Raw genomic sequence first — 57,671 nt, forward strand, 5'->3', positions numbered from 1 at the left:
CTGGTGCCCCGCTGAACGGCCCCGCGACGGGTGTGCTGAACTGGGGCGAAGTGTCCCCTTCCGTATGCGCCCAGGAGCCCCCTTGACCGCCACTGCCTCCTACCGTCAGCCCGGTGTGGTCCTCACCGACCACCGCTTCTCCGTGCCCCTCGACCACGACGACCCGGCGGGGGAGCGGATCGAGGTCTTCGCCCGTGAGGCCGTGGCGAGCGCCCACGGGGGCCACGGGGGAACAGACCTGCCGTGGCTGGTGTATCTGCAGGGCGGTCCCGGGTGCGGGGCCAACCGCTTCGTGGGCAAGGAGGCGTGGCTGGGCAGGGCCCTTCAGGACTACCGGGTGCTGCTGCTCGACCAGCGCGGAACCGGCAGCTCCACCCCGGCCACGCGCCAGACGCTCCCGCTGCGCGGCGGCCCCCGCGAGCAGGCCGACTACCTCACGCACTTCCGCGCCGACTCCATCGTCCGCGACTGCGAACTGATCCGGCGCGAGCTGACCGGCGGCGCCCCCTGGACGGTCCTCGGCCAGAGCTTCGGCGGCTTCTGCGCCACCCACTACCTGTCGGCTGCCCCCGAAGGCCTGCACACCGCGATCATCACCGGCGGCCTGCCCACGCTCGACGGCCACGCCGACGACGTCTACCGTGCGGCCTACCCGCGCATGGCGCGCAAGAGCGCCGCCCACTACGCCCGCTACCCCCAGGACATCGAGCGCGCCCGCCGCATCGCCGCCCACCTCTCCGAGCACGAGCCGGTCCTGAACGGCGGCTACCGCCTCACCGTCGAGGCGTTCCAGTCCCTGGGCATGCTGCTCGGCACGAAGGACGGCAGCCACCGCCTGCACTACCTCCTGGAGGACGCCTTCGTGAGGACCCCGGCGGGCATCGAGCTCTCCGACGCGTTCCAGGAAGACGTACAGGCCAACCTGTCGCTCGCGAACCGCCCGCTCTTCGCGCTGATGCACGAGACGATCTACGGACAGGGCGAGCGGCCCACCGACTGGTCGGCAGAGCGGCTGCGCGGCGAGTTCCCGCAGTTCGACCCGGGCAAGGCGCTCGCCGGGGACGCGCCGCTGCTGTTCACCGGGGAAGCCGTCCAGCGCTGGCAGTTCGACTGCGATCCGGCCCTGCGGCCGCTGCGCGAGACCGCCGAGCTCCTTGCCGCACGCACCGACTGGGCGCCCCTCTACGACACGGCACGCCTGGCCGCGAACGAGGTGCCCGCCGCGGCCGCCGTCTACCACGACGACATGTACGTCGACACCGAACACTCCCTGCGCACCGCCCGCTCCATCCGCGGGCTGCGGACCTGGGTCACCGACGAGTACGAGCACGACGGCCTGCGGACGGGCTCGCCGCGCGTCCTCGACCGGCTGCTCGCCCTCGCCCGGGGCGAGGTCTGAGTCCTCCGCGACCGGGGGCGGCGAAGCTAGGCTGCGGGCATGACAGAGCCGTTGAATGCGAACGACCAGCTCACCCCCATGCCCGAGGACTGGCGGCGCGCCCTCGCCGTCGTCGCCCACCCCGACGACCTGGAGTACGGCTGCTCGGCCGCGATCGCCGGGTGGACGGACGGCGGACGCGAGGTCGCCTACCTCCTGGCCAGCCGCGGTGAGGCGGGCATCGACACCCTCGACCCCGCCACCTGCGGCCCGCTGCGCGAGCGCGAGCAGCGGGCCAGCGCGGCCGTCGTCGGCGTGTCGACCGTGGAGTTCCTCGACCACAGGGACGGCGTGATCGAGTACGGGACCGCCCTGCGCCGCGACATCGCCGCCGCGGTCCGCAGGCACCGGCCCGAACTCGTGATCACGCTCAACCACCGCGACACCTGGGGCGGCGTCGCCTGGAACACCCCGGACCACGTCGCCGTCGGCCGCGCGACGCTCGACGCGGTGGGGGACGCGGGCAACCGCTGGATCTTCCCCGAGCTGCTCGAGGAGGACGCCCTCGAGCCCTGGGACGGCGTGCGCTGGGTGGCCGTCGCCGGTTCGTCGTCGCCCACGCACGCGGTGGACGCCACGGCCGGGCTCGAGCGCTCCGTGCGCTCCCTCCTCGAACACCGCACGTACATCGAGGTGTTGACGCAGGAGGACCCCGAGAAGTACTGCCGTGAGTTCCTCATCGGCAACGCCCAGCAGGCGGCGCCGCGCTTCGGAGGCAAGCCCGCGGTGCCGTTCGAGGTCTTCAGTCGCTGAGCCGGCGCCACTACGCTGACGGCACGTCAACTAACTGACGGCCCGTCAGGAACGTAGGCAGGAGCTGGTGCTGGATGATCGACACCATCGGCACGGACATCCCGGAGGGTGAGGAGCGGCTGCGCCTCGACGTCGAGGACGGCCTGGGCATCCTCACCCTCTGCCACCCGCGCAAGCTCAACGCGTGGAGCTGGGAGTCCACGCGCCAGCTGGGCATCTTCGCCGACCGCATCCGCTTCGACGACTCGATCCGGGCGGTGCTGCTGCGCGCCGAGGGGCGGGCGTTCTGCGCCGGGATCGACGTCACGGCCCTCAATGGCCGTGCGATCGACGGGCGTTCGGTCTCCGAACGCACCCACAACTACTACGAGGGCATGCGCTGGGTCCACGAACGCTTCCGCACGTTCGCGCGCCTTCCGCAGCCGGTCGTCGCCGCCGTGCAGGGGTACTGCCTGGGCTTCGGCTTCGAGCTCGCGCTGATGGCGGACGTGCGGATCGCTGCGGACGACGCGGTGTTCGCACTCCCCGAGGCGCAGATCGGCGTCGCGGTGGACGCGGGCGGCGATCTGCGCATCGCGCGCGACGCGGGCGCGGGCTGGGCCAAACTGCTCTCGCTCACCGGGCGCCGCATCGACGCGGTCACGGCCGAACGGCTGCGCCTGGTTCAACTCGTCACGCCGGTGGACGAGTTGGACAAGTCCGCCCGCGACGTCGCCGCGGAGATCGCGGCGAACGCCCCGCTGGCCGTCCAGGGCATCAAACGGGGCATCGACGCGTACGCGGACGCGGGGATGGACGCCGCCCTCGACCGGGTCGCGATGAACGCGGCGATCACGCTGACGTCGGAGGACTCGCGTGCCGGGTACGCGGCCAAGGGGGAGCGGCGGGCGGCCACCTTCGAGGGGAAGTAGCCGCCGAGGCCCCCGGCGGGGCGGTCATCCCACGAAGGGTCCGCGCCCCATCTGCTCGCGCACCGTCACCACCTCCGGGCTCACGAGCCCCCGCCGCTGCCAGTTCGCGCCGTCGACCACCAGCGTGTGCCCGGTGATGAAGCGGGCGTAGGGGGACGCGAGGAAGGTCGCGGCCCAGCCCAGTTCGCGCGGGGCGCCGACGCGCAGGGCGGGCTGACGTGCGTCCAACCCCCTTGGCCGCTGATCGGGTTCGTCCTCCTGCGCGGGCGCCGGCCGGTCGAGGTTGCCGCGGATGTCGGCGGTCATGTCCTCGTGCGGCATCAGGCCGGGCACCAGGCCGTTGACCTGGATGCCGTACGGCCCCCACTCCACCGCCAGGCTTTCGACGAGACTCTTCACGCCCGCCTTGGCCGCCGCGCTGTGCGCGAAACCGGGGCCGCCCGTCCACGCGTACGAGGCTCCGATGTTGATGACGGAGCCGGGCGTCCCCGCCGCGAGATGGCGGCGGCCGAACTCCCGCGTCATGAAGAACGTCCCGGTCAGTGTGATGTCCACGACCGAGCGCCACGCGTTCGGGGACATGTCCTCGGCGGGCACGGGGAAGTTCGCCGCCGCGTTGTTGACCAGGACGCCCGGCAGACCGTACGCCTCCCGCGCCGCGTCGAAGACCTCGGCGACGCGGTCCGGGTCCCGGATGTCGCACGGAACGGCCGTCACCCGCCCGCCGAGGGCGGCGAGGTCGTCCCGCGCCGCCTTCAGCCGCTCCTCCTTGCGGCTGGCGATCACCAGATCCGCCCCGAGCCGCGCGAACTCCGCGGCGATCGCCTTGCCGAGTCCGGTCCCGCCGCCGGTCACGAGGACGACCGTCCCCGCGTACGTCCCCTCGGGCAGCGCGCTGGCACCGGGCGGGGCGGGGGCCGGGAGCCCCGGCGGCACCCCTTCGCTCGCATCGTCCGTCATGGCCGCATCGATATCGCGGAACGCCTCAAAGGGCCATGGCCGCACGGAACTTCATGCCGGGGCACCCGCCTCCCCGCGCCGCGCCGCCACGCCTTCGTCGATGTCCCCGAGGGTCAGTTCGTGGTTGATCACGAGCCCGGCCTGGTAGCCCGCGGCCGCCGCGTTGACCACCTGCACCTTGGGGCCCACCGCGTTGCCCACGGCCCACACACCGGGGACGCTCGTGCGGCCGCCCGCGTCCACGGCCGGATACGGCCCGAACGGCGTGTCCTGGGTCCGTGCGCCGAGCCGGTCCGCCAGAGCGTTGCGCGGCACTGCCCCCGCCTCCACGAACAGCACCGAACGGGGGACCGTCCGGCCGTCCGCGAGCCGTACCCCCGCCAGGCGGTCGTCCCGCACGTCGAGTCCGGCCACCTCGCCCTCCACCACCGTGACCCCGGCGACGGCCAGCTTCTCCACGTCGTCGGCGGACAGCTTGGGCGCGGTGTGCGGGAACAGCGTCACATCCTTGGACCACTGCGTGACCAAAAGCGCCTGATGGATGCCGCTCACCGGCGAGGCGATCACACCGAAGGGCTGGTCCCGCACCTCATAGCCGTGGCAGTACGGGCAGTGCAGCACGTCGCGGCCCCAGCGCTCGGCGAGGCCCGGCACATCCGGCAGGGCGTCGACGAGCCCGGTGGCCAGGACGACCCGGCGGGCGTGCACGAACCGGCCGCCCGCGAGGTCGACCGTGAACTCGCCGGGGCCGTCGGCCCGCACGTCCGTGACGCGGTCGTCGGCTGTCTCCACGCCGTACGCCGCCACCTCCCGTCGCCCCGCGGCGAGGAACTCGGCGGGCGGCATCCCGTCCCGTGACAAGTAGCCCTGCATGTGCGCGGCGGGCGCGTTGCGCGGCTCGCCCGCGTCCACGATCAGTACGCGCCGCCGCGACCGGCCCAGGACGAGCCCCGCGCTGAGACCCGCCGCGCCGCCGCCGACGACGACCACGTCGTACGGGCCGTTGATGCTCTTCATCGTGACCACCTCCACGCAGACCGTCGCATCGACAGTGCGGTATTGACAATCAAAGTTGCTGATACTGCAATAGAGGCATGACAGCGAACGATGACGACGGTGCGCATCTCGACGGCGTGCTCGCCGAGGTCGGCCCCCGCCTGCGCAGGATTCGCAAGGAGCGCGGCGCGACGCTCGCGGGTCTCGCCGAGGCCACCGGCATCTCGGTGAGCACCCTCTCCCGCCTGGAGTCCGGGAACCGCAAGCCCAGCCTCGAACTCCTGCTCCCCATCGCCCGCGCCCACCAGGTCCCCCTGGACGAGCTCGTCGGCGCCCCGCCCGTCGGCGACCCGCGCGTGCGGTCGAAGCCGATCGTCCGGCACGGCCGCACGATGGTCCCGCTGACCCGGCAGCCCGGCGGCCTCCAGGCGTACAAGGTGATCGAGCCCGCCCGGTCCGTCGAGCCCGACCCGCAGACCCACGAGGGGTACGAGTGGCTGTACATCCTGTCCGGGCGGCTGCGGCTGGTGCTCGCCGATCATGACGTGATCCTCACGGCGGGCGAGGCCGCGGAGTTCGACACGCGCCTTCCGCACTGGTTCGGGTCCACGGGGGAGGGGCCGGCGGAGTTCCTCAGCCTGTTCGGGCCGCAGGGCGAGCGGATGCACGTACGGGCGCGACCCGCTGAGCGGGCTGGTCAGCAGAAGCGCGAAGCGGACTGACGAGACGGTTCCCCTGCCTGCAAGCGACCGCTTAGTATGCGACGGAGCTTGGTCTACGACAGCCCCGTGGAGGCCCCGCATGCAGGCATGGCAAGTGCACCAGAACGGCGAGCCGGGCGCGGTGATGCGCCTCGAAGACGTGGACCGGCCGGTGCCGGGCGACGGGCAGCTGCTCCTCAAGGTCCGCGCCGCCAACATCAACTTCCCCGACGCCCTGCTCTGCCGCGGGCAGTACCAGATCACGCCTCCGCTGCCGTTCACACCCGGCGTGGAGATCTGCGGCGAGACCGAGGACGGGCGGCGCGTGATCGCCAACCCCGCGCTTCCGTACGGCGGATTCGCCGAGTACGCGATCGCCGACGCGGCGGCCGTACTGCCCGCGCCCGACGCCCTGGACGACGCCGAGGCCGCGGCCCTGCACATCGGCTACCAGACCGGCTGGTTCGGACTGCACCGCCGCGCGCACCTCCAGGCGGGCGAGACCCTCCTGGTGCACGCGGCCGCCGGCGGTGTCGGCAGCGCGGCCGTGCAGCTCGGCAAGGCGGCGGGTGCCAAGGTCATCGGTGTCGTCGGCGGCGCGGCCAAGGCCGAGGTCGCGCGCGAGCTCGGCTGCGACGTGGTCGTCGACCGGCGTACGGAGAACGTGATCGGCGCCGTGAAGGAGGCCACCGGCGGCCGGGGCGTCGACGTCGTCTACGACCCCGTCGGCGGCGACGCGTACACGCAGTCCACGAAGTGCGTCGCCTTCGAGGGGCGCATCGTCGTCGTCGGCTTCGCCAGCGGTGTCATCCCGACGCCCGCGCTCAACCACGCCCTGGTGAAGAACTACTCGGTGCTCGGCCTGCACTGGGGCCTGTACAACGCCAAGGACCCGCAGGCGATCCTGCGCTGCCACGAGGAGCTCACCCAGCTCGCGGCCAAGGGCGCCATCAAGCCGCTCATCAGCGAGCGCGTGCCGCTGGGCGACGCGGCCGCCGCCGTCCAGCGCGTCGCGGACGGAGTCACCACGGGGCGGGTGGCCGTGGTCCCCGAGGGAGGCGCCGCATGACGGACGCCGCCGAACTGCGTCGCCGCACCCAGGAGTTCCTCGCCGCGCACCCGCCGGCCACGACGGAGCGCGCCGCCTTCCTGAAGGCCCGCTTCGACGCAGGACTCGCCTGGGTGCACTACCCGGAAGGGCTCGGCGGGCTCGGTGCGCCCCGGTCTATGCAGGCCGTCGTGGACGCCGAGTTGGAGGCCGCGGGCGCGCCCGACAACGACCCGCGCCGCATCGGGATCGGCCTGGGCATGGCGGCGCCGACCATCCTGCGCTTCGGCACCGAGGAGCAGAAGCGCGGCTTCCTGCGGCCGCTGTGGGTCGGCGACGAGGTGTGGTGCCAGCTCTTCAGCGAGCCGGGCGCGGGCTCCGACCTCGCCGCCCTGGGCACCCGCGCCGTCCGTGACGGCGACACCTGGGTGGTCAACGGGCAGAAGGTGTGGACGTCCGGCGCGCACGCCGCCCGCTGGGGCATCCTCATCGCCCGCACCGACCCGGACGTGCCCAAGCACCGCGGCATCACGTACTTCGTCTGCGACATGACCGACCCCGGTGTCGAGGTGCGCCCGCTGCGCCAGATCACCGGCGAGGCCGAGTTCAACGAGGTCTTCCTCACCGACGTGACGATCCCGGACGCGCACCGGCTCGGTGAGATCGGCGACGGCTGGAGGGTCGCGCAGACCACCCTCATGAACGAGCGCGTGTCCATCGGCGGCGCCCGCATCCCGCGCGAGGGCGGCATGATCGGCCCGGTCGTCGAGGCCTGGCGCGAGCGCCCCGAGCTGCGCACGCACGACCTGCACCAGCGGCTCCTCAAGCTGTGGGTGGAGGCCGAGGTCGCCCGGGTCACCGGCGAGCGGCTGCGCCAGCAGCTCGTCGCGGGGCAGCCGGGCCCCGAGGGCTCGGGCATGAAGCTCGGGTTCGCCCGCCTCAACCAGGAGATCAGCGGCCTGGAGGTGGAACTCCTGGGCGAGGAAGGCCTGTTGTACGAGGACTGGACGATGCGGCGGCCCGCGAAGGTCGACTTCGTCGGCCGTGACGCCGGCTACCGCTATCTGCGGGCCAAGGGCAACAGCATCGAGGGCGGCACCAGCGAGGTACTGCTCAACATCGTCGCCGAGCGCGTCCTCGGGCTGCCCTCCGAGCCGCGCACCGACAAGGACGTCGCGTGGAAGGACCTCGCCCGATGAGCACGCAGATCCCCCAGAGCGCGCAGCCCGCGCCGCGCGACCTGCTGTACTCCGAAGAGGAGGAGGCGCTGCGCTCGGTGGTGCGCGGCCTCCTCGCCGACCACTGCGACGCCGCCGCGGTGCTCGCGCGCACCGAGTCCGCCGAGCCGCACGACCGAGAACTGTGGAAGGCGCTTACCGACGGCATGGGGCTGGCGGGCCTGCTCGTGCCCGAGGAGCTCGGCGGCCAGGGCGCCACGCACCGCGAAGCCGCCGTCGTCCTGGAGGAGCTGGGCCGCGCGGTCGCGCCCGTGCCCTATCTGACCAGTGCCGTCATCGCCACCGAGACGCTGCTTGCCTGCGACGGCGACGCGGCGAGGGAACTCCTGGGCGCACTCGCCTCGGGGCGCACGGTCGGCGTGCTCACCGTGCCGCTGACCACCGCGCCGGGCGGCGCCCTGCCCGACGTACGCGCCGAGGGCGAGGTCCTGCACGGCAGCGTTCGCGGTGTCGCCGACGCGGTCGCCGCCGACGTGTTCCTCGTGCCGACGAGTACGGGGCTCTTCGCGGTGGACGGGACCGAGGGAGGTGTGGGCATCGGGCCGCAGACCGCGCTCGACCTCACGCGGCCGCTCGCCACGGTCACCTTCGAGGGGGCACGCGCGCGTGCTGTGGGTCCGGAATCCGGACCCGCTGTACGGCGGGGGCTGCGGGCGGGCGCCGGGCTCCTGGCCTCCGAGCAACTGGGCCTCGCCGACTGGTGCCTGACCGAGACCGTGCGCCACACGAAGGAACGGCACCAGTTCAACCGGCCCGTCGGCTCCTTCCAGGCGCTCAAGCACCGCCTCGCCCAGCTCTGGCTGGAGGTGGTCAACCTGCGCGCCGCCGCGCGCAACGCGGCCGACACCCTCGCCGCCGACAGCGAGGACGCCGATGTCGCGGCGGCCCTCGCGCAGGCCTACGCCTCGCCCGCCACGGTGCACATCGCCGAGGAGGCGCTCCAGCTGCACGGCGGCATCGGCATGACCTGGGAGCACCCCGTCCACCTCTACCTGAAGCGGGCCAAGGCCGACTCCATCGCGCTGGGCACCGTGGGGCGGCACCGGGAGGAGCTGGCCGCGCGCGTGAACCTGCCGGCTCCCTGATCGCGGAGCTCCTGGCCCCGTGATCAATCCGGTACGGCCCGCACGTTTTACCCACCCATTACATCAGGCATAATTGCGACCCGTTCGCAATAACGTTTGATCTTCAGTAGGGGTGTGGAGCATGAGGGCCCGATCGATACGGGGTACGGGCGCGGTAGCGGCGGCCGCCTCACTGGCGGTCGCCGCGTCGGCCTGTTCGGCGCCGGGCGACGGCAAGGGCGCGGGTGGCGCCAAGGACTCCGCGGTCGTCGGCATCGCGTACGAACCGGACACCCTGAGCCCTCTCCTCGGCTACGGCAAGGACGGCAACTCCAAGATCTTCGACGGTCTGCTCACGCACGACGCCGACATGAAGCTCAAGCCAGCGCTCGCCGCCGAGCTGCCCAAGGTCGGCGACGACGGCAAGACCTACACCTTCACGCTGCGCGAGGGCGTCAAGTTCAGCGACGGCAAGCCCTTCACGTCCAAGGACGTCGTCTTCACCTACGAGACGATCCTCGACAAGAAGACCAACAACGCCGCCAAGACCGAGCTCGACGCCGTCAAGAGCGTCGAGGCGAAGGGCGACGACACCGTCGTCTTCCACCTCAAGTACCCCTACGCGCCGTTCGCCGAGCGCACCGTCCTGCCGATCGCGCCCGAGCACATAGCCGGCAAGCAGGACGTGAACACCGGCGAGTTCACCACCAAGCCGGTCGGCACGGGCCCGTACAAGCTCGTGAAGTGGTCCAAGGGCGAGAAGCTCGCCTTCAAGGCCAACCCCGGCTACTGGGGCGGCGCCCCCAAGGTCAAGAACTTCACCATGGCGATCATCAAGGACGACGACATCCGCGCCACCCGGCTCGACGCCGGTGAGCTCGACGGCGCGATCCTGCCGCCCAACCTGGCGAAGAAGTACGAGAGCGACGGCAACAAGACGTCGTACGCCGCCAAGACCTTCGACTACCGCGTGGTGACCCTGCCCACCGGCAACAAGGTCACGGGCGACACCGGCATCCGGCGCGCGCTCGACACCGGCGTGGACCGCAAGGCCATGGTCGACTCGATCCTGGACGGCGCGGGCAAGGAGGCCTACGGGCCCGTCCCGACCGACAGCCCTTGGTTCACCAAGGGGACCGAGCGCAAGCACGACCTCGCCGCGGCGAAGAAGCTCCTCGACAAGGCGGGCTGGAAGCCGGGCAAGGACGGCATCCGCGCGAAGGACGGCGTCCGCGCGACGTTCCCGCTCTGGTACCTCTCCGGCGACAAGCTCCGCCAGGACCACGCCCTCGCCTACGCCTCCGACGCCAAGAAGCTCGGCATCAAGGTCGAGGTGCAGGCCGGCACGTGGGAGGTCATCGAGCCGCGCATGCCCAAGGACGCGGTCCTCGCGGGCGGCGGCTCCCCGGCCGACCCGGACTTCGACCAGTACACGCTCCTGAAGTCCTCGCTCGCCGGTGACGGTTTCAACAACATGGCCCACTACGACAACCCCAAGGTCGACAAGGCGCTCGACGAGGCCCGCGAGAGCGGCGACCACGCCGAGCGGCAGGCCGCGTACGACACCATCCAGCGCGAGCTGGTGAAGAACCCGGGCTACACCTTCCTCACCCACATCGACCACCTCTACGTCGTCGACAAGCGCTTCGGCGACCTCTCCACCCAGACCGAGCCGCACGACCACGGTCTCGCGTCAGGACCGTGGTGGAACGTCGAGGACTGGCAGCCGAAGCAGTGAAGTCCGCGCTCCAGCGACTCCCCTGGGGGCCGATGGCGCGCATGACGGGACGGCGGGCCCTGTTCGCCGTCCCGGTCCTGCTCGCCGTCACCTTCGGCGTCTTCGCGATCGCCGCGGCCTCCCCCTTCGACCCCGTCAAGGCCTACGCGGGCACGGCCGGGCTCACCGCGTCCCAGGAGAACCTCGACCAGCTGCGTGCCAACCTCGGCGTCGACCAGCCGCTCGCGCAGCGCTGGTGGCAGTGGCTGACGTCGGCGCTGAGCGGCGACCTCGGGGACTCCAGCACCCTGCGCCAGCCCGTCGCCGACGTCATCGGTGAACGCATCGGCTGGTCCGTGCTGCTCGCCGCCACCGCGTTCCTGCTCGCGATCCTCGTCGGCACCACGCTCGGCGTCCTCGCCGCGCGCCGCCCCGGCGGCTGGTTCGACCGCGCCGTGACCTCGCTCGCCTACACGCTCGAAGCGGCGCCGCCGTTCTGGATCGGTCTGTTGGCCGTCTGGCTGTTCGCCCTGAAGCTGGGGGTGCTGCCATCGGGCGGGCTCACGGACACCGCGAGCTCGGCCGTGACCGCCGGACAGGTCGCGAGCCATCTCGTGCTGCCCGCCGCCGTCCTGGCGATCTCGCAGCTCCCGTGGTTCGTGCTGTACGTACGCCAAGGAGTCGGCGACGCGCTCGGCGACGACCCCGTGAGGGGCGCACGCGCGCGTGGCCTCGCCGAACGGACCGTGCTGCTCGGGCACGCACTGCGCTCGGGCATGCTGCCGGTGCTCACCCTGATCGGCTCCCGCGTGCCCGAACTGATCACCGGGGCGCTCCTGGTGGAGACCGTCTTCAGCTGGCCCGGCATCGCCGCGGCCACCGTCTCGGCGGCGACCGCCGTGGACTTCCCGCTGCTCGCCGCGCTCACCGTCCTCGCCACGGTGGCGGTGCTCCTGGGCAATCTCCTCGCCGACCTGCTGTACGGCCTCGCCGACCCGAGGGTGGGATTCGATGGCTGACGTGACCTGGCGCGCCTCCCTCGGGGGCGCCTCCAAGAGCAGCCGCTCCACGCGCGCGTGGCGGATGCGTTCCTCGGCGTTGACCGTCGCGGCGGTCGTCCTGGCCGTGCTCCTCGTGCCGCCGCTGGTGAACCTCGACGAACAGGCCGTGGATCTCGCGGCCAAGCTGCAACCGCCCTCCTGGGGGCACCCCTTCGGCACCGACGACGTGGGACGCGATCTGCTCCTGCGCTGTGTGTACGGGCTGCGGGTCTCGCTCCTCGTGGGCGTGGTCGCCGCCGTCGTCGCGACCGTCATCGGCACGGCCGTGGGCGCGCTGGCCGCCGCTTCGGGCGGCTGGGTCGACCGGGTCGTGATGCGGCTCGTGGACGTCTTCTCGTCCGTGCCGCACCTGCTGCTCGGCATCTTCATCGTGGCGATGTTCCGGCCCGGCGTATGGCCGGTGGTCGTCTCGGTCGCGCTCACGCACTGGCTGTCCACGGCCCGCATCGTGCGCGCCGAGGTGCTCTCGCTGCGCTCGCGTCCCTACATCGACGCGGCCATCTCCGGCGGCGCGTCGCGGATGCGCGTGACCGTGCGCCATCTGCTGCCCGGCGTGCTCCCGCAGGCAGGCCTCGCCGCCGTCCTGATGGTGCCGCACGCCATCTGGCACGAGTCCGCGCTGTCCTTCCTGGGTCTGGGACTGCCCACCCACCAGGCGAGCCTGGGCACCCTCGTGCAGAGCGCGCGCGGCTCGCTCCTGGCCGGGGACTGGTGGCCGACCCTCTTCCCCGGCCTGTTCATCATCGTGCCCACCCTGGCGATCGCGGGCCTCGCGGGCGCCTGGCGGGAACGGATCAACCCCCGGCGCCGATCGGAGCTGATGCTGTGACCGAGCCCGTCTCGAAACCCGCCCTCTCGTCCCCGGTGCTTTCCGTACGCGGACTCTCCGTACGCTTCCGCATGCGCGGCGACACCTTCGTCTCCGCCGTCACCGACGCCCACTTCGACCTGGCGGCGGGGGAGTGCCTGGCCCTCGTCGGCGAGAGCGGCTGCGGCAAGTCCGTGCTCGCCTCGGCGCTGCTCGGGCTGCTGCCGCGGAACGCGGAGACGGCCGGGTCCGCGCTCATCGGCGACGTGGACCTGCTGTCCGCCGACGAGCGCACGCTGGCCCGCACGGTGCGGGGACGGCGCGTCGGTCTCGTACCGCAGAGCCCGGCCGCGCACCTGACGCCGGTGCGCACGGTCCGCGCCCAGCTGGAGGAGACCCTGCGGGAACTGGCGGGCGTGCGCCGCCCGCAGCTGCGCAAGGCCGCCGAAGCCGCCGCCGAGCGGGCCGCGTTCCCCGCCGGGCACCTGGACCGCTACCCGCACGAGCTCTCCGGCGGCCTCGCCCAGCGTGCCGCCACCGCGCTCGCGCTCATCGGCGACGCCCCGCTGCTGCTCGCCGACGAGCCGACCACGGGCCTGGACCGCGAGCTGGTCGACCGCACGGTCGACGAACTGCGCAAGCACGTCGGCGAGGACCGCGCGCTGCTCCTGATCACCCACGACCTGGCCGCCGCCGAACGCATCGCGGACCGCGTCGCCGTGATGTACGCGAGCCGCATCGTCGAACTCGCCGACGCCGAGGACTTCTTCGGCACCCCCGGGCCCCAACACCCCTACGCGCGCGGCCTCCTCAACGCTCTCCCGGAGCGGGAGTTCACGCCCATCCCCGGCATGCCGCCCGAACTGTCCGCGCTGCCGGCCGGATGCGCCTTCGCGGCGCGCTGCTCCGGCGCGGACGAGGCCTGCCGCACCGTGCCGCAGGCCGTGGGCGGGGTCGCCTGCCACCACCCCCGTACGGCGGCCGTCCTGGAGGCACCCCGTGCTTGAACTCCTGTCCATCACCGCCGGATACGACCGCCGCGCCCCCGTCATGCGCGGCGTGGACCTCACCCTGACGCCCGGCGCCTCCGTCGGCCTGCTCGGCCCCAGCGGCTGCGGCAAGTCGACCCTGGCCAGGGTCGCCGCCCTGCTCCACAAACCCGACGCGGGCCGCGTCGTCATCGACGGCGAGCCCGCCCGCGGCTGGCGTCACCGCGCCCCCCGCGCCCAGCGCACCGCCTTCGGCGTCGTCTTCCAGCAGCCCCGCCTCTCCGCCGACCCGCGCCTGACCCTCACGAACCTCATCGCCGAGCCGCTGCGCGCGGCCGGACGCGGAGCCGAGGTCGCCGAGCGGCTACGGGAGTTGGCGGCCACCGTCGGCCTCGGCGAGGACCTCCTGGGCCGCAGGCCGCACGAGGTCAGCGACGGTCAGCTCCAGCGCGCCTGCCTGGCCCGCGCCCTGGTGCTCCGCCCGCGCTGGCTGATCTGCGACGAGATGACGGCGATGCTGGACGCCTCCACGACGGCGGCACTCGTGCACGCCGTGGAGGAGTACCGGCGCGAGAGCGGCGCCGGACTGCTCGCCGTCGGACACGACCGGGTGCTCCTGGAGCGCTGGTGCGAGCGGACCGTCCACTGGGGCGAGTTGGCCGGGGGAGGGGCGACGGCGGCCGTCCGCGGGGCGGCGGCCGAGCACGCCCCCGAGGTGGCCTGAGGTGCCCCGTGGGGACGTGGGTCCGGCACGGTGAACGCGGGGCGTCGATAGCGCCAACTCCCGTCCCGAGGGGGTCTCTTGACGCGGGCATGGCCTCATACTCACTGAGGCCCGTCCCTCGTCCCCTCGCCCTTTCCGGGAGTCTCCATGGCACTCATCACCCGTCGTAGAGCCCTCACCGTCGGTGCCGCGCTCGCCGGCGCCGCCGCCGTCCCCGCGTACGCCCAGGCGAGCGAGCGCGGCCACGGACCCCGTCCCCTCATCCGTGCCCACGCGCACAACGACTACGAACACCCCCGGCCCCTCTTCGACGCCCTCGATCACCGCTTCGGCAGCGTCGAGGCCGACATCTACCTCGTCGACGGGCAGCTCCTGGTCGCGCACGACCCCATCGACCTCGACCCCACCCGCACCCTCGAATCGCTCTACCTGGACCCCCTGGCCGCCCGCGTGCGCGCCAACCACGGCTCCGTGTACAGGGGTTACCACCGCACCCCCTTCCAGCTCCTGATCGACATCAAGACCGAGGGCGCGGCGACCTACCTGGAACTGGACCGTCACCTGCGGCGCTACCGGCACCTGTTCACCACGTACTCCTACGGCAAGGTGCGCCGTGGCCCCGTCACGGCGGTGATCTCCGGCGACCGGGCCGCCCGCGCGCCGATGGAGGCCCAGCGCGTGCGCCGCGCCTTCTACGACGGCCGCCTCGCCGACCTGGGCAGCGCGGCGCCCGCCTCGCTCATCCCGCTGATCAGCGACAACTGGACGCTCAACTTCAGCTGGCAGGGCGTCGGCTCGATCCCCGCCGCCGAGCGCGACAAGCTGCGCCGCATCGTCGCCGCCGCCCACAAGCGCGGGCAGCGCGTCCGCTTCTGGGCGACGCCCGACCTGGCGGGCCCGGCGCGCGACGCGGTGTGGGGCGAGCTCCTGGCCGCCGGCGTCGACCACTTGAACACGGACGACCTCGCGGGGCTCGAGGCCTTCCTCGACGCCCCCCGGCGGTAGGCCGCGGCCCGGCCGAAGCAACCCCCTGGGACATAACACCCGTTCGGAGGACATGCCGGTCGCCCGGACGGTCCCTCCGCTGCGCCACACTCGGCCCAGAGCCGCGGTGCTGACGTGGCGGAGGAGGTTGTCCCCATGGCCATTTCGGTCTCTGTGGTGCTGCTGCTGGTGATCCTGGCAGTGGTCTTTCTGCGCAACGGCGCACTGAAGTTCTCGCACGCCCTGGTCTGTGCGCTGCTGGGCTTCTACCTGGCGAGTTCGAGCATGGCTCCGACCATTCACAACGGGGTCACGGCCGCCGCGGACATCGTCAGCGGCCTACAGCCTTGATCGTTGCGTGTTCATGAACAACTGTCACCTTTCCATGGACACTTCAAGGCGCCGGCCCTAGCTTCGGCCCATGCCGCGTCGCAGAACCCTCAGCAGTGCCCTCGCCCTGACCGCGCTCACGGTCTCGGCGGTGTCCTTCGCACCTCCCGCCCAGGCGGAGGACATACCGAAGGCGCCGGGGCACCGGCTCGTCGACCAGTACACCGGCGCCCCCGCCGACGCCCGCCCGCTGCCCGGCGAACAGCCGCCCCAGCACCCGTATCTCGCCGCCAACGGCCGCAGCGGGATGCACGCCGACGCGGCGGGCAGCGGAACGTACCCCTGGAACGGGCCCCTGGGGAAGAAGCCCGAGGTCAGCAGCGAGAAGATGGCGGCGCTCGGCGGTGAGTGCGCCACCGTCACCTTCGACAAGGACGGCCGCATCGTCACCGTCTGCGGCACGTTCACCGGCTTCCTGGTCAAGCTGCTGGACCCGGACACGATGGAGACGCTGGCCGAGTACAAGCTGCCGCAGCGCCCCTCCACCGTCGAGGCCATCACGCGCCTGGACTTCTCGAAGATCTTCAAGGACACCTCGGGCGGCGCCTACTCGTACCTCGACGACAAGGACCGGCTCGTCCTGGCCGACTCCCGCCAGCACATCGTCCGTCTCGCGCACGAGCAGGCGGCGGACGGCAGTTGGCGGTTCGTCGTCGACAAGGACTGGGACCTGACCGCGCACGTCCCGCACGACTGCGTGACCTGGTCAAATCTCTACCCCAGTGGCGAATGTGACCCGGTCACCTCGGTGATGCCCGACTGGGAGGGCCGCATCTGGTGGGTGACCCGGCAAGGGCGCGTCGGCACCGTCGACCCCACGTCCGGCGACATCCGCTCCATCCGCCTTGAGGGCGAAGAGATCCAGAACTCGTTCTCCGTCGCCGAGGACGGCGTGTCGATCGTCTCCGACCACGCGCTCTACGGTTTCCGGGCCGACCGGGACGGCACCCCGAAGGCCGTCTGGCGCCAGACCTACGACCGGGGCACGGGAACGAAGCCCGGCTCGGTGAACCAGGGTTCGGGCACCACCCCCGACCTCTTCGGCCAGGGCGACGACTACGTGGCGATCACCGACAACGCCGACGACCGCATGAACGTCCTCGTCTACCGCCGGGGCGACGACGTCGCCGACGACGAACGCCTCGTCTGCAAGGTCCCCGTCTTCCGCTCCGGCGCGTCCACCACCGACAACTCGCTGATCACCTGGGGCAACAGCCTCGTCGTCGAGAACAACTACGGCTACGAGAACATCACCTCGCTCACCTTCGGGCGCAGCGTCGTCGGCGGCGTCAGCAGGATCGACGTACGCGAGGACGGCAGCGGCTGCGACACCGTGTGGGAGAGCGACGTCCGCGCGCCCTCGAACGTGCCCAAACTGTCCACCGCCTCCGGGCTGCTGTACTTCTACACCAAGGAGCCGAACAGCCTCGGCATCGATGCCTGGTACCTGACGGCCGTCGACTTCCGCACCGGCGAGACCAAGTGGAAGCGCCTCGCCGGCACGGGCGTCGCCTACGACAACAACTGGGCGCCGGTGACCCTGGGCCCGGACGGCACCGCGTACGTGGGCGTGTTCAACGGCCTGGTGGCGGTGCGGGACACCGAGTGAGCGTGCCCCCCGTCGCCGACTAGCTCCGGGAGAACACGCCGATGCCGTTGGCCACCGCGCGTTCGGTTCCGCCGCTGGGGTGATTGCGTACGGTGACGGCCTCCGCGCCCGGGGCCCTCGCGACCAGCGTGGCGGACGAGACCAGGGTGGAGGAGCCGCCGCCGTCCAGGCTGAAGCCGTCCCGCGCGCCCAACCCCCGCAGGGTCTCGGCCATTTCGGCGATGGTCAGCCCCGTACGGAACTCGGGGGAGCCGTCGAGGGACAGGAGCAGGAGGCGCCGGCCGTTGTCGGAGATCCCGGCCGCCGTCCGCACGGCCGACGTGACGGAGTCGAGGCCGGGCAGCGGGGCGCCGCCGCGCAGGACCGGATAGCCGCCGAGCGCGAAGCGGAACGGGGTGCGCGACTGGGCCGCCACCAGGCGGTGCCGGACGTGCACCCGCTCGCCGATCGACAGCTTGCGCAGCTCCTGGGCGCCCGCCTCGCGGCCGACGAGGACGGTGGTGCCGGGGGCCACCGCACCGCTGCCGGGTGTGCCCGCGGACTCCACGACACGCCCGCCGCGCACCGTCACCTCGTGGGTGTCCGTGCTGCAGGGGGCGCCGCGGTTCGTGTCGGTGCCGCAGGTGGAGCGAACCCGCGAGGTGCTGCCCCAGTCGCTGGTGAACGCGCCGACGGACCCCACGGGCAGGGCGTACTGGTTGAGCCCACCGAGCGGCAACCGGGTCTGCTGGGTGCGTACTTCGCCGTCCAGACGGAGGCTGTCCATGCGGGCCCGGCGGTCGAAGCCCACGCCGAGGACGGCTTCGGTGGTCACACCCGGAGGCATCGCGGGACCGAAGCGCTGACCGTTGGGTACCGCCGCCTTGAGGGCGCGGCCGCGTGCGACCGCCGGGCCGACGGGCGCACCGGTGGCCTCGACGCCCGGATGCTGGGTCTCGGAGATGTTGAAGAAGTCGCCGTTGATGCCGCCGACCGCCCCCGCCCCGTCCGCGAGCGCGGAGACGACGGAGCGGGCACCGACGGCACCCGGATAGAGCAGTCCGACGCCGGTGTCCGGGTCGCTCAGATCGACGTCCAGGACGTGCGCGCGGGCCATGCCGTGGGAGGCGGGAATGTCGAACTTCCAATACTCCACGCCTGGCGCGATACGCGACGCGCCCGTCTTCTCGCTCGCCTGCACGCCGCTGGCCGGTGCCGCTCCCACCAGAGCGGCACCGGCCAGCGTGCCGAATGCCGTGATCACCGAGAGCGCCGCTCTCGCCGTTCTGAACCGTCCCAAGGTGTGCTTGAGCCGTGTCCCCACCATGCCCCCTGACGTCTCCCGGGCCGACCAACTGCCCCAGTGTGAGTGCCGGTCTGACAGTGCGCCAGAGGGCAGCGCCGTATGGGTGCAGGGCCGGTGGCTAGGAGCCGACCAGCCGGGAACGGATGAGGAAACGTACGCCTTCCGGGGCTTCGAGGGAGAAGCCGCTGCCGCGGCCCGGCACCACGTCCACGATCAGCCGGGTGTGGCTCCACACGTCGTACTGGCTCTTCGACATCCAGAAGGCGACCGGTTCCGCCATGCCTTCCACGTCCAGCGAGGCAAGGCGCACATCGGAGTCGCCGGTCCGGAACTCGCCCGCCGGATAGCACATGGGCGCGCTGCCGTCGCAGCAGCCGCCGGACTGATGGAACATCAGCGGTCCGTGGGCCTCCCGCAGCCGCCGCAGCAGGTCGGCGGCGGCGGGGGTCAGCTCCACGCGCGGGGTGTCGGTCATGGGCAGCCGCTCCTTGGTCACCGGGACGCCGTCGATGCGGTGGCCCAGTCAACTCACGGCAACGTTGCGAGGACGTTGCGGCCACGCGCGTGGAGGCGCGTGCGGATGAGCGTGTGGATGCGCGTGTGGGCGCGGTTCACGGCGCCGTCAGGCGAGCACCGCCCGGACGGCCTTGCCGCGCCGGCCGCTGCCGACGACTTCGAGACGCGCCGAGAGGTGACGGACCATCGCCAGGCCCCGGCCGCTCTCCCGTTCGGTGCTCGGCTTGAGCGCGCGCGGACCGACGGGGCTCGCGTCGTGGACCTCGACCGTCACGTGGTCGTCGGACACCTCCAGGCGCAGCCGGCAGGGACTGTGGCCGTGCTGGGTGGCGTTCGTGACGAGTTCGGACACGATCAGCGTGGCATCGTCCACCCGCTCGGCGTCCACCTCCATCAGGTGCCGACGGGGCCGGGTGAGGAACGCGGAGGTCAACCTCCGCGCCCGGCCGGCCGAAGCGGCCTCCTGCGGCAGGGCGTACTCCACTCGGGCTACGTGCCGATGGGCGCGCTTGTGCGCACGCATGGCGACTCACTCCCCTCCCCTGGGACAACCGGCGTGCTCGCGACGACATCCGCTCGCCGGGGCCACGACGTGTCTTGCGCGGCCGATCCTGCTCCCCCCTGATGCCCGCCCATGGTGATCGCCAATCAAGCCCCTGCAAGCGCGGGGGACAGCGCGGCGCGGGAGCCCCCGCGACGGGTGCTGAGGTGGGCGCCGAGGCGGGTGTCGGTGCGGGTGTCGGTGCGGGGTGCCGCCCACCGCGAGCCGACGGCAGCCTGCACGTCTACGCCGCGCTGGAGGCGCCCGAGGACTGGATCTCCGCCATCGACTTCGGCGCAGACCACGCCGACCTCGCCAAGGCCGCCGTCCTGGAACACTTCGCCGACTGGGACAAGAGCCTGCGGGCGCTGATCGCCGACGCCGACGGCGCGCTGATCCCGCGCCGCGTCCACGCCCTGCCGGCCGACCACCGCTGGGACCGGCTCCCGGGCGTCACGCTGCTCGGCGACGCGGCCCACCTCATGTCGCCCTTCGCGGGGGAGGGGGCGCCAACCTCGCCATGGTCGACGGGGCGCAACTCACCGGTGCCGTCGCCGCGCATCCCGGCGCCACCGAGAAGGCGCTCGCCGCCTACGAAGAGGCGCTGTCTCCCCGCAGCGAGAGCGCCGCGGTCGCGTCCGCCGACAGCCTCGTCCGCTGCTTCCGCCACGACACGCCGCAGGGTCTGCTCGACCTGTTCGCCGGCGCCTAGCCCAGATCGGGGTCGGGGCAGTCGGCGGCGAGGAACGGGCCGAGCAGGTCGAGCAGGGCGTGGGGCCTGTCCAGCGGGATGATGTGGCCGCAGTCCTGGATGAGGTGGCCGGTCAGGTCGTCGGCGAGGGGGCGCACCTGCCGTTCGAGGGCGGCTCCGACGGGGTGGGAGCCGACCGTCATCGTCGGCATGGTGAGCCGGGCGTGTGCGGCGGCGTCCTGGATCTGCCGCCCGCTGGTGGGCATGGCCCGGTAGTGGGAGAACGCGCACCGCAAGGCCTCGCGCCCGGTGTAGGCGCGGTGGAAGGCGTCCCGGATGGGGTCCGGGACACCGCGGCCGTGCGTGCCGGTATGCAGGAACCAGTCGACGTACTCCGCCTCCTGCCCGGCCAGGACGCTCTCGGCGAGCCCCGGGACCGAGTGGAAGCCGAACCACCAGGGCGGGCCCCCGGCGAGGAAGTCCTCCGCGCCGGGCAGCGGTCCCAGGAGCGACTCCATGACGACGAGCCTTCGTACGAGATCGGGTCGGCGCAGCGCGAGGAGGAAGGCGGGCGGTGTGCCCGCGTCGATGCCGACGACCGCCGCGCTCCGTTCCCCGAGTGCGTCGAGGAGTCCTTCGGCGTCGGAGGCGAGGGTGTCCGCGTCATAGCCGTCGGCCGCCCGCGTGCTGGCGCCCAGGCCGCGCAGGTCGGGGGCGATGACGCGGTGCCGCGGGGCGAGCCGGGGCATGACCTCGCTCCAGAGCTGCCAGGTGTGGGGGAAGCCGTGCAGGAGCAGGACGGCGGGGCCGGTGCCCGCGATCGCCACGTTGAGGGTGATGCCGTTGGTGGTGATCTGCCGCAGGGAGGTGCCGGGGGCGGCTGAGGCGGCGGAGGCGGCTGAGGGGAGGTGCATGGTGGGTGGCTCCGAAGTGGTTACCATTGGTGACCACATGAGGCTAGGTAACCGTCCCTGGCCTGCCAAGAACACACTTTCCCGACAGGTGGTGAGCCCGAGGTGACCACCCCTCCCCAGGCGCGCCGTGCGGCGGGCCCCAAGCCGGCAGCGCGCGGCGACCTCTTCGATCCCGACTGCCCGACCCGCAGACTGCTCGACCGCATCGGTACGAAGTGGACGTCGATGGCGGTCAAGGTCCTCGCGGAGGCCGAGCCGCACGAGGTCCGCTTCGCCGAGCTGCGGCGCCGTATGCCGGGCGTCTCGCAGAAGATGCTCTCCACGACCCTGCGGGGCATGGTGCGCGACGGCCTGGTCGCCCGGCGGGTGGAGCCGACCGTTCCGCCTCGGGTGCACTACCGCCTTACCGGCCTGGGGCTGTCCCTGGAAGGGCCGCTCGCCGTGGTCAGGGCGTGGGCGGAGGAGCACATGGTGGAGATCGACCGCGCCAATGAGCGCAGCGACGCGGGAGCCGCCGACGCACTCGGTGACTGAGACACATCCGTGGGCCCCCGCGCGGGGCGGGGCGCCCCGCGGCTCACGCCCGGTCAGGGAATGCGCGCCACGGCCGCGTAGATCCCGCCGCCCGCCGCCTCCGGCCGGGCGGTGTCCTTGAACCACTCCGTGGCCGTGACCAGGCCCGGCTCGACGAGGTCGAGCCCCTCGAAGAAGCGGGCGAACTCGCCGCGGGTGCGGAAGGCGAGCCGGATGCCCCCCTTCGCGTACTCCGCGGTGACCTGCTCGGCCAGCTCCGGATAGATGTCGGACGAGGCGTGCGAGAGCACCAGGTGACTGCCGGAAGGCAGGGCGCCGATCAGCGTGTTCACGATGCCGTACGGGTCCTGGTCGTCGGGCAGGAAGTGCAGGAGCGCGATCAGGGAGAGGGCGATCGGGCGCTCGAAGTCGAGGAGGCCGCGGGCGTGTTCCAGGATCGCCCGCGGCTCGCGGACATCCGCCTGGATGTAGTCGGTGATCCCCTCGGGGCGGCTGACCAGCAGGGCCTCCGCGTGCCGCAGCACGATGGGGTCGTTGTCGGTGTAGAGGACCCGCGCCGACGGCACGATGTCCTGGACGATCTGGTGCAGGTTCGGCGCGGTGGGTATTCCGGTGCCGATGTCGAGGAACTGGTCCACGCCCCGGGTGGCGAGCCAGGCGACCGCGCGGTTCATGAACGCGCGGTTCTGCCGCGCCGCGTCCTTCGCCTCGGGCGGCAGCTTCTCGCCCACCGCCTCGTCGACGGGGTAGTTGTCCTTGCCGCCGAGCAGCCAGTCGTAGACACGCGCGGGGTGCGGGTTGCTGGTGTCGATCGTCGGCCTGGGCGCACCTGGGGTCATGACGTGCTCCGTTGCTGCTGCGAGACGCTTGGGTCGCCGCAGTCTGCCACAGCAACATCGTCTTGAGCATGGGGTGTTGGGGCCACGTACGAAGGGGCGAGGAATCAGTCAGACCCCGTGCGGGCGGGCCGCGCCGATCGCGCCATTCGTCCTGGCGGCCCACCCGCCACGGGTGTCCCGTGGAGCCTCTGCTCTCTCGTGGCACGGGTCCGGGGGCACCTTCCGAAATGCCATTGGTTTCCACACCCCCGGCGCCCTCGGCAATACGGCAGGAGTTTACCGACGATATGGAACAGGGAAGTCCGCTCATCGGCCAAGTGGCGCGTTCGCGACGGTTATTCGACATCATTGAGTCAAATGACGCTGGTGGTTGATTTTCAAATATGGCAGAGTCTTCAAGTAAGTGTCCGGACAAGTCGAAAGGCGAGATCTGACTGACCGTCCGGCCGCTCTGGACCAGCCGTCAGGCGCGGGGGAGAAGTCGGCTCATGAACTTGGTGGACCGTGGGGAAGAATTCTCGATCATGGATGGCATGCTCAACGCCTGCATGGCGGGGCATGGGGGAGTGTTATTGGTAAGCGGCGCGGTGGCCAGCGGGAAAACCGCGCTGCTGCGCGCGTTCAGTGCCCGGGCGAGCGCGGCCGGCGCGTTGTTTCTACAGGCCAGGGCGTCAGAGGCGGAGAGCGACCTGCCCCTTGGAGTCATGGGGCAGTTGCTGCTCGGCGCGGATCTGCCGGGCGCCGACGCCAAGCGGGCGGCCCGGCTTGTGGACCTGATCGCGGTGGCCGCGCAGATTCGGCGGGCCGAGGGGGTGTTGCCCGCCGTCGTGATGAATGAGATTCCCAAGCTCTGCGGGATTGTCCTGGAACAGGCCAGGGAAAGGCCGGTGGTGCTCAGCATCGACGACGTGCACCATGCCGACGGCCACTCCCTGGAATGCGTCCTGTACCTGGCCCGCCGACTCGACGCCAGCCGTATTCTGGTGGTCCTCGGAGAGAACAGCGGATTCCTGGCCGGAAATACGCGATTACATGCGGACTTGCTGCGCCTGCCGGGCTGCCGCAATATCAGGCTCGGACCACTCGAGCGGCACGGAGTGGCCGAAATGATCTCCGGTTTCGGCGGCGAGGGGTGGGGGACGCGCCAACTCGTCGCGGACGTCCATCGGACGGGCGGCGGGAACCCGCTCCTGACACGGGCGTTGATCGAGGACCGCCGTGCGTCGGACGCCGACGGGTGCGGCCCGACGGGCCTCGTGCCGGGCGAGGCCTTCGCACAGGCCGTCGCCACCGGCCTGTACCGCAGCGACGTGTCGACGCGGCACACCGCGTGGGCGCTCGCGGTGGTCGGCCCGGACGTGCCGCTCGCCGAACTGGTGGAAGTCCTGGGAACCAGCCGGGAGTCGGTCCACCGCAGCCTGCGCGCCCTGAACGACGCGGGGCTGCTCGACTCCGGCTGGTTCCGCCACGAAGCGGGCAGGACCGCGGTCCTGCGGAGCATGGAGCCCGCACACCGCGCCCGCCTCGAGGCCCGCGTCGCCCAAGTGCTGCACGAGCACGGCGAGGCGGCGACCGTGGTGGTGCAGCATCTGATCGCGGCCGAGCCCATCGACGCCCCGTGGGCGCTCGGCACGCTCCTGGAGGCCGCCGAACGCGCGCTGGCCGACGACGAGGTCGAACTGGCCCTCACCTGCCTGCGCGCCGCCCGCGACACCCGCACCGACGCCCGGCAGTCCGTGGCGATCAGGGAAGCGCTGACCCGGGCGGAATGGCGGCTCAACCCGGCCACCGCCGCCCGGCACCTGCCCGAGCTCACCGCCGACGCACTGCACGGCGGCCTCGGCAACCGGCACACCGTCGAACTCGTCGGCCACCTGCTCTGGTTCGGCCAGGTCGACCCGGCCCTGGAGATACTCGGCGCCGCCGAGCAGGCCGGCACGGACACCGAGCTCTCCGGGCAGCCGGAGGCCTCGCGCCGGCTCGACTGCGTCCGGTCCTGGATGGCGTACGAATATCCCGGACTCCCCGGCTCCGCGCGCGCCCGTGCCCGCCACGGCGACGCCGAGCGGCGCGCGCGGACGCCGGCGCGCAGTCCCCATCAGCGCGCGGCGATCCTGATGAAGGCCGTCCTGGACGGGGCGGGCGAGGACGTGGTGGCCCGGGCGGAGCAGATCCTGCAGAGCACCCGCCTGGACGACGGCACGCTGACGGCGCTCGTCGTCGCCCTCAACTCCCTTGTCCTGGCCGACCGTCTGGACACGGCGGCCCTCTGGTGCGAGACCCTGTGCAAGGAGGCCGCCGAGCGCCACGCACCCATGTGGCAGGCCCTCCTCGCCGCGGTCAGGGCGCGCGTCGAACTGAGGCTCGGCGGGCTCGCCGCCGCCGAGGAGTCGGCGCGCCTGGCGCTCACGCTCGTCCCGGCCGAGGGCTGGGGCGTGGCCATCGCCTCGCCGATCGCCACCGCGGTCTGCACCCTGACGGCCATGGGCAGGCTCGACGAGGCGGCGGCCCAACTGAGCGCCTCCGTACCGGAGTCGGCGTTCTGCACCTCCGACGGGCTGCTCTACCTCCGGGCGCGCGGCCACTACTACCTCGCCGCCGGGCGTCCCTACGCCGCGCTCGACGACTTCCACACGTGCGGCGACCTCATGACCCGCTGGGAGTTCGACCTGCCCGCGCTGGTCCCGTGGCGGACCGACGCCGCCCAGGCCCATCTGCTGCTCGGTGACGACGGCCGGGCCCGGACGCTCGCCCAGGAGCAACTGGCCCTGGTCGGCGGCGCGAACGCCGGGGGCGACTGGACGCGCGGCGTCTCGCTGCGGGTCCTGGCGAGTGCGCTCACCCCCGGGCGCCGGCTTCCGCTCCTGGGCGAGGCCATCGACATCCTGCGGGAGCGCGGCCACCGCGTGGAGCTCGCCCGTGCCACGGACGAGCTGGCCCGCGCCCACCGCGAGCTCGGCAACGGCGGTCGGGCACGGGCCCTGGCCCGCAAGGCGCAGCAGTTGGGACGGGAGTGCGGGGTTCCCGTCCCCAGGGTGTCGCCGGTGGCCGACACCGGCAGCTCCCTTCCCGCCGAGCAGCCGTGGCCGTCCGGAGCCCGCCGCGGGGCCGACGAGCTGAGCGACGCGGAGCTGCGCGTGGCGACGCTCGCGGCCCGCGGCCACACCAACCGGCAGATCGCCGACAAGCTGTTCATCACGATCAGCACCGTCGAGCAGCACCTCACGCGCGCCTACCGCAAGCTGGCCGTCCAGCGCCGGGCGGACCTGGTCGGCAAACTCAGCCCCGTCCCCGTACCCGTCGCGGGCTCCGGCAGGGGGGAGGGGCGCCAGGAGGGGCGCCGCGAGGGGCGGAAGGACAGCGGGCCCTGCGACCGTCTTCGCGTGGTGTAGAGGCCGCGGGAGGCGCAGGTCGCCGTGCGGGTTGATGACCACGGCCTGCATCTCCTCTCCCGGACCGTCCACGACCACCCGGACGACGTGCGGTCGTTGCCAGGCGTTTCTCGCTTCTACGCGGTCTCGTTTCTACGCGGCGGCCGGTCACACTGCGGTCCGCGAAGCTGTGACCGGAGGATCCGCCACCGCGGCGGTACCCTTTCGACAGCAGCAGGTCGAACACGAGAGCGCGTCGACGGGGGGCCGTCGCCGGAGCTGTGACCGGTGTGTGACGTGGGATCGGGCAACGTGGTGCCGCATGATCAGCCTCTGCCGCGGCGGCGCTGCACGCCACCCCTCCCGCCGGTCTCTCCGGCCCTTTCCGCCCGTGACGTGCCGTGCGAGGGGTGGGCGATGAGGGTATTGGTGGTCGAGGACCACGCGGAGCTCGCACATTCGGTGGCGCGCGTCCTGCGCCGCGAGGGGATGGCCGTCGACGTCGTCTACGACGGCTCGGACGCGCTGGAACGCACGACGGTCGTCGACTACGACGTGGTCGTGCTCGACCGGGACCTCCCCGGGGTCCACGGGGACCAGGTCTGCAGCGCGCTGGCCACCCAGCCGATGCACGCCCGGGTCCTGATGCTCACCGCGTCCGGCACGATCGCCCACCGGGTGGAGGGGTTCAGCCTCGGCGCCGACGACTACCTCCCCAAGCCCTTCGCGTACGCCGAACTGGTCGCCCGTATCCGCGCGCTCGCCCGGCGTTCGCAGCCCGCGCTGCCGCCGATCCTCGTCCAGGGCGACCTGCGGCTCGATCCGGCACAGCGGATCGCCTCCCGCGGCGGGGTGCGTCTGGCGCTGACGCCCAAGGAGTTCGCGGTCCTCGAGTACCTGCTCGCCGCCCAGGGCCGGGTGGTGTCGGCGGAGGAGCTGCTCGAGCGGGTGTGGGACGAGGCGGCCGATCCGTTCACCACGACGGTCAAGGCGACCATCAACCGGCTGCGCCCCAAGCTCGGCGACCCGCCCATGATCGAGACCGTTCCCCGTGGCGGCTACCGGATCTGAGATGCCCACGGCTACCGGGATCTGAGATGTCCACGGCTACCGGATGTGAGATGCCCATGCGCCTGCCCACGCTCCTCGCCCGGCCATCGGGGCTCGTCCGCCGGCTGCTGCCACGGCGCGTCCGCGTCCGACTGACGCTCCTCTACGGAGTGCTGTTCGTCGCCTCGGGCGTGGTCCTGCTCGCCATCACCAATCTGCTCGTCGCCCGCTCCCCGGCGAACCTCGTCCTCGTCAAGAACCGGGGCGGCGAACCCGTGCTCGCACCGGGCGCCGACGGCCGTCTCTACCTCGGCTATCCCGATGCCAACTCCTCCGGCCAGCTCAACGACATCACCCAGCAGCTGCGCGACCAGGCGATCCGTCAGCACGAGATCGAGATGGACCACCTGCTGGTGCAGTCGGGCATCGCGCTGGCGATCATGGCCGTCATCGCGATCGTGCTCGGCTGGGTGGTCGCCGGACGCGTGCTGCGTCCGCTGCGCACGATGACGGGCACCATCCAGCGCATCTCGGCCCGCAACATGCACGAGCGCCTCGCCGTCGTCGGACCCGCCGACGAACTGAAGGACCTCGCCGACACCGTCGACGGGCTCCTCGGCCGCCTGGAAACGGCCCTGGACTCCCACAAACGCTTCGTCGCCAACGCCGCGCACGAACTGCGCACGCCGCTGACCCTGGAGCACGCGCTCCTGGAGGAGTCCCTCATCGACCGCGATGCCACCCGCGAGTCGTTCCGGTCGAACTTCGAACGGCTCCTGGAGATCAGCAAGCAGCAGGCCCGCCTCCTGGAGTCGCTGCTCACCCTGTCCAGCAGCGAGCGCGGCATCGACCACCGCGAACCGGTCGACCTCGCGGACATCGCCGAGGAGGTCGTCGCGGCCTCACGCCCGGAGGCGGCGCGGCGGGGCGTGCGCATCGAGACCACGATCGGGCCGGCCCAGGCGTCGGGCGACTCGGCCCTCGTCCAACGCCTGATGGCCAACCTCGTCGACAACGCGACGGGCTACAACACCCCCGGCGGGCACGTGGAGGTCACCACCCGCACCGCCGCGGGGCGGGCCGTCGTCGCCGTGGCCAACACCGGGCCCGAAGTGCCGCCGGAGCACGTGGAGCGGCTCTTCGAACCCTTCCAGCGGCTCGGCCGCACTGCGGGCGACGGACATCACGGCCTCGGCCTCTCGATCGTCCGCGCCATCGCCACCGCGCACGACGCGGTGATCGGCGCCCATGCCCGCCCCGGAGGCGGACTCGTGGTGGAGGTCTCCTTCCCGCCGCGGACGGATCCGCTCCAACGCCCCGCGGGAATCGGCCCTCCGGGAATTGGGCAGTTGGACGATGCGTCGGCCATCCGTTGAGGGGCGGGACGCGAACTCCTACCGTTGGTGCGGCGCCTGATGGATCCCCCCGTCCGCATGTGCCGCCGGACCCGGCGAAGCCGTCTCCAACAACGGGAGGAACCCCATGGTGGTCGTGATGGCCCCCGAGGCCACGCAGCAGGACGTGGACGCGGTCGTCGAACTGGTGCGGGCGGCGGGCGGTGACGCGTTCGTCAGCCGCGGCGTGACCCGCACCATCGTCGGCCTGGTGGGAGACGTGGACGCGTTTGACGCGCTCAATCTGGCCAACCGCCCCGGCGTCCTCGACGTCGTGCGGATCTCGGCGCCGTACAAGCTGGTCAGCCGGGAGCACCACCCCGACCGGTCCGTGATCAGGGTGGGCGGCGTACCCATCGGACCGGACACCCTGACCGTGATCGCCGGACCCTGCGCGGTGGAGAGCCCCGAACAGACCCTGGCCGCCGCACAGATGGCCAAGGCCGCGGGAGCCGCGCTGCTGCGCGGCGGGGCGTTCAAACCGCGCACATCGCCGTACGCCTACCAGGGGCTCGGCGAGAGCGGGCTGCGGATCCTCGCCGACGTCCGGGACGAGACGGGGCTTCCGGTGGTCACCGAGGTCATCGACCCGGCAGGCGTCGAACTGTTCGCCCCTTACGCGGACATGCTGCAGGTCGGCACCCGCAACATGCACAACTTCGCGCTCCTCCAGGAGGTCGGCGCGGCCGGGCGGCCCGTGCTCCTCAAGCGCGGCTTCGGCGCCACCATCGAGGAGTGGCTGATGGCGGCGGAGTACATCGCCCAGCGGGGCAACCTCGACATCGTGCTCTGCGAACGCGGCATCCGTACGTTCGAGACCGCCACCCGCAACACCTTGGACATCAGCGCCGTGCCCGTGGTCCAGCGCCTCTCCCACCTGCCGGTGATCGTGGACCCCTCGCACTCGGGCGGCCGCCGCGACCTCGTCGTCCCCCTCACCCGTGCCGCCCTCGCCGTCGGCGCGGACGGCGTCATGATCGACGTACATCCCGATCCCGGCACGGCGCTCTGCGACGGCAGTCAGGCCGTGACCCGGGCCGAGATCGGTGAACTCGCGAACATCGCCGCGGTCATGTCGCCCCTGATGGGCCGCACGCTCACGCGGCCGACGGCGCGAGCCGGGGCGGGATCGGGCACCCGATAGGGGTGAATAGGGGTTTCAAGACCTAGATCAATGCTGCTAGTGAGGGGTACCAGGCCGGAAAGCGCGTTGTTAGGGTGAACGTGGTTCGGTCAGCGGGATTCCGCTCCCATTCAGGATCGGAGCGGAACCCCCAGGAGGGGAAGTGGCGCCGAGTGCGGGTGTAGTTCTGCTAATCCACGAGAGATGTGCGGCTCGGGCTCATCACCGCAGTGCCGGTGTATTTCCGCGCACCTCGTTCATCGCCCGGCCATCGGGCGAACCGGTCTTACGAGCGTGCATCACCTTTCACTTCTGGCCAATCCCTCCCTGATGCCGCGCCGATCCTGACCGGCGGGCCGACATGCGCGCACGGGCGACATCAGATCACTAGGGGGATTTCCATTGGCAATACCTGGGCATGCGCAGATCGACCAACTCATGGTCGTCGAAGTCGAGATCAGGTCGCTGTCGACGGCCGACTCACCGCGAATCTCCGGCATGGATCAGGAACACGTGGAGGCGCTGGCAGTGGTGCAGACCCCGCTGCCGCCCATCACCGTGCACCGCTCGACCATGCGCGTCATCGACGGACTGCACCGGTTGCGGGCCGCCGAACTGCGGGGGCATCGCAAGATCGCGGCGAAGTTCTTCGACGGGGACGCGGCCGACGCCTTCGTCCTGGCCGTCGAGTCCAACGTCACGCACGGTCTGCCGCTGACCACGGCCGACCGGAAGCGTGCCGCCGGGCGCATCATCGCCTCGCACCCGCAGTGGTCCGACCGGATGATCGCCTCGGTCAGCGGCATCGCGCCGGGAACCGTCGCGGAGATCCGCAGACGGGCCCCGGCCGAGCAGGCCGGCGAAGCGAGCAGGATCGGCCACGACGGCCGGGTTCGCCCGGTCGACGGCACCGAGGGACGCAGGGTGGCCAGCGAACTCATCGCCGAGAACCCCCAGCTGTCCCTGCGCCAGATCGCACGCGTCGCGTCCATCTCCCCGGAAACGGTCCGCGACGTGCGCAACCGGATGATGCGTGGCGAGGACCCGCTGCCGCAGCGCGGGAAACGGGGCGGCGGCGAAGGAAGCGCGAGCGCCCCCAGCAGCGGCACCGGCCCCACCATCGTGACCGACCGTGACACGGGCCAGGACCGCGCCGCGGTCCTCAAACGCCTCAACGCCGACCCGGCGCTGCGCTTCAGCGAGACCGGCCGCACCCTGCTGCGGCTGCTCAACATCCACACGATCAGCGCGGAGGACTGGGACGAGATCATCGACAAGGCCCCGCCGCACTGCGGCCGCATCGTGGCCTACCTGGCCAACGAGTGCGCGGAGATGTGGGCGGAGGTAGCGGTGCGCGTCCAGCGCAAGGTCGCCGAGACCGCGTAGGACACCCCGGGCGTCCAAGTGGGCAGACTGCCCACTTGGACGCCGACCTCCCGATCCGGTCGACCACGAACATTTCTCCGGCCATGGATATTTCCCTGACCACGGGCAGTTCCACGGCGCGTATCGCGCTGCCCCGACTCGGGTATTTCCGTGCCCAATTCAGGGCCTGGATGGCCGGAATGCAGAAAGGTATCGTCCTGCGGGTGACCACATTGCGTGTCATATCGACGAGCCCCATTCCGTAATGCCGAGGCAGGAGGATCCCGTCGCGTGTTGATCACCCAAGGACCTGGTGGACCCACCATCGGAGGGCCGCAATCCGGGGCCCAGAAGCAATCGCTGCGGCCGGGATCAGTGCGCCGGGCGATGTCCTACATGAAGGCGCACAAGCCCGCGTTCGCCTTTCTGCTGCTCACCACCGTGGTGGATTCCCTCATCATTGTGTCGACGCCCCTGCTGCTGAAGACGATCATCGACGAAGGAATTCTCAAGGACGATGCGGGCGTCATCACGACCGTCGCCCTCGTCGTGGCCGGACTCGCCGTCGTCGACGCGCTGGCACAGCTCGTGCAGAGCTACTTCTCCGGGCGCATCGGACAGGGCGTCAGCCACGATCTGCGGGTCGAGGCCTTCAAGCACGTGCAGCGGCAGCCGATGGCGTTCTTCACCCGGACCCAGACGGGGCTGCTCGCCAGCCGCCTCAACGGCGACGTCATGCTGGCCCAACAGGCCCTCACCACGATGCTGGTCTCCGCGACCAGCGTGCTGACCGTCGCGCTCGTCCTCGCCGAGATGTTCTATCTGTCCTGGCTCATCAGCCTGATCGCCGTCGCCATGCTGCCCCTGTTCATCGTCCCCGGCATCTACGTGGGACGGCGCCTGCAGCACTACTCCAGGGCCCAGATGCAGGCCAACGGCGAACTGGGCGGCATCATCAACGAACGCTTCAACGTCGGCGGGGCGATGCTCGCCAAGCTCTTCGGACGCCCGCGCGAGGAAGCGGCCGCGTTCGAGGCCCGAGCGGGCGAGGTGCGCCAGGTCGGCATCGTCTGGACGGTCTACAGCAGGCTCTCCTTCATCTTCATGGCGCTGCTCGCGTCCCTGGCGACCGCCCTCGTCTACGGCGTCGGCGGCGGCCTGGTCCTCAACGACGTGTTCCGCATCGGCACACTGGTGGCCCTGGCCGCACTCCTGGGCCGCCTCTACGGGCCCATCACACAGCTGTCCAGCCTGCAGTCCAACGCGCTGACCGCGATGGTCAGCTTCGACCGCATCTTCGAGGTGCTCGACCTCAAGCCCCTCATCGAGGAGAAGCCGAACCCGGTCGCCCTCACCGCTCCGGGCGAAGGACCCGCACCGGAGATCGAGTTCGACCAGGTGTCCTTCCGCTACCCGCGCGCCAGCGACGTCTCCCTGGCCTCGCTGGAGTCCAACGCGCTGTCCGCGGCCGAACGGGCCAAGGAGACGGCGCAGGTGCTCCACGGCATGACCTTCCGGGTGCCGGCCGGCAAACTCACCGCCCTCGTCGGCCCGTCGGGCGGCGGCAAGACCACCACCACCCACCTCGTGTCCCGCCTCTACGACCCGACATCGGGAAGCGTCCGCATCGACGGCCACGACCTGCGCGACGTCAGCCTCGACTCCCTGCGCGACGTCGTCGGCGTGGTCAGCCAGGACGCGCACTTCTACCACGACACGATCCGCGTGAACCTGTCCTACGCACGCCCCGACGCCACGCAGCGCGATCTGCTCCGGGCCTGCGACGCGGCCCAGATCGGCGACCTGATCCGCTCCCTGCCCAGCGGCCTCGACACCGTGGTCGGCGACCGCGGCTACCGGCTCTCCGGCGGCGAGAAGCAACGCCTCGCCCTCGCCCGACTGCTCCTGAAGGCGCCGTCCATCGTGGTGCTCGACGAGGCCACCGCGCACCTGGACTCCGAGTCCGAGGCGGCCATCCAACAGGCGCTGACCACCGCCTTGCGGGACAGGACGTCCCTGGTGATCGCCCACCGCCTGTCCACCATCCGCGAGGCGGACCAGATCCTCGTCATCGACGAGGGCGAGGTCCGCGAGAGCGGCACCCACGACGAACTCCTCGCGGCAGGAGGCCTCTACGCCGAGCTCTACCACACGCAGTTCAACCGCCCCAGCACCAACGGAGCGGGCCCGGCCGCCCCCAAGGAACCGGTGCTCCAGGGCCCGGTCCTCGGAAGCGGCCCCGTCCTGGGCGGCAGCGGACCCGTGCTCGGCGGCAGTGGCCCGCCGCCCGCCGTCGGCGGCGAGCACATCCTGCGCCTGGGTGCCGACCCGGACGAGCGCTGAGCGCCGGCCTGAAGGGGGAAGTGGTGGAGTCGTCGGTGGTGACGGAGCTGATCGCCGCACGGGTGGAGTCTTCACCCGGCGCGGTGGCGGTCGAGGGCGAACAGACGGTGTCGTACGAGGAGTTGTGGGACCGGTCGGGCCGATGGGCGGCGTATCTGACAGGGCTCGGTGTGGGCCGCGGCGAGCGCGTCGCGGTGGTGATGGAGCGGTCGCAGGAACTGCCCGCGCTGCTCCTGGGCGTGTGGCGGGCGGGCGCCGCCTACGTCCCCGTCGACGCGGGTTCCCCGGCCGAGCGCATCGCCTTCGTCGTCGACGACGCCGCTCCCGCGGTGGTGCTCTGCACCGCGGAGAGCCGGGGCGTGGTGCCGGAGCGCGCCGCCGTGCGGGTGGTGGACGATCCGCGGGTGCGGGCGGCGGTGGCCGCCCGCGACGGCGGGGACGTCCGCACACCGGTGGCCGAGCAGGACGTGGCGTACGTGATGTACACGTCGGGATCGACCGGGGTGCCCAAGGGCGTCGCGGTGCCGCACGCGAGCGTGGCGGCACTGGTGGGCGACGACGGCTGGGCGGTCGGCCCGCACGACGCGGTCCTGATGCACGCCCCGCACGCCTTCGACGTCACGCTGTTCGAGATGTGGGTGCCGCTCGCCGCCGGTGGCCGCGTGGTGATCGCCGAGCCGGGTGTGGTGGACGGCCAGCAGGTGCGCGAGCACGTCGCGGCCGGTGTCACCGCCGTGCATGTGACCGCGGGTTCCTTCCGCGTCATGGCCGAGGAATCACCGGACTGCTTCACCGGGTTACGAGAGGTGCTCACCGGCGGCGACGTGGTCCCGCCCGGCTCGGTGGCCCGCGTCCGCGAGGCCTGCCCGGAGGTGGGCGTCCGGCACCTGTACGGGCCGACCGAGGTGACCCTGTGCGCCACCTGGCATCTGCTGACGCCGGGCGACGCGACGGGCTCCGTGCTCCCGATCGGGCGCCCGCTGCCCCACCGCCGGGCCTTCGTCCTGGACGCGGCTCTGCGGCCGCTGCCCGCCGGTACGGTCGGCGAGCTGTATGTGGCGGGATCGAGCCTGGCGCGGGGCTACTGGAACCGGCCAGGACCGACCGCGGAACGCTTCGTGGCCTGCCCGTACGTCCCGGGCGAGCGGATGTACCGCACCGGTGACCTGGTGCGCGAGACCGAGGACGGCGAGCTGCTCTTCGTCGGCCGCGCGGACGACCAGGTCAAGATCCGTGGATTCCGCGTGGAGTTGGGCGAGGTGGAGGCCGCGCTCGCCGCCCACCCCCGCGTGGCCCAGGCGGTCGTCGTCGCCCGTGCGGACCGGCGGGGCGAGCGGCGCCTGGTCGGCTACGTCGTCCCCGACGAGCCGGAGGCCCTGGACCCCGGACGCGTCCGCGACGCGCTCGCCGAGACCCTGCCCGATTACATGGTCCCCACCGCGGTACTGCCCCTCGCGTCCCTCCCGGTGACCCGCAACGGCAAGGTCGACCGCGACGCCCTGCCCGCCCCCGACTTCGCCGCGAAGGTCACCGGGCGCGCGCCGCGCACCGAGGTCGAGTCGGTCCTGTGCGACCTGATGGCGGAGCTGCTCGGCCTGGAGCGCGTCGGCGCGGAGGACGGCTTCTTCGAGCTGGGCGGCGACTCCATCATGTCGATGCAACTGGCCGCTCGCGCCCGCCGCGCGCACCTGTTCTTCCGGGCCGAGGACGTCTTCGAGCACGCGACACCGGCCGCCCTGGCCACGATCGCCCGCTCCGGCGAGCAGCACGCGACCCCCGCCCGCGACCGCTTCGCGGGCTCGCTCATGGGCGAGCTCCGGGAGGAGGAGACCGACCGGCTGCGGGCCTCGGTGCCGGGCCTGGTGGACGTATGGCCGCTGTCGCCGCTGCAGGAGGGGATTCTCTTCCACGCCACCTTCGACGACGACGGGCCGGACGTGTACGCGAGCCAGCGGACGCTGGCACTGGACGGCCCTCTCGACGCCGACCGGCTGCGCACGTCGTGGGAGACGCTGCTCGCCCGGCACGCCGTGCTGCGCGCGAGCTTCCACCAGCGGGACTCCGGCCGGACGGTCCAAGTCGTCACGGCCGGGGCCGAGTTGCCCTGGCGGGAGGCCGACCTCTCGGAGCTGCCGGAGGACGAGGTGCCCGCCGAGGTGGCGCGCATCGCCCGCGCCGAGCGGGCCGAGAAGTTCGATCTCCGGGCCGCGCCTCTGCTGCGGCTGCTCCTGGTACGCCTCGGCGCCGACCGGCACCGCCAGATCGTCACCGTCCACCACTCCCTGGTGGACGGCTGGTCCACCGACGTCGTCTTCGCCGAACTGTCCGAGGTGTACGCGGCGGGCGGCGACGGCCGGACGCTGCCCACGACGACGTCGTACCGCAAGTACCTGGCCTGGCTCGACCGGCAGGACAAGGAAGCGGCGCGCGAGGCCTGGCGCGCGGAGTTCGCCGGGGCCGACGAGCCGACGCTGGTGGTGCCGCAGGAACCGGCAGGCGCGCGGGTCGTGCCGGACCCGCTGCCGTTCGAGCTGACCGCGGAACTCACGGGTGGTGTGGTGGAGTTGGCCCGCTCCCAAGGGGTGACCGTCAACACGGTCGTGCAGGGCGCGTGGGCGCAGCTCCTCGCCCGGCTCGTGGGGCGCACGGACGTGGTGTTCGGCACTCCGGTGGCGGGCCGCCCAGCGGAGTTGCCGGGGGTCGAGACGGCGGTCGGCCTGTTCATCAACACCGTTCCCGTACGGGTGGGCCTGGCCCCGGACCAGTCGGTCGCCGGGCTGCTGGCGGACCTGCGGGAGCGACAGGTCGGGCTGATGGCCCGGCAGCACCTGGGCCTCCGCGAGATCCGTCAACTGGCGGGTTCCGGCGCGGTGTTCGACACGCTCGTGGTGTTCGAGAACCTCCCGCGGACGCCCGACGGGACCGGCGCCGGCACGGACCTGGTCATCCGCCCCGTCGGGGAGCCCGAGGACAGGGGCCACTACCCGATGGCCTTGATCGTGGTCCCTGACACCCGGCTGCGAGGACTGCTCGTGCACCGCCCGGACGTCGTGGGCCGCGACCGGGCCGGAGCCGTGATCTCCTCGCTGGTCCGCGTCCTCGAACAGATGGTGGCGGACCCGTCGTCGCCCGTGGGGCGCATCGACATCCTCCCCGAGGCCGAACGCGCGCTCGTGGCGCGGGAACGGACCACGCCGACGCAGGCCGTGCCCGACGCCACGGCACCGGACCTCTTCGCCGAGCAGGCCGCCTCCGCACCCACCGCGGTGGCGGTGGTGGACGGCGAGCGTTCGCTGACGTACCGCGAACTGGCCGGCCGAGCGGCGCGTCTGGCCCGGTACCTGACGGACAGGGGTGTGGGGCCCGAGACGCGGGTGGCCGTCATGGCGGACCGCTCGGCGGAACTGGTGACCGCGCTCATCGCGGTGTCGACGGCCGGAGGTGTCTACGTCCCCGTGGACCCGGGACTTCCCCCGGCGCGGCTGCGCATGCTCCTCGACGATGTGGCCCCGCCGGTACTGATCTGCCTGCGGCAGACCCGCGACGCGATACCGCAGCAGTACACCGGGCAACTCCTGCTCCTGGACGACCCGTTGACCGCCCGGGCCGTGGACGATTACGCCGACGGCCCGCTGAAGGACACCGAGCGGCGCGCACCGCTGACCGCGTCCCACGCGGCGTACGTCATCTACACATCCGGGTCCACCGGCACCCCCAAGGGCGCGGTCGTCCCCCACCGGGGTCTGCGCAACCTCGTCGCCGACCGCATCGCGCGGTACCGGATCGGCGCGGACAGCGCCGTGCTCCAACTCGTCTCGCCGAGCTTCGACGTCTCCCTGTCGGACATCTGGCCGGTGCTGTGCGCGGGCGGGCGCCTCGTCCTGGCACCGCCCGCGCGGCGGCACGCGACCGGCGACGAGCTGGTCCACCTGATGCGCGCGGAGCGCGTGACGCACGTCGCGATGACGCCGACCCTGCTGGCACAGCTGCCGCCGGAGGACCTGCCCGCGCTGCGCGTCCTGGTCATCGGCGGCGAACCCGTCTCCGACGAACTGCGCCGTCAGTGGTCGGTGAACCGCGAGATCTACAGCGAGTACGGCGTCACCGAGGCCACGGTCGCCTCGACGGTCAGCCGCCCTCTCGAAGCGCACGACGAACCGTCGATCGGCCGCCCCGTCGCCAACACCTCGGCCCACGTCCTGGACGCCTTCCTGCGACCGGTGCCCGCGGGCACGGTGGGCGAGCTGTACGTGGCGGGCGCGGGCCTGGCACGCGGGTATCTGCGGCGGACACAGCTGACGGCACGGCGCTTCGTGGCCAGCCCGTTCGCGCACGGTGAGCGGATGTACCGGACCGGGGACCTGGTGCGCAGGACCGGCACCGGCGACCTCGTCTACGCGGGGCGGGCCGACGCCCAGGTGAAGGTGCGGGGGTTCCGGGTGGAGCTGGGCGAGATCGAGGCGGCCCTCGCCGGACACCCCGCCGTCGACCGGGCCGTGGTGATCCTCCGGCAGGACCGGCAAGGGGAACGCCGCCTGGTCGGCTATGTGGTGGGCACCGACGCCCGAGCCGGGCACCGGGCCGACGCGCGGACCGTGGACGGGCACGCCGTACGCGAGTACGCCGCCGCCGCGCTGCCCGACTACATGGTGCCCGCGGCCGTCCTGGCCCTCGACACCCTGCCGGTCACCCCGAACGGCAAGGTCGACGTCCCCGCCCTGCCCGCGCCCGACTTCGCCGGCCACGTCTTGGGCCGGGCGCCGGAAGGCGAGGCGGAGGAGATCCTCTGCGCCCTGTTCGCGGAGGTGCTCGGCCTCGAACGGGTCGGCGCCGACGACAACTTCTTCCGGCTCGGCGGAGATTCGATCAGCTCGATGCAACTGGTGAGCCGCGCCCGCCGGGCCGGAGCCTTCTTCGGCGCCCAGGACGTGTTCGAGCACGGGTCCCCCGAGGCCATCGCGCGGGTGGTCAGGCTCGGCGCCGGAAGCGTGTCGGGGCCGGACGTGGGCGAGGGCGAGGTGGCCTGGACACCGGTGATGCGGGCCCTGGGCGAGCGGGCCCTCGGTGGCGGATTCACCCAGTGGGTGGTGATGGGAACGCCCACCGGTCTCAGCCGCGAGACCCTGGCGGCAGGCCTGGGCGCCGTACTCGACACGCACGACATGCTGCGCGCCCATGCCGTGGCGGACGGCGACACCGGGCCCCGCCTGGTGGTGGGCGAGCGCGGCTCTGTGGACGCCGCCCACCTGATCACCCGGGTCGACGCGGCGGAGGTCACGCAGGGCGACCTGGACGGGCTCGCGGGCCGCACGGCACGGGAGGCGGTCCTGCGCCTGGACCCCTTCGCCGGAGTCATGGTCCAGGCGGTGTGGCTGGACGCCGGGCCTGAGCGGGTCGGCCGACTGGCCCTGGTGATCCACCACTTGGCCGTGGACGGCGTGTCGTGGCGGATCCTCGTCCCGGACCTGCGCGCCGCGTGCGACACGGCGGCCACCGGGCGGGAGCCGGTGCTCGACCCGGTCGGCACCTCCTTCAGGCGCTGGTCCAGGCTCCTCGCCGAAGAGGCGATCGGCAGGAACCGCGTCGCGGAACTCGACGCATGGACAGCCCTCCTCGGTACGCAGGCGGAACCACCCCTCGGCGACCGGGTCCTGGACCCGGCACGGGACACGGCGGCAGGCATGCGCCACCGGTCCTGGACGGTCCCGGCCCGGCAGGCGGCCACGCTCGCGGGACCGACACCGGCGCTCTTCCACTGCGGTGTGCACGAGGTGCTCCTCGCCACGCTGGCCGGAGCCGTCGTCCAAGGACGGCGGGACACGCAGAGCACAGTCCTGATCGACGTCGAGGGCCACGGACGCAAGCCGGTCGCCGACGCCGATCTGCTGCGCACCGTCGGATGGTTCACCAGCGTGCACCCGGTACGCCTCGACCTGTCCGGCATCGACACGACGGCGGCGGCAGCCGGCGGACCGGCCGCCGGATCGCTCCTGAAGGCGGTCAAGGAACAGGCGCGGGCGGTGCCGGGCGACGGCCTGGGACACGGACTGCTGCGCCACCTGAACCCCGAGACGGGCCCGGTGCTCGCCGCGCTGCCGAGCCCGCAGATCGGCTTCAACTACATGGGCCGCTTCCCCGCCGTCGGTGGAGCGGGCGCCGTCGGCCCCTGGCAGATGGCAGGCGAAGAAGCGATCGGCAGCTCCACCGCGGCGGCCATGCCGGCGACGCACACCCTGGAGGCCGGTGCGACCGTCCGCGACGCCGCCGAAGGGCCCGAGCTGACCGTCTCGCTGAGCTGGCACGGCGCGGTCCTCGACGAGGCGGTGGCCGAGCGCGTCGGCCGCCACTGGCTCGACCTGCTCGCGGGCCTCGCCGCCCACACCACGGACCCGACGGCGGGCGGCCACACCCCGTCCGACTTCCCTCTCATCGAGCTCGCCCAGGACGAGGTCGAGCAGTTCGAAGCGATAGCAGCAGAGCTCGAAGGAGGGCGTTCGCTGTGAAGACCCCGACCCCAAGCCCCGCAACAGGTCACGCCCCCGCCGCCCACCAGCCGTCGCCCCGGACCGGGGGTTCCGCGCTCGCGGAGGTCTGGCCACTGTCGCCCCTCCAGGAAGGGCTCCTGTTCCACGCCGACTTCAACGGCCAGGGGCCCGACGTCTACACCGTGCAGAACGTACTGGCGGTCGAAGGGCCCATGGACGCCGACCGCTTCCGCGCCTCCTGGGAAGCCCTGCTGGCCCGGCACGCGGCGCTGCGGGCGAGCTTCCAGCGGCGCAAGACGGGCGAGGCCGTGCAGCTCATCACCCGCGAGGTCGTACTGCCGTGGAGCGAGGCCGACCTCTCGGACCTCACCGAGGCCGACGCGGCGGCCGAGACCGAGCGCCTGGCCGCACGCGAACGCGCGGACCGGATCGACCCGGCGGCGGCACCACTGATGCGTCTGCTCCTGATCCGCATCGGCGAGCGCAGGCACCGACTGGTGATGACGAGCCATCACATCCTCATGGACGGCTGGTCGGCCCCGCTCCTGCTCGACGAACTCTCCACGGTCTACGCGGCAGGCGGCGACGCATCCGGGCTGCCCCCGGTCACCTCCTACCGCGAGTACCTGGCCTGGCTCTCCCGCCAGGACAAGGAGGCCGCACGAGCCGCCTGGAAGGCGGAGCTGGCCGGAGCGGAGGAACCGACGCAGGTCGCGGGCCCCACGAGCCCCGCTCACGGCGACACACCTCCGAAGAAACGCTCCTCCCGCCTCACCGAGGAGACGACCGAAGCGCTCACCGCGCTGGCCCGCGACAACGGCCTGACGATGAACACCGTCGTACAGGGCGCCTGGGCGCTGCTTTTGGCTCGCCTCGCCGGACGTACGGACGTGGTGTTCGGCGCGACGGTGGCCGGCCGCCCCCCGGAGCTGCCCGGCGCCGACTCCATGATCGGCCTCTTCATCAACACGCTGCCGGTACGGGTCCGGCTCGACGGTTCGCAGCCGCTGCTCGACCTGCTCCGAGAGCTCCAGGACCACCAGTCCACGCTCCTGGCCCACCAGCACCTGGGTCTCTCGGAGATCCAGCAACTCGCCGGCCCCGGCGCCGGTTTCGACACACTCCTGGTGTACGAGAACTACCCCCGGCCACCCGGGAAGCCGCCCACGCCCGACGCGCTCTCCCTCACCACGGTGGAGTCCCGCCAGGCCACGCACTACCCGCTGTCGATCGGCGTCGCGCCCGGCGAGTGCCTCCGGGTGGACGTGACGTACCAACCCGACCTGGTGGACGAGGCGGTGGGCGAGGCGCTGGCCGGACTCCTGACACGCGTGCTGGAACGGATGGTGGCGGAACCGTCGGCGGCGGTGGGACGCATCGGTGTGGCCGACGCACTGCCCGAGCGCGAGGTGACGGCGGCTTCGGCGGGTGGGTCGGTGCCGGAGCTGATCGCGCGGCGGGTGGACGCGGCGCCGGGAGCGGTGGCCGTCCAAGGCGGACGAGCCACCCTCACGTACGGCGAGTTGTGGGAGCGGGCAGGGCGCTGGGCGGCACAACTGGCCGCACTCGGGGTGCGGCGGGGCGACCGTGTCGCGGTGGTCATGGAACGGTCGCCGGACCTGGTGGCCGTGCTCCTGGGCGTGTGGCGTGCGGGCGCCGCCTACGTGCCCGTGGACGTCGGCTCGCCGGTGGAGCGGGTGGCCCACGTGCTGGGGGACGCGGCTCCGGCGGTGGTGGTGTGCGCCTCGGAGAGCCGGCGCGGGGTGCCGCGGGGCGCCGGCGGGCGGCTGCTGGTCGCGGATGACCCGCAGGTCACGGAGGCGCTGTCCGCCGTCGAAGGCGGGGACTTCGCCGTGCCGGTGACGGGGCGGGACGTGGCGTACGTGATGTACACGTCGGGCTCGACCGGCACACCCAAGGGCGTCGCGGTGCCGCACGGCAGCGTCGCGTCCCTGGTGGGGGAGCGAAGCTGGGCAGTGGGCCCGACGGACGCGGTCCTGATGCACGCCCCGCACGCCTTCGACGTATCGCTCTACGAGCTGTGGGTTCCGCTGGCCGCCGGTGGCCGTGTGGTGCTGGCGGGGCCCGGAGTCGTCGACGCCCAGGAGCTGCGTGAGCACGTGACGGACGGCGTGAGGGCGGCGCATCTGACCGCGGGGTCGTTCCGGGTGCTTGCGGAGGAGTCCCCGGAATGCCTCACGGGACTGCGTGAGGTGCTGACGGGCGGAGACGTGGTCCCGGCCGCGTCGGTGGCGAGGGTCCGGGAGGCGTGCCCCGAGCTCACGGTCCGGCACCTGTACGGGCCGACCGAGACGACGCTCTGCGCGACCTGGCACGTACTGGAGCCGGGCGACGCGATGGGCCCCGTACTGCCGGTCGGGCGACCGCTGCCCGGGCGCCGGACGTTCGTCCTGGACGCGTTCCTCCAGCCCCTGCCGCCAGGTGTGACCGGCGAACTGTACGTCGCGGGCGCGGGGTTGGCGCAGGGCTACTGGGATGGTCCAGGCCTGACCGCGGAGCGCTTCGTGGCGTGCCCGTACGCGCCCGGCGAGCGGATGTACCGCACCGGCGACCTGGTGCGCGAGACCGACACCGGCGAGCTCCTGTTCGTCGGCCGCGCGGACACCCAGGTCAAAGTCCGGGGATTCCGCGTCGAGTTGGGCGAGGTGGAGGCGGCCCTGGCCGCCCATCCTTCCGTCGCGCAAGCCGTGGTCGTCGCCCGCGATGACGGTCCGGGTGAGCGTCGGCTGGTCGGCTACGTCGTCCCGGACGGCCGGGCGCCGGACCCCGGGCGCCTGCGCGACGACATCGCCCGGGCGCTGCCCGACTACATGGTGCCCGGCGCCGTGCTCGTCCTGGACGCCCTGCCGGTGACCCGCAACGGCAAGGTCGACCGCGCGGCTCTGCCCGCGCCCGACTTCGCGGAACGCGTCGTCGGCCGTGCGCCCAGGACCGAGGCCGAGGAGACGCTGTGCCGCCTCTTCGCCGAGGTGCTCGGCCTGGAGCGGGTCGGCGTCGAGGACAGCTTCTTCGAGCTCGGCGGCGACTCGATCATGTCGATGCAACTGGCCGCACGGGCCCGCCGCGCGAACCTGCTCTTCAAGGCGCAGGACGTCTTCGAGCACGAGACACCCGCCGGGCTCGCGGTCGTCGGCCGCCCGGCGGACGAGGTGTCGGCTCCGCCGGACGTGGGTGTGGGCGAGGTGCCCTGGACGCCCGTGATGCGGGACCTGGGCGAGCGAGGCCTGCGCGGCAGGTTCGCCCAATGGGCGGTCGTCAGTGCTCCGTCCGGGCTCCAACGGCACGTCCTGGTGGCCGCGTTGAGCGCGGTCGTGGACACCCATGACGTACTCCGCTCGCTGGTGGTCGGCGGCGCGGAGGCGCCGAGGCTGATCGTCCGCGAGCAGGGATCGGTGGATGCCGGGCCGCTGGTCACCCGCGTGAACGCGACCTACGCGGTGGCCGGCACCCTCGACGACATCGCGGACGAGGCGGCACAGGAGGCGGCGGAGCGCCTCGACCCCTCGGCGGGCGTGATGCTTCAGGTGGCGTGGGTGGACGCCGGACCCGGACGGGTCGGCCGACTGGCCTTCGTGGTCCATCACTTGGCGGTCGACGGGGTCTCGTGGCGGATTCTGGTGCCGGACCTGAAGGCTGCCTGCGAAGCGGTGGCAGCCGGTCGGGAGCCGCGACTGGACCCGGTGGGCACGTCCTTCCGGCACTGGTCGCGGCTGCTGGTCGAGCAGGCCACCGGGGAGGCGCGGGTCGCCGAACTGGCAGAGTGGCGCGCCCTGTTGGGGCGGAAGGAGCCTGCCGTCGGGGAGCGGGAGTTGGACCCGCTCCGCGACACCGCGGCGACCGTGCGCCGCCGTTCGTGGACCGTGCCGACCCCGCAGGCCGAAACGCTGACGAGCCGCACGCCGATGGTCTTTCACTGCGGTGTGCACGAGGTGCTCCTCGCCGGCCTGGCCGGAGCCATCGCCCACTGGCGGCAGGAGGCTGCCCCTGGAGTCCTGCTGGACGTGGAGGGGCACGGCCGGGTGGCGACCGAGGGCGTGGACCTGTCGCGCACGGTGGGCTGGTTCACCAGCGTCCATCCCGTCCGCCTCGACCTCAATGCCGTCGACGTGAGCCAGGTGACGGCCGGTGGCCCGGCGGCCGGAGCACTGCTCAAGACGGTCAAGGAGCAGGCACGGGCGATACCGGGCGACGGCCTTGGCTTCGGTCTCCTGCGCCACCTCAATCCCGCCACCGCGCTGACCCTGGCGGCCCTGCCGCGCCCGCAGATCGGCTTCAACTACCTGGGCCGCTTCACCGCCGACGCGTCGAGCGCCACGATCGGCGGCACACTCGACCCCGCCATGCCCGCCGGTCACACCATCGAGGCGGGCGCGGTCATCGTCGACACGGCCGCGGGCCCCAGGCTCACCCTCACGCTGAGCTGGGCCGCCGCGCTCCTCGACGAGGCGGCGACCGAACGCCTCGGCCTGCTCTGGCTCGACCTGCTCGGCGGTCTGGCCGCCCACACCGCCGATCCCGCCGCGGGCGGACACACCTCCTCCGACTTCCCGCTCCTCGACCTCGCGCAGGACGAGGTCGACGAGCTCGAAGCCGGTTTCGCCGACGACATCCCGTGACCGTCACGTCCTGGACGAACCGTCCTGCCCGTGCCCTGGAACCCGCTCGAAGCAACTCGCTCTGAGGAGAGAAGCGATGACCCGATCCCTTGTCGAGGACGTGTGGCCGCTGTCGCCCCTCCAGGAAGGGCTGCTCTTCCACGCCGCCTTCGACAGCGAGGGCCCCGACGTCTACCAGGGGCAGCGACTGCTCGAACTGACCGGTCCGCTGGACGCCGACCGGCTGCGGGCGTCCTGGCAGGCGCTCCTCGCCCGGCACGCGGCGCTGCGGGCGAGCTTCCGCCGACGCAAGACGGGCGATGCGGTACAGGTCATCGCACGGGACGTGGAGCTGCCCTGGCGCGCGGCCGACCTCTCCGGGCTCGCGGAGGCGGACGCGCTGGCCGAGGCGGACCGGCTCGCCGGCCGGGAGCGGGCCGAGCGCTTCGACCTCGCGGCGGCGCCGCTGCTGCGGCTCCTGCTGATCAGGATCGGAGCGCGGCGCCACCGCCTGGTGGTCACCAGCCACCACGTCCTGATGGACGGCTGGTCCATGCCGGTGCTGCTGGACGAACTCTCGGCGACCTACGCGGCGGGCGGCGACACCTCCGGGCTCCCACCGGTGACGTCGTACCGGGAGTACCTGGCCTGGCTGTCGCGCCAGGACAAGGATGCGGCGCGGGCCGCCTGGCAGGCGGAACTGGCGGGGGCCGACGAGCCGACCCTCGTGGCCCCGGCGGACCCGGCCCGCTCGCCCCTGCCCCCGGAGAGCCTGATCAACGAGTTCCCCGCGGAACTGACCGACGGCCTGGTGCGGTTCGCCCGCGGCCAGGGTCTGACCGTCAACACGGTGGTGCAGGGCGCGTGGGCACTGGTCCTCGCACGGCTCGCGGGACGCACGGATGTGGTGTTCGGCGCCACCGTGGCGGGACGGCCGATGGAGCTCCCGGGCGTCGAGTCGATGGTCGGCCTGTTCATCAACACACTGCCCGTACGCGTGCGACTCGACGCCGATCAGCCGGTCGCGCGCATGCTGGCCGAACTCCAGGAGCGACAGTCGTCCCTGATGGCACATCAGCACCTGGGACTGCCCGAGGTGCAAGGGCTCGCCGACTCCGGCGGCGCGGTCTTCGACACCCTCGTGGTGTACGAGAACTATCCGAGCCCGCCCGCGCAACCCCCGTCGCCGGGCACCTTCACCGTGCGCATAGCCGCCGGTCAGGAAACCGCGCACTACCCCTTCACCCTGGTGGTGGCGCCCGTCGGCGACCGGATGCTCTGCAAGCTCGACCACCGGCCCGACCTGTTCGACCGCGAGACCGCCGAGTCGGTGTACGCGTGGCTGGTGCGGGTGCTAGAGCAACTGGTCGCCGATCCGTCGGTCCTCGTGGGCCGGGTCGAGGTGCTCGCGGCGCCCGAGCGCGGCCTGGTCGTGGAGGGCTGGGGCGGCACGGCCGGCGAGGCGCCGGGCGCCCTGGTGCCCGAGCTGATGGCCGGACGCGTGGAGACGTCGCCGGACGCGGTGGCCGTCGAGGGCGAACGGACGCTGTCGTACGCGGAGTTGTGGGCGGAGTCCGGCGCCTGGGCCCGGTACTTGACCGCGGTGGGCGTGCGGCGCGGCGACCGCGTCGCCGTCGTGATGGAGCGATCGCCGGATCTGCTGGCGCTGCTGCTGGGCGTGTGGCGGGCGGGCGCCGCCTACGTGCCGGTCGACGCGGGCTCCCCGCCGGAACGCGTGGGCTTCGTCCTCGACGACTCGGCTCCCGCCGTCGTGCTGTGCACGGAGAAGACCCGGGCCCTCGTGCCGGAAGGCACCGAGCCGCTCGTGGTCGACGATCCGCGCGTGCGGGAGGCGGTGCTCACCACACGTACTGCCGACGCTTCCCCCGTGGCCGTGTCCCCGGTGCTGGTGAGCGCGGACGACGTGGCGTACGTGATGTACACCTCGGGATCCACGGGTGTCCCCAAGGGCGTGGCGGTGTCGCACGGCAGTGTCGTCGCGCTGGTGGGGGAGCGGGGCTGGGCGGTCGGCCCGGACGACGCGGTCCTGATGCACGCCCCGCACGCCTTCGACGTCTCCCTCTTCGAGGTGTGGGTCCCGCTGGCCGCCGGAGGACGGGTGGTCGTGGCCGGGCCGGGTGCGGTGGACGCCGAGCGGGTGCGGGAGCACGCGGCCCACGGCGTCACCTCGGTGCATCTGACCGCCGGTTCGTTCCGTGTCCTGGCGGGGGAGTCGCCCGAGTGCTTCGCCGGACTGCGCGAGGTGCTGACGGGCGGCGACGTGGTCCCGGTCGGAGCGGTGGCGCGGGTGCGTGAGGCCTGCCCGGACCTGGTCGTACGCCATCTGTACGGGCCGACCGAGGTGACCCTGTGCGCGACCTGGCGGGTCTGGGGGCCCGGCGACGCGGTGGGATCGGTGCTGCCCATCGGGCGGCCCTTGGGCAACCGGCGGGTGTTCGTCCTGGACGCGTTCCTCCAGCCGGTTCCGTCGGGCGTGACCGGGGAGCTGTACGTGGCGGGCGATGGCCTGGCGCAGGGGTACTGGGGCCGGGCGGAGCTGACGGCGGAACGCTTCGTGGCCTGCCCCTTCGTGCCGGGCGGGCGGATGTACCGCACCGGAGACCTGGTGCGCTGGTCCGACACCGGTGAACTGCTCTTCGTCGGCCGCGCGGACGCGCAGGTCAAGGTGCGCGGCTTCCGGGTGGAGCTCGGCGAGGTGGAGGCGGCGCTCGCCGCCCATCCGGCGGTGGCGCAGGCGGTGGTGGTCGCCCGCGAGGACGGCCCGGGCGAACGCCGCCTGGTCGGCTACGTCGTACCCCGGAGCCCGGAGGGCGTGGACCCTGCCCTCCTCCGCGCCCACGTGGCCAGGACGCTGCCCGACTACATGGTGCCGGCCGCCGTCCTTCCGCTGGACGAACTGCCCGTCACCCGCAACGGCAAGGTCGACCACAGGGCCCTGCCAGCCCCCGACTTCGCGGCGCGGACCACCGGGCGCGCGCCGCGCACGGAGACCGAGTCGGTCCTGTGCGGCCTGTTCGCCGACGTGCTCGGCCTGGAGCGGGTCGGCGCCGAGGACGGCTTCTTCGAGCTGGGCGGCGACTCGATCATGTCGATGCAACTGGTCGCGCGAGCCCGCCGCGTCGGCCTGGTGGTGACGCCCCGGCAGGTCTTCGACGAGAAGACCCCGGAGCTGCTCGCACGCGTGGCGGAGACGGCCGAGAAGACGCGCGGCGCAGGAGCGGATCGGGACGCGGGTGTGGGGGAGATGCCCTGGACCCCCGTGATGCGGGAGCTGGGCGAGCGAGGCCTGCGTGCCGGGTTCGCGCAGTGGACGATCGTCGGCGCTCCGGCGGGGCTCGGCCGGGATGTCCTGGTGGGAGGAGTGGGCGCGGTTCTCGACGCGCACGACATGCTGCGGGCGCGGGTGGTGACCGAGGGGAGCGAGCCCAAGTTGTCGGTGGGGCCCCGGGGTTCGGTGGCCGCCGAGGGCCTAGTCGTCCGTGTGGGTGCGGAGGACGCGTCGGACGACTCGCTTGATGACGTCGCGGCGAGGGCGGCGCGCGAGGCGGTGGGGAGGCTCGATCCCGCCGCGGGCGTGATGGTCCGGGCGGTGTGGGTGGATGCCGGGCCGGGACGCGTCGGTCGGCTGGCCCTTGTGGTGCATCACCTGGTGGTGGACGGCGTTTCGTGGCGGATTCTGCTGCCGGATCTGCGCGCCGCGTGCGAGGCGGTGGCGGCCGGCCGGGAGCCGCGGCTCGACCCGGTGGAGACGCCGTTCAAGGCGTGGGCCGACGCACTGGTTGAGGAGGCGACCGGCGAGCGCCGGACGGCTGAACTCGCGGAGTGGACCGATCTGCTCGGCAGTCAGGCCGAACCACTGCTCGGGCGAAGGGAGTTGTCTCCGGAGCTGGACACCGCGGCGACCATGCGCCGCCGTACCTGGACCGTGCCGACGCACCTCGCGGCCGCGCTGGTGGGCAGGACGCCGGCGGTCTTCCACTGCGGGGTGCACGAGGTGCTGCTGGCATCCCTGGCCGGTGCGGTCGCCCACTGGCGGCGGGAAACCGCCCCCGCGGTCCTTGTGGACGTGGAGGGCCATGGGCGGCAGCAGGTCGGAGATGCGGAACTGTCGCGCACGGTGGGCTGGTTCACCAGCGTGCACCCCGTCAGGCTGGACATCGACGACATCGATGTGAGCCAGGTGGTGGCCGGTGGCCCGGCGGCCGGAGCACTGCTCAAGACGGTCAAGGAGCAGGCACGGGCGATACCGGGCGACGGCCTTGGCTTCGGTCTCCTGCGCCACCTCAATCCCGTCACCGCGCCGACCCTGGCGGCCCTGCCGCGCCCGCAGATCGGCTTCAACTACCTGGGCCGGTTCGCGGCGGACGCGGCGGGCAGCACTGTGGCCCCCTGGCAGCTGTCCGGAACCGAGGCCGTCGGCGGCTCGATCGACCCCGACACACCGGCCCTGCACGCCCTGGAAGCGAGCGCCGCCGTACAGGACACTCCCGAAGGGCCCGAGCTGACCGTCACCTTGAGCTGGCCCGCCGGGCTCCTCGACGACGCCGAGGCGGCAGAGCTCGGCCATGCCTGGGAGCAGGCTCTGGGTGGTCTGGCGGCCCACACCGCCGATACCCTCGCCGGCGGACACACGCCGTCCGACTTCCCGCTCCTGGCCCTCACCCAGCGGAACATCACCGAACTGGAAGCCGCTGAGCCGGAGTTGGTCGACGTATGGCCCTTGTCGCCCTTGCAAGAAGGGATGCTGTTCCACGCCACGTTCGACGAGGAAGGGCCGGACGTCTATCAGAGCCAGCGCCTGATGGCACTGGACGGTCCGCTGGACGTGGGCAGGCTGCGCGCCTCCTGGGAGGCGCTCCTGGCCCGGCACGCGGCACTGCGGGCCGGGTTCCACCGCCCCGAGTCGGGCGAGGCGGTACAGGTCGTCGCGCGGCGGGTGGAACTCCCCTGGCGCGAGGCCGACGTGTCGCGGCTGGCGGACGCCGACGCGGAGGCCGAGGCCGAGCGCCTGGCCGAACGCGAGATGGCGGAGCGCTTCGACCTGACGCGGGCGCCGCTGCTGCGCCTGCTGCTCATCCGCTTCGGCGAGAACCGGCACCGCCTCGCCCTCACCAGCCACCACATCCTGGTGGACGGCTGGTCGATGCCGGTCATCCTCAACGAGGTGTCATCGCTGTACGCGGCGAGCGGCGACGCGGCGCACCTCTCGCAGCTGTCGCACCTCAGGCCGACCGCCTCCTACCGCGACTACCTGGCCTGGCTGGAGCAGCAGGACAAGGAGGCCGCACGGGCCGCCTGGCGGACGGAACTGACCGGCGCCGACGAGCCGACGCTGGTGGCACCGGCGGACCCGGGCCGACCGCCGGTGGTGCCGGAGGTCAGCTCCGCGGAGCTCTCCCAGGAGAAGACCCGGGCGCTGACCGAGCTGGCCCGCGCCCATGGGCTGACGGTGAACACCGTGGTGCAGGGCGCCTGGGCGCTGGTCCTTGCGCGCCTCGCCGGGCGCACGGACGTCGTGTTCGGCGGCACCGTGGCCGGGCGGCCCCCGGAGCTGCCCGACGCCGAGTCGATGATCGGCCTCTTCATCAACACCCTGCCGGTACGCGTGCGGCTCGACCCGGGCAGGCCGGTCCTGAAGATGCTCGCCGAACTCCAGGAGCACCAGTCGGCCCTCATCGCCCACCAGCACCTGGGCCTGTCCGAGATCCAGCAACTGGCCGGTCCCGGAGCGGTCTTCGACACCATGCTGATGTTCGAGAACTACCCCCGGAACTCGGCCACCCTGCCCGGCCCGGCCGATGCACCGGCGGACGACGCGGTCGCGATCACCCAGTTGAACACGCTGGCCGGGACGCACTACCCGCTGGCGGTGGGCGTCATCCCCGCCGAGCGGCTACGCGTCCTGGTGACCTACCGGCCCGATCTGATCGAGCGGGCGACCTCCCTCAGGACGGCACGCCAGGTCGTCCGGGTCATCGAGGAACTGGTCGCAGACCCAGAGGTGTTGGTGGCGCGGGTGGGCGCGCTGGACGCCGAGGATCGCGCGTCGGTCGTGGAGGAGTGGAACGCCACCGAGGCGGAGGCTCTTGGCGGGACCGTGCCGGAGCTGATCGCGGAACGGGTGGAGTCGTCACCCGGTGCGGTGGCGGTCGAGGGTGAACGGACGCTTTCGTACGAGGACTTGTGGACCGAGTCCGGTCGCTGGGCGGCGTATCTGGCCGGTCTTGGCGTGGGCCGCGGTGATCGCGTCGCGGTGCTGATGGAGCGGTCGCCCGACTTGCCCGCGCTGCTTCTGGGCGTGTGGCGGGCGGGCGCGGCCTACGTGCCGGTGGACGTGGGCTGGCCGCAGGAGCGGATCGCGTTCGTCGTGACGGACGCGGCTCCGGCGGCGGTGGTGTGCACCTCCGAGAGCCGAGGCGTGCTGCCGGGCGCCGGAGTTGCCGCCAACGCCGTGATCCTCGACGACCCGCAGACACGGGCGGCGCAGGCCACGCATGAAACCGACCAGCGGACCGTCCCCGTGGCGGGGCGGGACCTGGCGTACGTGATGTACACGTCGGGCTCGACGGGCGTGCCCAAGGGTGTCGCTGTGCCGCACGGGAGTGTGGCGGCGCTGGTGGGGGAGCGCGGCTGGTCGGTCGGCCCGACGGACGCGGTCCTGATGCACGCCCCGCACGCCTTCGACGTATCGCTGTACGAGATGTGGGTCCCGCTGGCCGCCGGTGGCCGTGTCGTCATCGCCGAGAGCGGCGTCGTCGACGCCCAGCGGATGCGCGAGCACGTGAAGCGCGGGGTGACGTCCGTCCATGCCACGGCCGGCCAGTTCCGTGCGCTGACGGAGGAGACGCCGGACTGCTTCACCGGGCTGCGTGAGGTGCTGACCGGCGGGGACGTCGTCCCGGCCGGGGCGGTGGCCCGGCTGCGCGAGGCTTGCCCGGAGGTCGCCGTCCGGCACATGTACGGGCCGACCGAGGTGACCTTGTGCGCGACCTGGCAGGTGCTCGGTCCGGGCGACGCGATGGGCTCCGTACTGCCGATCGGGCGTCCGCTGCCCCACCGCCGGGCCTTCGTCCTGGACGCTTTCTTGCAGCCGGTTCCGCCGGGTGTGACCGGCGAACTGTATGTAGCGGGCGCCGGGTTGGCGCACGGCTACTGGAGTCGCGCGAGCCTGACCGCCGAGCGGTTTGTGGCCTGCCCGTACGTGCCGGGCGAGCGGATGTACCGCACCGGAGACCTGGTGCGGTGGACCGAGCGTGGCGAGCTGCTCTTCGTCGGGCGTGCGGACGCCCAGGTCAAGATCCGTGGCTTCCGTGTGGAGCTGGGCGAGGTGGAAGCCGCCCTGGCCGCTCACCCCTCCGTGGCCCAGGCGGTCGTCATCGCCCGCGATGAGGGCCGGCAGGCTGAGCGCCGCCTCGTCGGATATGTCGTCCCCGACGGTCCGCCGCCGGCCCCCGAACTCATCCGCGCCCACGTGGCCGAGACGCTGCCCGACTACATGGTCCCCACTGCCGTGATCACCCTGGAAACCCTCCCGCTGACCCGCAACGGCAAGGTCGACCGCGACGCCCTGCCCGCCCCCGACTTCGCGGGCAAGGTCACCGGTCGCGCGCCGCGTACGGAGACCGAGGCGGTCCTGTGCGCGCTGATCGCCGAGTTGCTCGGCCTGGAGCGGGTCGGCCCCGACGACAGCTTCTTCGAGCTGGGCGGCGACTCGATCATGTCGATGCAGCTGGTCGCCCGTGCCCGCCGCGCCGACCTGCTCCTCAAGGCGCAGGACGTCTTCGAGCACGAGACACCCGCCGGTCTCGCGGCCGTGTCCCAGCACGTGGGCACGGGCACGGCCACGGCGACCGCGGAGTCAGGCATCGGTGACGTGCCCTGGACGCCGGTGATGCGGGAGCTGGGCGAGCGGGGCCTGCGCGGCAAGTTCGCACAGTGGACGATCGTCGGCGCTCCGGCGGATCTCGGCAGGGATGTGCTGGTGGGCGGTGTGGCCGCCGTCCTCGACGCGCACGACATGCTGCGGGCCCGCGCAACGACTGGTGGGGCCGACGGGGGCGGGTACAAGTTGGTCGTGGGGCGGTGCGGTTCCGTCGATGCCGCCGCCCTGGTCACGCGTGTCGACGCTTCGGATGCGCCGGCCGACTCGCTGGATGGTCTCGCGGACGAGGCGGCCCGCGAGGCCACCGAGCGGCTCGATCCGTCGGCGGGCGTCGTGCTCCAGGCCGTCTGGGTCGATGCCGGGCCGGAGCGGACCGGTCGACTGGCCCTGGTGGTGCACCACTTGGTGGTCGACGGGTTGTCGTGGCGCATCCTCGTCCCGGACCTGCGGGCCGCGTGCGAGGCGGTGGCGGCCGGACGTGAGCCCGAACTCGACCCGGTGGGTACGTCGTTCAAGCAGTGGACGGACATCCTGGCCGACCAGGCCACGAGCGAGGGCCGGACCGTCGAGCTCGTGGACTGGACCGCGCTGCTTGGGTCGGCCGAAACCCCGCTCGGGAAAAGGGAATTGGACCCCGCGCTGGACACTGCGGCCAGCATGCGCCGCCGTACCTGGACCGTGCCGACGCACCTCGCGACCACGCTGGTGGGCAGGACGCCGAAGGTGTTCCACTGCGGGGTGCACGAGGTGCTCCTGTCGACGCTCGCAGGCGCGGTCACGCAGTGGCGGCGCGGCGAGGGCGGGCACGTACTGCTGGACGTGGAAGGCCACGGCAGGGACCCGCTCGCGGGCGCCGAACTGTCGCGCACGGTCGGCTGGTTCACGACCGCACACCCGGTCCGCCTCGACGCGGCCGCGATCGACCTGGACGAAGCACGCGCCGGTGGCCCGGCGGCGGGAGTATTGCTGAAGACCGTCAAGGAGCAGGCGCGGACGATCCCCGGCGACGGGCTCGGCTTCGGACTCCTGCGTCATCTCAACCCCGACACCGCACCGACCCTGGCGGCTCTGCCGCGCCCGCAGATCGGCTTCAACTATCTGGGCCGGTTCACGTTCGACACGGCGAAGGCAGTGGATACGGCGGCAGGCCGGGCCACCCCCTGGCAACTGGCCGGCGGCGAAGCGATCGGCGGTTCGGTGGACCCGGACATGCCCGCCCCGCACGCCCTGGAAGCGGGCGCCGCAGTACAGGACTCCCCCGAAGGGCCGGAGCTGACCGTCACGCTGACGTGGCCCACGGGTGTGCTGGACGAGACCGAGGCGGAACACCTCGCGCATACCTGGCTCGACCTGCTCACCGGTCTGGCCGCCCACACCACCGCCCCCGACATCGCCTCCGACACCGGTCCCGGCACCCACTCCACCGTGGGCGGACACACCCCTTCCGACTTCTCCCTCCTCGACCTCACCCAGCACGAAGTCGACGAACTCGAAGCAGCGGTGCCGGACGTGGCCGACGTGTGGCCGCTCTCGCCGTTGCAGGAAGGGCTGCTGTTCCACGCGGGATTCGACGACCGGGGCCCGGACCTCTACGAAGGTCTGCGCGTCCTGGACCTGGACGGGCCGCTGGACGTGGACCGGCTTCGGGCCTCGTGGGAGGCGATCCTCGCCCGGCACCCCATCCTGCGGGCGAGTTTCCACCGACGTGCGTCGGGCCAGGCGGTCCAGGTCATCGCACGGGAGGTGGAACTCCCATGGCGAGAGATCGACTTGTCGACCCGTTCGTCCGCAGACGCGCGCGCCGCACTCGACCGCATCGTCGAGGACGAGCGCACCCGACGGCTTGACGTGACGCAGGCCCCGCTGCTGCGGCTGCTCCTTGTCCGGCTCGGCGAGAACCGGCATGCCCAGGTGGTCGTCAACCACCACATCGTCACGGACGGCTGGTCGCTGCCGGTCCTCATCGCCGAGATGTCCGCGATCTACGAGGCAGGCGGTGACGGGCGTGCGCTGTCCGCCGCGACCTCGTACCGGGAGTACCTGGCATGGCTGGAACGCCAGGACAAGGAAGCGGCGCGCGAGGCCTGGCGCACGGAGTTCGCGGGCGCGGACGAGCCGACGCTGACAGCGCCCGACGATCCGTCCGTCGCACCGGCCCTACCGGAACGCGTGCCCTACGAGTTCGGCGAGGAACTCACCCGAGCGGTCGTCGGCCTGGCGCGCGGCCACGGCCTGACGGTGAACACGGTCGTGCAGGGCGCCTGGGCGCTGCTCCTCGCCCGGCTCGTCGGGCGCACGGACGTGGTCTTCGGAGCGACGGCGGCCGGACGGCCCGCCGAGCTGCCGCGTGTGGAGTCGATGGTCGGCCTGTTCATCAACACGCTTCCCGTACGGGTCGACGTGCTCGGAGAGCAGTCGGTCGCCGCCATGCTGACCGGTCTCCAGGAGCGGCAGGTCGCGCTCATGTCCCACCAGCACATCGGCCTCTCCGAGATCCGCAGGCTCGCGGGTCCCGGCGCGGCCTTCGACACGCTGGTCGTGTACGAGAACTACCCACGCCCACCCCTCCGTGAGCCCGCGCCCGACACCTTGTCCCTTCGCCCCGGCGGCACACCGGAGGACACGGGCCACTACCCGCTGACCCTGATCGCGGTGCCCGGCGAGCGGCTGCACGGCGAGTTCATCTACCGGCCCGGAGTGTTCGACCGCGCCTGGGCCGAGGAGATGGTGGCGGCACTGGGCACTGTGCTCGAAGGGATGGCGGCTGATCCGTCGGCGCCCGTGGCGCGGGTGGGCGTACTGGGCGGGGCGCGGCACGACCTCGTCGTGGGCGAGTGGAACCGTACGCAGGTGCCGGTGACCGCGGAGACGCTGCCCGAGCTGTTCCGGCGGCAGGTGGAGCGATCGCGGGATGCCGTCGCCCTGGTGTCGGGAACGTCGGGAACGGCGGGGGCTTCGGAGACGTCGGGTGAGCAGTCGCTGACGTACGGAGAGCTGGAGGCCGAAGCCGGGCGCTGGGCGCGCTGCCTGATGGAGGCGGGCGTGGGGCCGGAGTGCCGGGTGGCCTTGCTGGCGCCGGGGTCGGCGGCGACGGTGGTCGCCGTCCTCGCGGTGTCCATGGCGGGCGGGGTCTTCGTGCCGGTGGACCCGGGATACCCGCGGGAGCGAGTGGCGTTCGTCCTCGCGGACGCGGACCCGGCGGTGCTGCTGTGCACGCGGGAGACGCGCGCCCTGGTGCCGGAGGGGTTCGCCGGCCACCTGATCGTCCTCGACGACCCGGAGGACGCCGCAGCGGTCGCCGCCGCCGGGAAGACGGCCGGGCCCATCGGCCAAGAGGAGCGGACCGGACCGCTCACCGCGGACAACGCCGCGTACGTGATCTACACCTCGGGGTCGACCGGGATGCCGAAGGGCGTGGTCGTGCCGCACGCGGGGCTCGCCAACCTGGCGCGGGCGCAGATCGAGCGGTTCGCGGTGGGGCCGGATGCTCGGGTGCTCCAGTTCGCCTCGCCGAGCTTCGACGCGGCGGTGTCCGAACTGTGCATGGCGTTGCTCTCGGGAGGTGCGCTCGTGGTGCCGGGGGCCGACGCGCTGCCGCCCCAGGTGTCGCTCGGGCAGGCGGTGCGCAGGTGGGGCGTGACCCATGTGACGGTGCCGCCGAGCGTGCTCGCCGTGGAGGAGGCACTGCCGGCAGAACTGCGGACATTGGTCGTGGCAGGAGAGGCGTGCCCCCCGGCGCTCGTGGACCGGTGGTCCGCGGGGCGGCGGATGGTGAACGCGTACGGGCCCACCGAGCTGACGGTGTGCGCGGCCATGAGCGCGCCCCTGTCGGCGGACGGGGACGCAGGCGGGACTGTAGGCCGTCAGGACGCGGTGCCGATCGGGCGACCGATGGCCAACGTCCAGGTGTTCGTCCTGGACCGGTTCCTCCAGCCCGTCCCGCCCGGAACGCCGGGCGAGCTGTACGTCGCGGGCGCGGGCGTGGCCCGTGGCTACTGGGCGCGGCCCGGTCTGACCGCCGAGCGGTTCGTGGCGTGCCCGTATGCACCCGGCGAGCGGATGTACCGGACCGGGGACCTGGTGCGCTGGACCGACGGCGGTGAACTCGTCTTCATCGGGCGCGCGGACACCCAGGTGAAGGTGCGGGGCCACCGCGTCGAACCGGGCGAGGTCGAAGCGGTTCTCGGCGCGCATCCAGAGGTCGCCCAAGTGGTGGTCGTGGCGCGCGACGACCGGCGGTCCGGGGAGCATCAGCTGGTCGCGTACGTGGTCGCCGCCGCCTCGGTCGTCACCGATCCGTCAGGCGTCGCTGACCCGTCGGCCAGCACCACCCCCTCACCCGTCACTACCCCCTCACCCGTCCCCGCCCCTTCATCCGTCACCGCCACGTCGGAGACCTCGCGCACCGATCAACTCCTCAGCGCCCTCCGCGACATCGCGGCGCAGCGTCTCCCCGCCTCCATGGTCCCGTCGGCGTTCGTCCCGCTGGAGCGGCTGCCCCTCACCGCCAACGGGAAGGTGGACCGGCGCGCGCTGCCCGCGCCCGACTTCGCGGGGAAGGTCTCGGGACGGGAGCCGCGCACGGAGACCGAGGCGCTGCTGTGCGGTCTGTTCGCCGAGGTGCTCGGCCTGGAACGGGTCGGCGTCACCGACAGCTTCTTCGAGCTGGGCGGCGACTCCATCTCCTCGATGCAACTGGCCTCCCGCGCCCGCCGCTCCGGCCTGGTGGTGACACCCCGGCAGGTCTTCGAGGAGAAGACCCCCGAGCGCGTCGCGACGGTGGCACAGGCGGCCGACGGCGCCGGGCGCGACGCCGTCGAGGACATCGGGGTCGGCGAGGTGCCCTGGACCCCGGTGATGCGGGAGCTCGGCGAACCCGCGCGCCGCCCGAGGTTCGCGCAGTGGGCCCTCGTCGGCGCTCCGGCCGGTCTCGAACGCGACGTACTCCTGGCCGGTGTGGGGGCCGTACTCGACACCCATGACATGTTGCGTGCCCGCGTGGCCCCGGCGGACGGCGACGGCACCGAACCACGCCTGGTCGTCGGCGAACCAGGTTCCGTGCACCCCGCGGACGTGGTCACCCGCGTGGCCGCCGAGGGCACGGCGACCGCAGCGCTGGACGAGGCCGCGGAACGGGCGGCGAAGGAGGCCGCCGAGCGCCTCGACCCGTCGGCGGGCGCGATGTTCCAGGTGGTGTGGGTGGACGCGGGCCCGGAGCGGGTCGGCCGACTGGTCCTGATGGTCCACCACCTGGCCGTGGACGGCATGTCCTGGCGGATTCTGGTGCCCGACCTGGCCCTCGCCTGCGAG

33 protein-coding genes and 1 pseudogene (2 of these 34 cut by a window edge) are annotated in these 57,671 nt (G+C 72.6%); 27 read left to right on the forward strand and 7 right to left on the reverse strand.

The window, feature by feature from the left end:
• The 4 genes from ACIGXX_RS02590 to ACIGXX_RS02605 form a co-directional block, all read left to right on the forward strand.
• Positions 1 to 15, forward strand: partial view of a LacI family DNA-binding transcriptional regulator gene (locus ACIGXX_RS02590; RefSeq protein ID WP_399971989.1) — the final stretch only. The gene continues 1,002 nt to the left of window position 1, outside the view; only the last 15 of its 1,017 coding nucleotides appear in the window; the start codon falls outside the window, past its left edge; its stop codon occupies positions 13 to 15.
• A 49-nt stretch (positions 16 to 64) separates the two neighbouring features.
• On the forward strand, positions 65 to 1,399 hold the full coding sequence (locus tag ACIGXX_RS02595) for an alpha/beta fold hydrolase (RefSeq protein ID WP_351156741.1): 1,335 nt from the start codon (positions 65 to 67) through the stop codon (positions 1,397 to 1,399).
• 39 nt (positions 1,400 to 1,438) lie between these two features.
• Positions 1,439 to 2,191 carry a PIG-L deacetylase family protein gene (locus tag ACIGXX_RS02600; protein WP_351156739.1) on the forward strand — a complete coding sequence of 251 codons (753 nt, stop codon included), beginning with the start codon at positions 1,439 to 1,441 and terminating at the stop codon, positions 2,189 to 2,191.
• 74 nt (positions 2,192 to 2,265) lie between these two features.
• Positions 2,266 to 3,102: an enoyl-CoA hydratase/isomerase family protein gene (locus ACIGXX_RS02605; protein WP_399971992.1), complete on the forward strand. Its 837-nt coding sequence runs from the start codon at positions 2,266 to 2,268 to the stop codon at positions 3,100 to 3,102.
• 24 nt (positions 3,103 to 3,126) lie between these two features.
• Here ACIGXX_RS02605 and ACIGXX_RS02610 read toward each other — a convergent pair whose 3' ends face one another.
• Both ACIGXX_RS02610 and ACIGXX_RS02615 read right to left on the reverse strand, forming a co-directional pair.
• Entirely contained in the window at positions 3,127 to 4,062 is a 936-nt protein-coding gene (locus ACIGXX_RS02610; protein WP_361463960.1) for an SDR family oxidoreductase, read from the reverse strand.
• 51 nt (positions 4,063 to 4,113) lie between these two features.
• Entirely contained in the window at positions 4,114 to 5,079 is a 966-nt protein-coding gene (locus tag ACIGXX_RS02615; protein WP_399971994.1) for an NAD(P)/FAD-dependent oxidoreductase, read from the reverse strand.
• 77 nt (positions 5,080 to 5,156) lie between these two features.
• Here ACIGXX_RS02615 and ACIGXX_RS02620 point away from each other — a divergent pair, with 77 nt between their 5' ends.
• From ACIGXX_RS02620 to ACIGXX_RS02675, 12 genes are all read left to right on the forward strand, one after another.
• Positions 5,157 to 5,780: an XRE family transcriptional regulator gene (locus ACIGXX_RS02620; protein WP_351156730.1), complete on the forward strand. Its 624-nt coding sequence runs from the start codon at positions 5,157 to 5,159 to the stop codon at positions 5,778 to 5,780.
• A 79-nt stretch (positions 5,781 to 5,859) separates the two neighbouring features.
• Positions 5,860 to 6,828, forward strand: a complete 969-nt coding sequence (locus ACIGXX_RS02625; RefSeq protein WP_361463956.1) for an NADPH:quinone oxidoreductase family protein — start codon at positions 5,860 to 5,862, stop codon at positions 6,826 to 6,828.
• Entirely contained in the window at positions 6,825 to 8,006 is a 1,182-nt protein-coding gene (locus ACIGXX_RS02630; protein ID WP_361463954.1) for an acyl-CoA dehydrogenase family protein, read from the forward strand. Before ACIGXX_RS02625 ends, ACIGXX_RS02630 begins: the two co-directional genes overlap by 4 nt.
• Positions 8,003 to 9,130: an acyl-CoA dehydrogenase family protein gene (locus ACIGXX_RS02635; protein WP_399971996.1), complete on the forward strand. Its 1,128-nt coding sequence runs from the start codon at positions 8,003 to 8,005 to the stop codon at positions 9,128 to 9,130. The genes ACIGXX_RS02630 and ACIGXX_RS02635 overlap by 4 nt, the downstream gene beginning before the upstream one ends.
• Before the next feature lie 121 nt (positions 9,131 to 9,251).
• Complete coding sequence (locus ACIGXX_RS02640; protein WP_366464560.1) at positions 9,252 to 10,847, forward strand: ABC transporter substrate-binding protein; 1,596 nt, start codon at positions 9,252 to 9,254, stop codon at positions 10,845 to 10,847.
• Between the two features lie 32 nt (positions 10,848 to 10,879).
• Entirely contained in the window at positions 10,880 to 11,845 is a 966-nt protein-coding gene (locus ACIGXX_RS02645; protein WP_351156718.1) for an ABC transporter permease, read from the forward strand.
• The gene (locus ACIGXX_RS02650; protein WP_383816902.1) at positions 11,838 to 12,716 is read left to right on the forward strand and encodes an ABC transporter permease; all 879 of its coding nucleotides are present in this window, start codon (positions 11,838 to 11,840) and stop codon (positions 12,714 to 12,716) included. The genes ACIGXX_RS02645 and ACIGXX_RS02650 overlap by 8 nt, the downstream gene beginning before the upstream one ends.
• 71 nt (positions 12,717 to 12,787) lie before the next feature.
• Positions 12,788 to 13,702, forward strand: a complete 915-nt coding sequence (locus ACIGXX_RS02655) for an ABC transporter ATP-binding protein (RefSeq protein WP_351157951.1) — start codon at positions 12,788 to 12,790, stop codon at positions 13,700 to 13,702.
• Positions 13,695 to 14,408: an ABC transporter ATP-binding protein gene (locus tag ACIGXX_RS02660; protein ID WP_399971999.1), complete on the forward strand. Its 714-nt coding sequence runs from the start codon at positions 13,695 to 13,697 to the stop codon at positions 14,406 to 14,408. The genes ACIGXX_RS02655 and ACIGXX_RS02660 overlap by 8 nt, the downstream gene beginning before the upstream one ends.
• A gap of 147 nt (positions 14,409 to 14,555) precedes the next feature.
• Entirely contained in the window at positions 14,556 to 15,413 is an 858-nt protein-coding gene (locus ACIGXX_RS02665; protein WP_399972001.1) for a phosphatidylinositol-specific phospholipase C/glycerophosphodiester phosphodiesterase family protein, read from the forward strand.
• Positions 15,414 to 15,548: 135 nt separating this feature from the next.
• Complete coding sequence (locus ACIGXX_RS02670; protein ID WP_160503040.1) at positions 15,549 to 15,743, forward strand: hypothetical protein; 195 nt, start codon at positions 15,549 to 15,551, stop codon at positions 15,741 to 15,743.
• Between the two features lie 70 nt (positions 15,744 to 15,813).
• On the forward strand, positions 15,814 to 17,391 hold the full coding sequence (locus ACIGXX_RS02675) for a hypothetical protein (protein WP_399972004.1): 1,578 nt from the start codon (positions 15,814 to 15,816) through the stop codon (positions 17,389 to 17,391).
• Between the two features lie 19 nt (positions 17,392 to 17,410).
• Here the strand turns inward: ACIGXX_RS02675 and ACIGXX_RS02680 are convergent, their stop codons facing one another.
• From ACIGXX_RS02680 to ACIGXX_RS02690, 3 genes are all read right to left on the reverse strand, one after another.
• Entirely contained in the window at positions 17,411 to 18,697 is a 1,287-nt protein-coding gene (locus tag ACIGXX_RS02680) for a phosphodiester glycosidase family protein (RefSeq protein WP_351156707.1), read from the reverse strand.
• A gap of 97 nt (positions 18,698 to 18,794) precedes the next feature.
• On the reverse strand, positions 18,795 to 19,151 hold the full coding sequence (locus ACIGXX_RS02685; RefSeq protein ID WP_351156705.1) for a DUF779 domain-containing protein: 357 nt from the start codon (positions 19,149 to 19,151) through the stop codon (positions 18,795 to 18,797).
• A 147-nt stretch (positions 19,152 to 19,298) separates the two neighbouring features.
• Positions 19,299 to 19,715: an ATP-binding protein gene (locus ACIGXX_RS02690; protein WP_361463945.1), complete on the reverse strand. Its 417-nt coding sequence runs from the start codon at positions 19,713 to 19,715 to the stop codon at positions 19,299 to 19,301.
• 167 nt (positions 19,716 to 19,882) lie between these two features.
• Here ACIGXX_RS02690 and ACIGXX_RS02695 point away from each other — a divergent pair.
• Positions 19,883 to 20,445 (forward strand): annotated as a pseudogene (locus tag ACIGXX_RS02695) (FAD-dependent oxidoreductase); the annotation flags it as partial.
• Here ACIGXX_RS02695 and ACIGXX_RS02700 read toward each other — a convergent pair.
• Positions 20,442 to 21,338 (reverse strand): alpha/beta fold hydrolase, encoded by an 897-nt coding sequence (locus ACIGXX_RS02700; RefSeq protein WP_399972006.1) that lies wholly within the window; start codon positions 21,336 to 21,338, stop codon positions 20,442 to 20,444. The pseudogene ACIGXX_RS02695 and the gene ACIGXX_RS02700 sit on opposite strands and share 4 nt — an antisense overlap.
• A gap of 102 nt (positions 21,339 to 21,440) precedes the next feature.
• Here ACIGXX_RS02700 and ACIGXX_RS02705 point away from each other — a divergent pair, with 102 nt between their 5' ends.
• Positions 21,441 to 21,872: a helix-turn-helix domain-containing protein gene (locus ACIGXX_RS02705; RefSeq protein WP_361463941.1), complete on the forward strand. Its 432-nt coding sequence runs from the start codon at positions 21,441 to 21,443 to the stop codon at positions 21,870 to 21,872.
• A 53-nt stretch (positions 21,873 to 21,925) separates the two neighbouring features.
• Here the strand turns inward: ACIGXX_RS02705 and ACIGXX_RS02710 are convergent, their stop codons facing one another.
• Entirely contained in the window at positions 21,926 to 22,711 is a 786-nt protein-coding gene (locus ACIGXX_RS02710; protein ID WP_383816919.1) for an SAM-dependent methyltransferase, read from the reverse strand.
• A 488-nt stretch (positions 22,712 to 23,199) separates the two neighbouring features.
• Here ACIGXX_RS02710 and ACIGXX_RS02715 point away from each other — a divergent pair, with 488 nt between their 5' ends.
• From ACIGXX_RS02715 to ACIGXX_RS02755, 9 genes are all read left to right on the forward strand, one after another.
• The gene (locus ACIGXX_RS02715) at positions 23,200 to 26,103 is read left to right on the forward strand and encodes an AAA family ATPase (protein WP_399972009.1); all 2,904 of its coding nucleotides are present in this window, start codon (positions 23,200 to 23,202) and stop codon (positions 26,101 to 26,103) included.
• A gap of 396 nt (positions 26,104 to 26,499) precedes the next feature.
• Complete coding sequence (locus ACIGXX_RS02720) at positions 26,500 to 27,153, forward strand: response regulator transcription factor (protein ID WP_351156689.1); 654 nt, start codon at positions 26,500 to 26,502, stop codon at positions 27,151 to 27,153.
• A gap of 56 nt (positions 27,154 to 27,209) precedes the next feature.
• Positions 27,210 to 28,508, forward strand: coding sequence for a sensor histidine kinase (locus ACIGXX_RS02725; protein ID WP_399972013.1), 1,299 nt, complete (start codon positions 27,210 to 27,212; stop codon positions 28,506 to 28,508).
• Between the two features lie 106 nt (positions 28,509 to 28,614).
• Complete coding sequence (gene aroF / locus ACIGXX_RS02730) at positions 28,615 to 29,670, forward strand: 3-deoxy-7-phosphoheptulonate synthase (RefSeq protein WP_399972016.1); 1,056 nt, start codon at positions 28,615 to 28,617, stop codon at positions 29,668 to 29,670.
• 417 nt (positions 29,671 to 30,087) lie between these two features.
• Positions 30,088 to 31,035: a ParB/RepB/Spo0J family partition protein gene (locus tag ACIGXX_RS02735; protein ID WP_361463934.1), complete on the forward strand. Its 948-nt coding sequence runs from the start codon at positions 30,088 to 30,090 to the stop codon at positions 31,033 to 31,035.
• A 366-nt stretch (positions 31,036 to 31,401) separates the two neighbouring features.
• A complete protein-coding gene (locus tag ACIGXX_RS02740; protein ID WP_399972019.1) occupies positions 31,402 to 33,357 on the forward strand; it encodes an ABC transporter ATP-binding protein in 1,956 nt (651 codons plus the stop codon).
• A 23-nt stretch (positions 33,358 to 33,380) separates the two neighbouring features.
• Positions 33,381 to 39,860, forward strand: coding sequence for an amino acid adenylation domain-containing protein (locus ACIGXX_RS02745; protein ID WP_399972022.1), 6,480 nt, complete (start codon positions 33,381 to 33,383; stop codon positions 39,858 to 39,860).
• Positions 39,857 to 44,479: an amino acid adenylation domain-containing protein gene (locus ACIGXX_RS02750; protein WP_399972026.1), complete on the forward strand. Its 4,623-nt coding sequence runs from the start codon at positions 39,857 to 39,859 to the stop codon at positions 44,477 to 44,479. Before ACIGXX_RS02745 ends, ACIGXX_RS02750 begins: the two co-directional genes overlap by 4 nt.
• A 76-nt stretch (positions 44,480 to 44,555) precedes the next feature.
• Positions 44,556 to 57,671, forward strand: the 5' portion of a protein-coding gene (locus tag ACIGXX_RS02755) for an amino acid adenylation domain-containing protein (RefSeq protein WP_399972029.1). It continues 1,035 nt past the right edge of the window; 13,116 of the gene's 14,151 nt are visible here — the first part of the coding sequence; the start codon lies at positions 44,556 to 44,558; its stop codon lies off the right edge, out of view.

The organism is Streptomyces sp. NPDC055243 (assembly GCF_044544025.1).
Lineage (GTDB): Bacteria > Actinomycetota > Actinomycetes > Streptomycetales > Streptomycetaceae > Streptomyces.

Excerpts from the sequence above, each read along its gene's own strand:
- ACIGXX_RS02595 (WP_351156741.1), top strand. The coding sequence starts at position 65 with ATGCGCCCAGGAGCCCCCTTGACCGCCACTGCCTCCTACCGTCAGCCC.
- ACIGXX_RS02600 (WP_351156739.1), top strand. The coding sequence starts at position 1,439 with ATGACAGAGCCGTTGAATGCGAACGACCAGCTCACCCCCATGCCCGAG.
- ACIGXX_RS02605 (WP_399971992.1), top strand. The coding sequence starts at position 2,266 with ATGATCGACACCATCGGCACGGACATCCCGGAGGGTGAGGAGCGGCTG.
- ACIGXX_RS02610 (WP_361463960.1), bottom strand. The coding sequence starts at position 4,062 with ATGACGGACGATGCGAGCGAAGGGGTGCCGCCGGGGCTCCCGGCCCCC.
- ACIGXX_RS02615 (WP_399971994.1), bottom strand. The coding sequence starts at position 5,079 with ATGAAGAGCATCAACGGCCCGTACGACGTGGTCGTCGTCGGCGGCGGC.
- ACIGXX_RS02620 (WP_351156730.1), top strand. The coding sequence starts at position 5,157 with ATGACAGCGAACGATGACGACGGTGCGCATCTCGACGGCGTGCTCGCC.
- ACIGXX_RS02625 (WP_361463956.1), top strand. The coding sequence starts at position 5,860 with ATGCAGGCATGGCAAGTGCACCAGAACGGCGAGCCGGGCGCGGTGATG.
- ACIGXX_RS02630 (WP_361463954.1), top strand. The coding sequence starts at position 6,825 with ATGACGGACGCCGCCGAACTGCGTCGCCGCACCCAGGAGTTCCTCGCC.
- ACIGXX_RS02635 (WP_399971996.1), top strand. The coding sequence starts at position 8,003 with ATGAGCACGCAGATCCCCCAGAGCGCGCAGCCCGCGCCGCGCGACCTG.
- ACIGXX_RS02640 (WP_366464560.1), top strand. The coding sequence starts at position 9,252 with ATGAGGGCCCGATCGATACGGGGTACGGGCGCGGTAGCGGCGGCCGCC.
- ACIGXX_RS02645 (WP_351156718.1), top strand. The coding sequence starts at position 10,880 with ATGGCGCGCATGACGGGACGGCGGGCCCTGTTCGCCGTCCCGGTCCTG.
- ACIGXX_RS02650 (WP_383816902.1), top strand. The coding sequence starts at position 11,838 with ATGGCTGACGTGACCTGGCGCGCCTCCCTCGGGGGCGCCTCCAAGAGC.
- ACIGXX_RS02655 (WP_351157951.1), top strand. The coding sequence starts at position 12,788 with ATGCGCGGCGACACCTTCGTCTCCGCCGTCACCGACGCCCACTTCGAC.
- ACIGXX_RS02665 (WP_399972001.1), top strand. The coding sequence starts at position 14,556 with ATGGCACTCATCACCCGTCGTAGAGCCCTCACCGTCGGTGCCGCGCTC.
- ACIGXX_RS02670 (WP_160503040.1), top strand. The coding sequence starts at position 15,549 with ATGGCCATTTCGGTCTCTGTGGTGCTGCTGCTGGTGATCCTGGCAGTG.
- ACIGXX_RS02675 (WP_399972004.1), top strand. The coding sequence starts at position 15,814 with ATGCCGCGTCGCAGAACCCTCAGCAGTGCCCTCGCCCTGACCGCGCTC.
- ACIGXX_RS02680 (WP_351156707.1), bottom strand. The coding sequence starts at position 18,697 with ATGGTGGGGACACGGCTCAAGCACACCTTGGGACGGTTCAGAACGGCG.
- ACIGXX_RS02685 (WP_351156705.1), bottom strand. The coding sequence starts at position 19,151 with ATGACCGACACCCCGCGCGTGGAGCTGACCCCCGCCGCCGCCGACCTG.
- ACIGXX_RS02690 (WP_361463945.1), bottom strand. The coding sequence starts at position 19,715 with ATGCGTGCGCACAAGCGCGCCCATCGGCACGTAGCCCGAGTGGAGTAC.
- ACIGXX_RS02700 (WP_399972006.1), bottom strand. The coding sequence starts at position 21,338 with ATGCACCTCCCCTCAGCCGCCTCCGCCGCCTCAGCCGCCCCCGGCACC.
- ACIGXX_RS02710 (WP_383816919.1), bottom strand. The coding sequence starts at position 22,711 with ATGACCCCAGGTGCGCCCAGGCCGACGATCGACACCAGCAACCCGCAC.
- ACIGXX_RS02715 (WP_399972009.1), top strand. The coding sequence starts at position 23,200 with ATGAACTTGGTGGACCGTGGGGAAGAATTCTCGATCATGGATGGCATG.
- ACIGXX_RS02720 (WP_351156689.1), top strand. The coding sequence starts at position 26,500 with ATGAGGGTATTGGTGGTCGAGGACCACGCGGAGCTCGCACATTCGGTG.
- ACIGXX_RS02725 (WP_399972013.1), top strand. The coding sequence starts at position 27,210 with ATGCGCCTGCCCACGCTCCTCGCCCGGCCATCGGGGCTCGTCCGCCGG.
- aroF (WP_399972016.1), top strand. The coding sequence starts at position 28,615 with ATGGTGGTCGTGATGGCCCCCGAGGCCACGCAGCAGGACGTGGACGCG.
- ACIGXX_RS02735 (WP_361463934.1), top strand. The coding sequence starts at position 30,088 with ATGGTCGTCGAAGTCGAGATCAGGTCGCTGTCGACGGCCGACTCACCG.
- ACIGXX_RS02740 (WP_399972019.1), top strand. The coding sequence starts at position 31,402 with ATGTCCTACATGAAGGCGCACAAGCCCGCGTTCGCCTTTCTGCTGCTC.